Source organism: Rathayibacter sp. PhB1 (assembly GCF_004362935.1).
Taxonomy (GTDB): Bacteria; Actinomycetota; Actinomycetes; order Actinomycetales; family Microbacteriaceae; genus Rathayibacter; species Rathayibacter festucae.
In genome coordinates this window covers 504,947-562,617 of record NZ_SNYD01000003.1, presented here as the reverse complement: position 1 = coordinate 562,617, position 57,671 = coordinate 504,947, and the positions used below count along the sequence as shown (strand labels likewise).

The window sequence follows — 57,671 nt, the reverse complement described above, 5'->3', positions numbered from 1 at the left end:
TCGGGACTCGATCCCGCCCGCATCGACGACGTGATCTTCGGGGATGCGAACCAGGCAGGTGAAGACAATCGGAACGTGGCCCGCTTCGGCGCACTGCTCGCAGGGTTCCCGACATCCGTCACCGGCACCACCGTCAACCGGCTGTGTGCTTCCTCGCTCGAGGCGGTCGTCCAGGCCTCACGAGCTATCGAGGTCGGTGACGCGGACATCGTGCTGGCGGGAGGCGTCGAGTCGATGAGTCGAGCCCCGTACGTGGTGGAGAAGTCGGCGAAACCGTGGCCGGCGACCGGGAACCAGGTCCAGTGGAACACCGCGATCGGGTGGCGGATGACCAATCCGGCCCTGCCCACCGAGTGGACGATCAGCAACGGCGAAGCGGCCGAGCACATCGCCCGCGCCCGGGGCATCTCGCGCGAGGCCCAAGACGAATTCGCCGTGCGCTCCCACCGCCTGGCAGCGGCAGCCTGGGCAGCCGGCACGTTCGAGAAGGAAGTGGTGCAAGTACCCGGAACGCCGATGACGCGCGATGAGGGCATCCGCGACGGCACGACGGTCGAGAGACTCGCCACTCTCACGCCGCTGTTCGCCGCGGGAGGTTCGGTGACCGCGGGCAACGCTTCATCGATCAATGACGGGGCATCAGCGGTACTCGTCGCACGAGAGGGTGCACTCGACATCGAGCCGCTGGCGAGGATCACGGGGCGCGCGGCTCACGGCGTCGACCCGCAGGACTTCCCGATCGCTCCTATCGCGGCCGCGAACAAGGCCCTCGCCCGGGCCGGCCGCACTTGGGACGACGTCGTCCTCGTCGAGCTGAACGAAGCCTTCGCCTCGCAGGCGCTCGCCTGTCTCGCCGGCTGGCCGGAGCTCGACCCCGCGAATCTCAACGTGCACGGTGGCGCGCTCGCGATCGGCCACCCACTCGGCGCCTCGGGCGGACGCGTCTTGGGGCACGCCGCCCACGAACTGGCTCGCCGGGGCCGCGGCGTCGCCGTGGTCGCGCTCTGCATCGGCGTAGGACAGGGTCTTGCCGTCGTGCTCGAGCGCTGACAGCCCCGACGAAGACGCGTCGAGCGGTCGGCGCCGACGAACCGTTCTCCTCTGCCAGGACAGCGCCGACGGCAGCCACGCGCGCCGTGCGGAGGGGAGAGGTCGCGGCTCGCTCCGAGCAGGCCCACCTCGTTCTCCACCTGCATCAGGATCGCGGTGTGGACCTCGTCCACGCGGGCGAGGTGCTCCATCAGGGCCCGGTAGGCGGCCTGGTCTGCACGACGGAACTCGTCGGAAAACACCGAGAGGCCCGGTCGGGGCGTGGATCCGTCGTAGGTGAGCGGAGCGCGCAACGGTGACGGACCCCGGTCCGCTCGCTCGAACCGCGTCGTGTCGGCGCGGGCCCAGGTCGGGGCGTAGGTGGAGAGGGCGTTCTTGAAGGCGCCGAACCAGATGAGGATGAGCCGGAGGCCCGCCGAGCGCGCGCCCTCGAGCAGCGCGTCGACGACGGCGAAGTCGAACTCGCCCTCGACGGGCTCCACCTGGTCCCAGCCGACCGGGGTGACGATCGAGCTCACGCCGGACGCTGCGATCGTCGACCAGACCGGGGCCATGTGCTGCGGGTCGGACGGGCTGGCGGCGTGGAGGGCGGCTTCTGCGTGACGTCGAGCGACCGGTGCTGCCGAGAGGGCGTCGACGTCGCGCAGGATCTCACGCCGGGATGATCGGGAGGTCGATCCGAGAGGGATGCGCCGCGTCGTGGAGGATGCGCTGGTGGGCGACACGGAGCGTGGTTCCCTCGTTCACCGGTTCACCGGTGTTCAGGTTGCGGTCCCAGCGGGGGAAGTTGCTCGAGGTGACCTGGACTCGCAGGCGATGACCGGCTCGGATCAGGATCGACGTCGACCAGAGGTCGACGGTCACCTCATCGACGCGACCTTCCTCCGTGGACACGCGGGTGATCCCGTCGACGATGTTCCGGGACACGCCTTCGACGTCCACTTCGCACAGTCGGACCACCCAATCGGTGGAGGGGCCGTCCGTCGCCACGAACACGGTCGCGGTGATCCGGCCGGTGATCTCGATGTCCTGATCGAGCGGAGGTGTGGTGAAGACCAGCACGTCGTCGCGGGCCTCGGCGACCCTCTGATCGAAGGGGCCGGCAGGGTAGTCGGAGCCCATCACCAGGTTCCCACCGCGCGTCATCACCGGGTCGGCGGGGTCGTACACGTAAGCGGATTCCGCTCCCGTCGACACCGGCGCGTCCCACTCGAGGACGCCTGCCTCGGTCAGGTAGAGCGGAGTGGTGACGGCGCGGGCAAGGGGCCAGTCCGCTTCGGCACGCCACTCGTCTACGCCCATGACGAAGATCAGCACGCCTGATTCCTGGGTGCTGGTCGCGGGGCTCTCACGCAGCCAGTGGTCGTACCAATCGAAGTTGATCTTCGAGATCGGCTCTCCGCCGGGGGTGAGCATGCCGAAGCCGAAGTTCACCTCGCCCACTTCTCCCAGGGTGGCACCGGGAGTGAGTGAGCTGTGCGACCACGGGCCGACGATGAGGCGCGTGGTGGCACCGTGTGCGCGCATCCCGACGTAGTTGTCCAGTGATCCCTGCTGGAAGACGTCGTACCAGCCCGCGAAGTTGAGCGACGGCACGGTGAGCTGCTCGTAGTGCCCGTCCACGCGCGAGTCGTCGAGGGTCGATCGGTCCTCGAGAGCGCGGGCGACTCCGACGTCGGGCATCCCGAGGTCCACGAAGAACGGTTGCGCTGCCGCGGGCAGCTCCCAGAATTTCTCCTTCAGGGTCGCTGCATCGGCAAGGGCCTGCATGATCTTCGGGTAGGCCGTCTCGGGCGGGTAGGCGTGCAGGAAATGGGGGAGAGCGTTCATCAGACCCCACCAGGTGTTCAGTCCGAGTTCGACGGCGCCGCCTCGGAACATCAGGCCGTTCTCCGGATCGCTCCAGGTGACGACCGGCGCCATGGCTCGAAGCGCGGGGGCGCCGGCAATCGCGCAGCTCCACTGCGTGCTGCCCACGTAGCTGGCGCCGAAGGTACCGACTCTGCCGTTGCTGTTCGGGAGAGCAGCCGCCCAGACGATCGTGTCGTATCCGTCGTCGCGCTCGTACTTCATCGGCATCCACTCGCCCTCGGATGTGCCGCTTCCTCGGGTGTCCTGGTGGACGACGATGAACCCCGCACGCAGAGCATCGATCGTCTCGAAGTTCTGGATGGGCCGATTGTTCTTGTCGTACGGTGTGCGCTCGACGAGCACCGGGAACGGACCATCCCCCGCAGGCCAGGCGACGTCCGCCCTCAGAACGGTGCCGTCCCTCATCGGAACCGGCAGATCGAACTTCATCGTGATGTCTGACATGGAGGGCGGTCTCTCTTTCATCTGGAGGACTCCTGTCTCGGAGCATTCCTCGAGCTCCTCGTCACGCGGCCAGGCCCGCTCCCACGTCGACGCGGTTCGAACAGTAGCTGGATTTGCTACGTAACAACAATGGCGACTACGTCCGGGGATCGGCGGGATCTTCGGTCCCGTGACAGTGACGGAGGAGGAGATCGTCTCTTTCGCGACGGCTTTCGATCCGCACACGATGCACACCGATCCGGAGGCCGCCCGCCTCGGCGAGTTCGGGGGAGTGATCGCCAGTGGATGGCACACGACGGCGATCATGATGCGGCTCCTCGTCGACCACTTCCTCAACGAGCGCGCAAGCGTCGCCTCTCCCGGCGTCGACGAGCTGCGCTTTTCGCGGCCGGGTGTGCGGACCTCCGAGATGTGCCACACGCTATGGCACCTTCACTGTGGGCCACGTCCGAGTCCTCATCGACCAGCTCGATGAGCAGGAGGTCGGCGGGTCGGTCTTCCCCATCGATCTCCGTGATCGAGCTGAACAAGGGCGCGATCGAGCCGTCCTTCTCAGGGCAGCTCGGGTTCTCCATCACGCTAGGACCGCACGGAGAGCCCATTCCTGCTCGTCGACCCTGTGCCCCTCCCGCTAGGGAATGGACCTGTCCCCGCCGCTCGCGATGTCCGCGGTGAGCAGCGCCACCTGCTCCACGGCCTCCGCGTGCGTCATCGGGCGGCCGGGGACGCCGGGCCGCGTCTGCCACGGCAGCGGGCCGTCGGCGCGGCGGTACTCGACCCCGAAGGCGTCGAGCCGGGCCAGGTGGTGCGCCAGCCGGGCCTCGAAGTCCGCCGTGTCGCGGTGCCCGCCCGACCAGAGCGCCTCCGCCAGCGCGCAGAGCCGGGGGAAGGCGAGGTAGTCGAGGGTGCGCGGGGAGTCGGCGTGCTCGGTCCAGAGGTTCGCCTGACCGCCGAGGACGTGCCGCGCCTGCTCGGCGGTCAGCTCCGGCGGGACCGGATCGAAGGCGAGGACGTCGGCGACCGTCGTGACGGTGGAGACCGGGATCGGCTCCGCGGCCGCCTCGGACTGCCGGTGATCGAGGTAGGCGGTGTCCTCGGGGCAGGCGATCACGTCGTGGCCGGCCCGGGCCGCCGCCACCGCCCCCACCCGTCCCCACCAGGACAGCACCGTGGCGCCGGGCGCGAGCCCGCCCTCGAGGATCTCGTCCCAGCCGAGCAGGCGGCGCCCGCGGCGGGCGAGGTGGGCGCCGATGCGCGCGACGAACCAGCTCTGCAGCGCGTTCTCGTCCGGGACGCCCAGCTCACGCATCCGCTCCTGCGTGCGGGCGTCGGCCGCCCACTGGTCCTTCGGGCACTCGTCGCCGCCGATGTGGACGTAGGGAGAGGGGAACAGCTCGATCACCTCGTCGAGGACGTGCTCGAGGAACTCGATCGTGCTCTCCTCGACGTTGAAGACGTTCGTGCTGACGCCCCACTCCGTCCAGGTCTCGAGCGGCAGGCCCCGCACCCCCAGCTCCGGGTAGGCGGCCAGGGCGGCCTGCGCGTGGCCGGGCAGCTCGATCTCGGGGACGACCGTGACGCCCCGCGCGGCGGCGTAGGCGACGATCTCGCGGATGTCGTCCCGGCGGTAGTACCCGCCGTGCGGCCGGTCGTCCTGCCCCGCGGTCGGGCCGGCACCCACCTGGGACCGCCGCCGCCAGGCGCCCGCCTCGGTGAGCCGCGGGTAGCGCGGGATCTCCAGGCGCCAGCCCTGATCGTCGGTGAGGTGCAGGTGCAGCACGGTCAGGCGGTGCAGGGCCAGCAGATCGATGACGCGCAGCACCTCGCGGACGGGCAGGAAGTGCCGGGCGACGTCGAGCAGCATCCCGCGCCAGGCGAAGCGCGGCTCGTCCTCGATCGTCACGGCCGGCACCGCCCAGCGGACCCCGGGCAGGGGAGCGGACCGGTGGATCGCCGGCGGCAGCAGCTGGAGCAGCGTCTGCACGCCGTGCAGCGCGCCCGCCGGGCCGGCCGCAGTGAGGACGACCGAGCGGGCGTCGACGCGGAGGCGGTAGCCCTCGGGCGGGAGCGCCGGATCGAGCTCGAAGCGGATGCCGGCCGTCGCCTCGTCGCCGCGCTCGAGAGCGGATCCGGTCGCCCGGCCGACGGCGGCGCGGAGCAGCTGCGCGGCGCCGGCGAGGGCCTCCGGGCAGGCGATCCGGGTGCTCGCGGAGAGCGCGAACTCGCCGGTCTCCGGGCGCAGCGAGCGGGGTCGGGGGAGGAGGGACGGCACGGCGGGCTCCGTTCTGCGCGGGGGATGCGACTCTTCGCGCCTGCCAGTGAAGCCTCGTTGACAGGGGTTCGCAAGGGTTCTTTACTAACTCCGTCGCAACTGGCGCAGGATCCCGGATCGCGCCGCGGCACCCATACGGAGGAGAGAACTGTGGTCTGGAAGAACGTGGTCGGGAAGTACGCATCGGTGCGGCGCCGGGCGGTCGCCCTCGGCGCCCTGGGGGTCGCGGGCGTGCTCCTGCTCACCTCGTGCACGACCAGCGACGGCGGGCCGGACGGGGCGCGTGAGGAGGGCCGGACGCTCACCGTCTGGAGCATGGACGGCGACTACTCGCCCGAGACCCTCGCCGCCGTCGAGGAGCGCTTCACGAAGGCCACCGGCGCGGAGGTCGACGTGCAGGTGCAGACCTGGGAGGGGATCGCCACCAAGGTCTCGACGGCGCTCGCGACCGACTCCCCGCCGGACGTCCTCGACATCGGCAACACCCAGGTCGCGGGCTACGCCGCGAACGGCGGGCTCCTCGACCTGACGGAGCACCGGGACGAGCTCGCGCAGGGGCAGACCTGGCTCGACGGCCTCGTCGACCCGGCGACGTTCGACGGGCACCTCTTCGCCGTCCCGGGCTTCGCGGGTGCGCGGGCCGTCGTCTACAGCAAGAAGCTCTGGGCCGAGGCGGGCGTGATGACCCTCCCCACCAGCTACCAGGAGCTCACCGCCGCGCTCGACAAGGTGAAGGCCGCGCACTCCGGAACCCCAGACTTCTCGGCCTTCTACCTCCCGGGGCAGTACTGGTACGCCGGGCTGCAATTCGTCTGGGACGCGGGCGGCCGGATCGCGATGCAGGACGGCGACACCTGGTGGTCCGCGCTCAGCTCGAGGGCCTCGCGGTCCGGTCTCGAGGCGTTCAAGGAGTTCCAGAACGCCTACTCCAGCGCCTCGTCGGCGACGCTGAACACCCTCGACCCCGACCAGAACCAGATCTTCGCCGACGGGAAGACCTCCGCGATCCTGACCACCGGCGTCGCCGGCGTCCTCAAGGCGAACCCGGAGCTGTCGGAGGACCAGCTCGGGACCTTCCCGATGCCGGGCGTCGACGGCGGCACGCAGCCGGTGGTGCTCGGCGGCTCGAACTGGGCGGTCGCCGCCAAGTCGCGGAACGCCGACCTCGCCCGGCAGTGGATCGCCGTCGCCACGAGCCCCGAGGTGCAGCGCGACTTCGTCCACGGCGTGGACGGCTGGATCCCGAACAGCCGGGAGGGGATCGAGGCGGCGCAGTCCGACCTGAGCGAGATCGAGCGCGCGTTCTTCACCGCCGCGCTGACCTCGGAGTCGGTTCCGGCCAACCCCAACTGGGCCGCGATCGAGAGCAACCGGAAGATCGAGTCGCTGTTCTCCTCGATCGCCTCGGGCGCGAAGAGCGTGCAGGAGGCGTCGGAGGAGTTCGACGCCGCCGCCGACGACACGCTCAACGGCCACTAGGCCGGTCGGGCGATCGCGCGATGTCCACCGCCCCGGCCGCCGCCCCGCCCCGCCCGGCGGCGGCGGCCCGCCGCGCCCGGCGCCGCTCCTCGCTCGCCCCGCTGCTGCTGCTCTCCCCGGCCGGGCTGGTGCTCGCGGGCGTGACGATCGCCCCGATCGTGCTCCTCGTCCTCACCTCCTTCACCGACTACGACCAGCGCAGCCTGTTCACCGGTGCCTACGACGTCGTCGGGCTCGCGCAGTACGCCGACATCCTCGGCGACCCGGAGTTCTGGCTCGCGCTGGTGCGCACCCTCGTCTTCACGAGCGCTCTCGTCGCGGGCAGCGTGCTGATCGGCGCGGGGATGTCGCACCTGCTGACCCGGCTGCCGGCGGCCCTGCGCCTGCTCACGACCGTGGTGCTGATCCTCGCCTGGGCGATGCCGAACGTCGCCTCCTCGCTGATCTGGCGGTGGCTGTTCCAGCCGCAGTACGGCGTCGTCAACTGGCTGCTCACCCGGACGGGACTGGTCGGCGATCTGACCAGCACGAACTGGGCGGCCGACCCGTGGCTCGCCTGGGTCTGCATCTGGCTCCTCGTCGTCTGGCAGGCCGTGCCCTTCCTCGCCCTCACCCTGCACGCCGCCGAGACGCAGGTGCCGATCGAGCGCAAGGAGGCCGCGCGACTGGACGGCGCCTCCGAGCTCGCGGTCTACCGGGTCGTCGTGCTCCCCGCACTCCGGCCGACCCTGCTGCTCGTGACGATGCTCTCGGTGATCTGGGACTTCAACGTCTTCAACCAGATCTGGCTCGTCTCGGCCGGCGGGCCCGACGGCGCCACGTCCACTCTCGGCGTCTTCACCTTCACGACGGCGTTCTCGGGCGGCGCCCGAGTCGGCACCGGCTCCGCCATCGCCGTGGCGTCGACGCTGATCCTGCTCGCCCTGAGCGCGGTCTACATCCGAACCCTCGTCCGCTCCGGAGAGGAGCTCTGACCGTGACCTCGACCGTGCCCTCGACCTCGACCTCGACCTCGACCTCGACCTCGATCCGGCGCCGGCTGCGGCGCTACCCGTGGATCAGCTCGGCGATCGCGGTGCTGTTCTGCCTGCTCTGGCTCTTCCCCGTCTACTGGATGGTCAACACGGCCTTCAAGCCGCAGTCCGAGATGCTCAGCTCCACCCCGCACTTCCTCCCCGAGTCGCCGACCCTGGACAACTTCGTCCGGGCGCTCACCCAGGGCGACTTCCTGCGCCACCTGCAGAACTCGGTCGTGGTGGTGGGCGCCGCGGTCGTCTTCGCGATGGTGCTCGGGCTGTTCGCGGCGGCGGCGCTGGCGCGGTTCCGCTTCCGGGGTCGGCGGGCGATCCTGGTCCTGCTCCTCGTCGTGCAGATGCTCCCGGCGACGGCACTGCTCCTGCCGCAGTTCCTGCTCCTGAACGCGGTCGACCTGATCGGGACCTCCGCGGGTCTCGCCCTCGCCTACGTGGCGGGCGTGCTGCCGTTCTCGATCTGGGTGATGCGCGGGTTCTTCCTCGCGCTCCCCGTCGAGCTCGACGAGGCGGCGCGCCTGGACGGCGCCTCGACCTGGCAGCTGCTCACCCGCGTCCTCTTCCCGCTGGTGATGCCCGGGATCGTCTCGAGCAGCGTCTTCGCCTTCATCGCCGGCTGGAACGACTACATCGTCGCCTACACGTTCCTGAAGGATCAGGCCCGCTACACGCTCCCGGTCTGGCTCGCGTCCTTCAGCACCGCGTCGGGCGGGCAGGTGGGGACGGACTACGGCGGGCAGATGGCCGGGGCCGTGCTCTTCTCGCTCCCGGTGGTCGTGTTCTTCCTGATCATCCAGCGTAATCTCGTGTCCGGGATGTCGGCCGGCGCCGTCAAGGGCTGAGCCGGTCACGGGCTGAGATGAAGGACCATGGGCCAGCTGCGCGTCACCGAGAAGGCACTGCCGTCGCACAACCGCCGGCACAACCGCTCGCTCGTCCTCCAGCGCCTCTTCCACGACGGTGAGATGAGCAGGGCGGATCTCGCCCGGATCAGCGGTCTCACCGCGGTCACGATCTCCGACCTGGTGGGCGAGCTGCACTCGGAGGGGCTGCTGCTCGACCTCGGGCCCCGCGTCGACGCCCGGGTGGGCAAGCCCGCGCTGGTGATCGCCTTCGACCACGGGGCGCGGAGCATCGTCGGCCTCGACCTCTCGGCGGAGGCCGAGTGCACCGGAGCCCTGGTCAGCCTGCGCGGCGAGATCCGGGAGCACCGCCGGCTCGCCCGCGACGGCGCGTCCGGGGCGGACGCGGTCGAGCTCGCCCTCGGCCTCGCGGCCGAGCTGATCGCCTCGTCCCAGGCGCCGGTCCTCGGGATCGGGATCGGCTCACCGGGGGTCGTGGATCACGGCGGAGTCGTGCGGGAGGCCCCCAACCTCGGCTGGCGAGGCCTCGCTCTGCGGCGCGTCTTCGCCGAGCGGTTCGGCCTGCCCGTGCACGTCGCGAACGACGCCAACACGGCCGCCCTGGCCGTGCACACCTTCCACCGCGGCGGGGGAGCGAACCTGCTGCTCGTGCTGCTCGGCGACGGCGTCGGGGCAGGACTGATCATCGGCGGCTCCCTCGTCGAGGGCGATCAGTTCACCGGCGGCGAGATCGGCCACGTCGTCATCGACGAGGACGGCGAGCAGTGCTCGTGCGGGCGGCGGGGCTGCCTCGAGTCCGCGGTGTCCGTCGCGCACCTCGGCCCGCGGCTCGCGGCGGCCTCGGCTCCGGAGCAGGAGCGGCTGCTGCGCCGGGCCGGCCGGTCGCTCGGGATCGCGCTGGCGCCGATCGTCGCCGTGCTCGGGATCGACGCGGTCGTCCTCGCCGGTCCGGAGCGCTTCGTCGAGGGGGTCCTGCTCGAGGAGGCGCGCGCGACCATCGCCCGCCGCACCCTGCCGGCCGTCACCCGCGAGCTGCGGATGGAGTCCCGCACCGACCCCGGCGAGCTCGTCCTGCAGGGCGCCGCGGCGCTCGTGCTGAGCCACGAGCTCGGCATCTCCTAGCGGCCGGCCCGCCGGTCCTCGAACGTCGTCGCACCGGGCGCCGGGATGACGACGTCCTCCGACTCCTTCGAAGTCGTCGTACTCGAGCGCCGAGTACGACAACTCTTGGAGAGTGGCGGAGGGTCGCCGGTGCCGCGCGCGGGTCAGTCGCGGGCGCGTCGTGTCTGCTTCGCGTTCGCGCGCTGGAGGGCGTCGACGAGCTCGGCCTTCGTCATGCGCGAGCGGCCGGAGACGTCGAGGCGCTTCGCGAGGTCGAGCAGGTGCGCCTTCGTGGCGTTCGCATCGACTCCGCCGGCCGTGTCGCCGTCGCCGTCCGGGCCGCGCTGGGCGGCGCGGTCGTCGGAGGGGCCGCTCTCGGCCTCGCGCTCCCAGTGGTCGCCGACCTTCTCGTACTCGTGCTTCAGCGCGGCGAACGCGGTGCGGTGCGCGCGCTCACCCTCGCCGTAGCTGTCGACCGCCGAGTCGTGCGCGGCCGACCACAGCTTCTGCGCGTGCTCGTCCGACCGCTCGATCGTCGACGGGATCTCCTCCTTGGCGGGCATGCTGCCTCCCTCTCGTCCCTCCGACGCTACCCCCGCCGTCCCCCTCCGCGAGATGCCACTTGTGCACGCTTTTCACGGCGTGTCGCGCTCATAAGTGGCATCTCGCGGAAGGGGGAAGGGGGTCAGCCGAGGAGGCGGTCCTGGACGAAGGCGCTGGCGAAGCGGTCGGTGGGGTCCCAGGCGGAGCGGAGGGTGCGCCACTCGTCGAGGTGCGGGTAGAGCGGGGCGATGTCGGCGGCGGTCGCCAGGAAGTGCTTGCCCCAGTGCGGGCGAGCGCCGAGCGGGAGCAGCGCGCCCTCGACGGCGGGCAGCACGGCGTCGACGCCGGCGCGGTCCTTCTTGAAGGTGAAGTGGATGCCGACGCTGTCGCGACCGGAGGCGGGGGAGAGCCACTGGTCGTCGCCGGCCATGGTGCGCAGCTCGGTGATCAGCAGGACCTCGTCGATCCGCTCGCCGATCGCGCGCAGGGCGACGAGCGCCTCGCGGATGTTCTCGCGCGGCACCATGTACTCGCTCTGGATCTCGTCGCCGGCGCTGGGCTCGCGGTCGAGGCGGAAGTGCGGCAGGCGCTCCGACCAGGGGCCGACGGAGCCGCCGAACGGATTGAGGTTCGAGTCGACGCCCTCGGAGACGGCGAACAGCGAGGCCGACGCGGCGACCGCGCCGAGGTGCGTCGCGTCGACGTCGGCGACCGAGCCCTGCTCGACCTTGGTCTTCAGCCAGAGCTGCTCGACGGTGGGGCTCGACCAGTGCGTCATCAGGCTCACGCTGTAGGCGGAGGAGGTGATCGCGTCGAAGTCGTCGAGCACGCGGTCCCACGGCAGGTCGACGAACGCGTCCTGGCGGACGTCGAAGGTCGGCTGGATGTCGAGGGTCACCCGGGTGACGACGCCGAAGGCGCCGAGTCCGACGACGACGCCCTCGAAGCCCGGCTCGCCGCGGCGGATCGTGCGCAGCGAGCCGTCGGCCGTGACCAGCTCGAGCGCCGAGACGGCGGAGGAGAGGTTGGCATTGCGGTCGCCCGAGCCGTGGGTGCCGGTCGAGATGGCGCCGGCCACCGAGATGTGCGGGAGCGAGCCCATGTTGTGCAGGGCGTAGCCGTTGCTGTGCAGGTGCGAGGCGACGATGCCGTAGCGGGTGGCGCCGCCGACGGTGACGGTGCTCGCGTCGGCGTCGATCACCGGGTCGGGGGCGATGCGGCCGAGGTGCAGCAGTGCCCCCGGGGTGTCGGGGAGGGCGTTGAAGGAGTGGCGGGTGCCGAGCGCGCGGACCCGCTCGTTCCCGCGGACGAGGTTCTGCACCTCGTCGATCGACTCCGGCTCGAGGATGTCGGCGGCGCGGTACTCGTAGGTGCCCGCCCAGTTGCTCCGTTGCGTCATGTCCCCATTCTGCCGGGCTCGCCGCCGGTTTGTTGCCGTCTCCAACGAATTGGCGGCGAGCGCTCGGCGGCGAGCCTGCAGCGGCGCTCAGTACTCGATGCGTCCGTGGCGGTCGTGGAACTCGCCGGTCGGGCCGTCCGGGCCGAGCAGGGCGAGCGCGACGGTCGCGTCGGTGCCCTCGGTGACGGTCTGGTGCCCGCCGTGGCCGTTGAAGTCGGTCGCGGTGTAGCCGGGGTCGCTCGCGTTGATCCGGAACTCGGGCAGGTTCTTCGCGTACTGCACGGTCAGGGTGATCACCGCGGCCTTCGAGGCGGCGTAGGGGATCGCGGGCACGCCGAACTCGTCGCGGCCGGGCGTGACCAGGGCGCGCGGCCAGCCGACTCCGGAGGACACGTTGACGACGACGGGCGCGGCCGAGCGGCGCAGCAGCGGCAGCGCGGCCTGGGTCACGCGGACGATGCCGACGACGTTCGTCTCGAGGACGCTCGCCATCGCCTCCGCCGAGAGATCGTCGACGCCGAAGGAGGTGCCGAGGATCCCGGCGTTGTTGACCAGGACGTCGAGGGCGGGGAGCGAGGCGAGGGCGGCGTCGACGCTCGCCTGGTCGGTCACGTCGAGCTGGACGACCTGGGCGCCGAGCGCCCGGGCGGCGTCGCCGTTCGCGGGGTCGCGCATGCCGGCGTACACGGTGTGGCCGGCCTCGATCAGGCGGCGGGCGGTCTCGAGGCCGAGGCTCTTGTTGGCCCCGGTGATCAGTGTCGTTGTCATGGCTCCATGCTCCGCCCCGGCGCCTCCTCCGCCCAGGCCCCGGTCGACGGGAGGACCAGCAGTACCAGGACCGCGCGCCCGCCCGCGGGGGATCATGGTGGGCATGAGCGAATTCGCGGACGTCCTCCGCTCCTGGCGCGAGCGCGTGACGCCCGCCGAGGTGGGCCTGCCCGCCGGACCGAGCCGCCGGACCGCGGGCCTGCGCCGCGAGGAGCTCGCCGCGCTGGCCGGCGTGAGCGTCGACTACATCGTGCGTCTCGAGCAGGGCCGGGCCGTGCACCCGTCGGCGCAGCTGCTCGGCGCGCTGGCCTGCGCGCTGCGGGTGACGGAGGCGGAGCGCGACCACCTCTACCGGGTCGCGGGGGTCGCGCCGCCGACCGCGACGCAGGTGCCGCAGCACATCACCCCGGGCGTGCAGCGGATCGTCGACCGCTGCGGCGACGTGCCGCTGGCCGTCTTCAGCGCGGCGCACGACATCCTGCTGTGGAACCCGCTCTGGGCGGCGCTGAACGGCGACCCCTCGCGGCACACGGGCCTCGACCGCAATCTGGTCTGGCGCTACTTCACGCAGGGGCACGAGGGCACCGAGTTCGACGACCGGCACGCCGAGGACTTCGCCAACGATCTGGCGGCGGATCTGCGCGCAGCGGTGGGTCGCTACCCGGACGACGCGGCGCTCGCGCACCTGGTGGCGCGGCTGCGGGCGACGTCGCCGGACTTCGAGCGGCGCTGGGCCGTGGCTCGGGTCGCCGAGCACCGCTCCAGCCGGAAGACCGTCACCTCGACGCCGGTCGGGCCGATCACCATCGACTGCGACGTGCTCGCGGTGCCGGGCGGCGACCTGCGGATCGTGATCTACACGGCGACGCCCGGCTCGACGGATCAGACGCGGCTCGACCTGCTCCGGGTCACGGGGCTGCAGGAGCTCGTGGCGCACTGACCGGGTCGGCCGACCGGTCGGCGGGCGTGCTCGCACCGAGCCGGTGCCGGCGCTCGATCGCCTGGCCCGCGTAGCCCGCGGCGACGATCAGCGCGGCGCCGACCGCCCCGAGCGGGCCGATCGCCTCGCCCGCGACGACGACGCCGACGAGCAGCGCCCAGACCGGCTCGGTGCCCATCAGGATGCTGGCGCGCGCCGCCGAGGTGCGCCGGACCGCCCAGAGCTGGACGACGAAGGCGAAGACCGAGCAGAGCAGCCCGAGGAAGAGGACACCGGCCCAGCCGCCGGCGTCGAGCGCCCGGGCGGCGGCGGGCAGGTCCGGTCCGGCGAGGAGCGAGAAGACGGCGGCGCAGACGACCAGCTGCACCAGGACCACGCCGAGCGAGCCCTCCGCGCGCCCGCGGACGAGCCGGGCGCTGGCCGTGACGTGCACGGCGCGCACCACGGCCGCCGCGAGCACGAGTGCGTCGCCCCAGGTCGGGGTGCGCAGACCGCCGTCCGAGACGAGCAGGGCGACTCCGACGACGGCCGCGACGGCGGTGACGAAGAAGGAGCGCGGCAGCCAGGAGCGCGAGGCGAGGCCCTCGAGCGCGGGGGTGAGCACCAGGGCGAGGCTGATCAGCAGGCCCGCGTTCGTGGCCGAGGTGAGGTGGACGCCCCAGGTCTCGAGCCCGATGATCGCGGCCTGCGAGGCGCCGAGGAGGGCGGCGACGGCGAGCCCGCGACCGCGGGGGAGGCGCTCGCGACGGGCGAGGCAGAGCAGGGCGAGCGCGGCGGCGGCGGTGAGGAAGCGCAGCGCGACGGTCGACGGGACGCCGATGTCGGCGGCGACGTCCTTCGCGGCGACGAAGCTCGCGCCCCAGACGGCGGCGACGGCGAGCAGCAGCAGGTCGACGGCGAGATCGGGGCGGGCGCGGAGGGGCATGGGGACAGCGTCGCAGGCGGGAAGCGGAAGAGCGACCGGCTGTTCCTTCACCGACGATGAAGCGGTTACTTCCCGGTTAGGCTCGCGCCCATGGATCCCGCTCGCCTCCGCCTGCTGCGCGAGCTCGGCGACCGCGGGAGCGTGGCCGCCGTCGCCGCGGCGCTGGGGGTGAGCCCCTCCGCGGTCTCCCAGCAGCTCGCCGCGCTGCAGGCCGGCGTCCCGGTGCCGCTCACGGTGAAGGAGGGGCGGCGGCTCGTGCTCACCGAGGCGGGCGAGGCGCTCGCGGTCGCGGGGACGCGGGTGCAGGCGGCACTCGCCGAGGCGGAGGACACCATCGGCTCGTTCCTCCGGCACGACGATCGCGCGGTGCTGGTGTCGGCGTTCCACAGCGCGGGGCTCGCCTTCTTCGGCCCGCTGCTCGCGGCGCTCGCCGACGGCCCGCGGGTGGCGCTCGCCGACGCGGACGTGGCGCAGAGCCGCTTCGCCGGGCTCACCGCCGACCACGACCTCGTCGTCGCGCACCGGCTGCCGCAGGATCCGGAGTGGCCGAGGGCCCGGCTGGTCGTCACCCCGCTCCTCGTCGAGCCGCTCGACATCGCGCTGCCGGCCGCGCATCCGCTCGCCGCGCAGTCGAGCATCCGGCCCGAGGAGCTCGCCGACGAGCAGTGGGTCTCGACGCACGAGGGCTTCCCGCTGACGGGTGTGCTCGAGCACCTCGGCGCGCTGATCGGCCGCGCCCCGCGGGTCGCGCACCGGATCAACGAGTTCTCCGTCGCCGCGCAGGTCGTCCGCTCCGGCGCCGCGATCGCGATCCTCCCGCGGATCACCGCGGCGCCGCTCGCGGTCGACGGCATGGTGCTCCGCCCCCTCGAGGGCGCCGGCCTCGTCCGCCACGTCGACGTCCTGGCCCGCCCGGACGCGCTGGCCCGCACCGCGGTCCGCACCGTGCTGGCGGCGCTGCGCCGCGTCGCGGCCGGCTGACGGCTCCACGTCCGGCGCCGGCGGATCTCGATACGCCCGCTCCGCGGGCTGCTCGATCAGCATCCGACGGGCTGCCCCCTGCACGATCGGCACGACCGGCACGTCCTCTGCTCGGGCTGCACGACAGGCATGGTCGGGCTGCCGTTTCATGCTGGTCGAGTAGCCCCGAAGGGGCGTATCGAGACCCGCCGTCATCAGCGGGGTGGTCTGCAGGCTGCTCGTCCGGAGCTGGGGGATCTCGATACGCCCGCTGCGCGGGCTACTCGATCAACATGGACGCCCGGCCTTCCGCGCGGGTGACTCGGTCGGCAGGAACGGGCAGCCGTTTCAGGCTGGTCGAGTAGCCCCGCAGGGGCGTATCGAGACCCGCCGTCGTCAGCGGGGTGGTCTGCAGGCTGCTCGTCTGGAGCTGGGGATCTCGATACGCCCGCTTCGCGGGCTACTCGATCAGCACGGTCGGCCGGCCCGCTGGGCGGGCTGCTCGTCCAGCAGGGACGGGCGGCCGTCCCTCGCGCCGCGAGGGCAGGCCGCTCGGCTGATCGACCATTCATCAGGGATGCGTTTCCGGGTGCGATTCCAGGTGCTCTTCCCGCTCGATCCGCGTACAATCGAGGGATGAGCGCAGTCGCAGGAACGCAGAAGCCCGGTCTCCGGGCGCATCAGGAGGCGACCCGCGCCTCCGTCCCCGAGCTCGTCTCGGGACTGCGCGAGATCGTCGGCGTGCGGCTGGTCGCCTACCTCGGGAACGTCAAGTCGACGCGTGCGGTCGCGGAATGGGCGGACGGCGCCCGGAAGCCCGGCGAGACGGACGTCGATCGGCTGCGACTCGCGTACCAGGTCGCGATCCTCCTCCGCGAGCAGAACGAGGCGGTGACGGTGCAGTCCTGGTTCAAGGGCATGAATCCGGCGCTCGGCGACGTCTCGCCGGCCCGCGTGCTGCGAGAGGGTGCGCCGGATGCGGTGGGCCCGGACGTCATGGGCGCCGCGAAGGCGTTCGCCTTCGTCGGATGACGCCGCAGCTGGTCGTCGCGCGAGACCCCGGGGAGGTCTGGCGCGTCGGGTACCGCCCGCGGCCCTGGGACTGGGCCGACTGGCGGTACGCCACCGATCACGGTCGCTTCAACGGGCGCTGGGACGATCAGCTCGCTGAGTTCCGGACGCTCTACACCGGCGAGTCCCTCGAGGCCTGCCTCTTCGAGGTATTGGCCCACTTCCGCCCCGAGCCCGGGATCGACTCCGAGCTCGACGAGATCGTGGACGCGGACGGCTGGGTCGAGCTGTTCCCGGACGCGGCGGCGGGAACGGTCGGCCGAGGCTGGGCAGCGGACCGGATGGTCGGGACGGCTCGCCAGACCGGCAGCTACTGCTTCATCACCCACTAAGAGCCTCGGCGCCGTCCAGGCGTCCTTCCCCTTCGAGCGGTTCGGGCTGACACCGTGTCTGCTCGACGCCTCGGTCGTCAAGAATCCGGACCACCGCGATCTGACACGGTCCATCGCCCGCTGGCTGTTCGATGAGCCGGGCCCCGACGGCCGTGACGCCGCTCTCGACGGGGTCGCCTTCCGGTCCCGATTCGGCGACGAGCTGCGGCTGTGGGCGGTCTTCGAGCGACCGGAGGATGCGGAGGAGGGCGCGAGTCACTGTCTGCTCGGCCGGAGCGAGGCGCCCCTCGATGTGGAGGCTCCCGAGCTGTCCCGGGTCTTCGCGGTGCACGGCATCCGCTGGGCTGACGACTCCTGACGGCGTTCGGCTGAACGTCTGTCGAGCTCCTCTCTCCTCGGCGGGCCGGGTCTGAAGACGCGGGTCTCGGCGTGGGTGGATCTCGATACGCCCGCGGCGCGGGCTGCTCGATCAGCATGAAGGAGCCGCCCGCTGCGCGGTCTGCGCGATCGGCATGACCGGCCGGCCTGCCACGCGGCTGCGCGATCGGCAGGTCGGCTGCAATCGCATGCTGGTCGAGTAGCCCCGCAGGGGCGTATCGAGACCCTGCGTCACCAGCAGGGCGGGTCTGCGGACTCGGGTTTCGGCGGGGGTGGATCTCGATACGCCCGCTGCGCGGGCTACTCGATCAGCATGGACGCCCGGCCATCCGGGCGGGCGACTCGGTCGGCAGGAACGGGCAGCCGTTTCATGCTGGTCGAGTAGCCCCGCAGGGGCGTATCGAGACCCGGCGTCGTCAGCGGGGTGGTCTGCAGGCTGCTCGTCCGGAGCTGGGGGATCTCGATACGCCCGCTTCGCGGGCTACTCGATCAGCATGAGAGAGAGGGCGGCTCTCCTCTCGAGGACCCTCAGCAGGAAGTGGAGGAGTAGCCGGTCAACGGCGTCGAAGACTCCGCGATGCGTGGAGGGGGCGGCCGGGATGCGAGGCTGGAAACCTGACTGCAACACGGTTTGCCCGTGCATCGGGGAGTCGGGGCCGTCTCGGCGCGGAAATCCTTCGTGCGACGACGCGGCGGAGTGCCCGGCTGCGGTCGACTGGTTCAGCGCCGCCCCCTCGGCGCGTGCCTTCCCCCGGGTCCGCCCCATCGGGTCCGCCCCACCCCCCCCAGCCCTCGACGTCCCTTGGAGCCCGCATGCCCCGCACCGCCCCGTCCCGGTCCCGCCTCCGCTCCGTGCTCGGCGTCCTCGCCGTCGCCGTCGTGGCCGGCACCACGCTCGCCGCCTGCTCCAACGGCTCCGACGCCGCCGAGTCCGGCGACGCCGGCTCGTTCGGCGAGGCCACGATGCAGCTCTCCTGGGTCCCCCACGTCGAGTTCGCGGGCGAGTACCTCGCCGACGCGAACGGCTACTTCGCCGACGCGGGCTTCGACTCCGTCACCCTCACCCCCGGCGGCACCGGCGCGACCGGCGCCGAGACCGCCATCGCGAGCGGCTCCGCCTTCGCCGGCGTCTCCTCGCCGCTGATCACCGGCCCCGCGATCTCGGAGGGCGCCGAGATGAAGATCGTCGGCGCGACCTACCAGAAGAACCCCTTCGCGATCGTCTCGCTGACCGACGCCCCGATCGAGACCCCCGAGGACATGGTCGGCAAGACCATCGGCGTCAGCGACAGCAACGACCTCGTCTGGCGCGCCTTCCTCGCCGCGAACGAGATCGACGAGGACGACGTCACCCGCGTGCCGCTCACCGACTCCACTCTGCTCACCACCGGCCAGGTCGACGGCTACATCGGCTACGCGACCGCCGGCGCCAACACGCTCAACCAGCGCGGCTTCTCGGCGCAGCAGTTCCTGCTCGCCGACACCGGCCTGCCGATGGTCGGCGAGACCATCGTCGTGGCGCAGGAGAGCATCGACGACGACCGCGAGAAGGTCAAGGCGCTGCTCTACGCGGTCGCCCGCGGCTGGCAGGACGCCGTCGCCGACCCGGACGCGACCGCCGCGACCGTCGTCGCCGACTACGCCGCCGACCAGAACTACAAGGTCGAGGAGCAGGCGCAGGTCATGGTCACCCAGACCGAGCTGATCAGCACCCCGGACACCGACGCGAACGGCCTGCTCACCATCACGCCGCAGCTGCAGGACGAGTCGGTCGCCTCGCTCGCCCTCACCGGCATCGAGCTCGACGCCGAGGAGCTCTTCGACACCACGCTGATCGACGAGGTCTACGAGGAGCACCCGGAGCTGCTCGAGGGCTGACCCTCGACCCGGCCGGGCCCTGAGACGGTCCCGGCCACGACCACCACGGACCGCGCGGAGAGGACGAGCAGTTGACCGAGCAAGCGACCACCATCCAGGACGAGGGCATCCGCCTGTCGGGCCTGAGCAAGCGCTTCGACCTGGGCAGCCGCTCGGTGCAGGCCCTCGCCGAGGTCGACCTCGTCACTCCGCGCGGCTCCTTCCTCTCGCTGCTCGGCCCCTCCGGCTGCGGCAAGTCGACGATCCTGCGGATGCTGGCCGGCCTCGAGAAGCCCACCACCGGCTCCGTCTCGATCCACGGCACCCCCGTGCTCGGCACGAAGCGCTCGGCCGAGCTCGGCATCGCGTTCCAGGACTCGGCGCTGCTGCCCTGGCGCTCGGTGCGCTCGAACGTCCGGCTGCCGCTGGAGCTGACCCGGCAGGCGGCGAAGCGCGACAGCATCCCGGACCTGCTCGACCTCGTCGGGCTGACCGGGTTCGAGGACGCCTACCCCTCGCAGCTCTCCGGCGGCATGCGCCAGCGCGCCTCGATCGCCCGCGCCCTGGTCGTCCAGCCCGACCTGCTGCTGCTCGACGAGCCGTTCGGCGCCCTGGACGACATGACCCGGCAGCGGCTCAACCTGGAGCTGCAGCGGATCTGGACCGCGCGCCCCGCGACCACGCTGATGGTCACCCACGGCATCGCCGAGGCGATCCTGCTCTCGGACACGGTCGCCGTGATGTCGCCGCGTCCCGGCCGGATCGTCGAGGTGATCGACATCGACCTGCCGCGCCCGCGCACGGTCGAGATGCTGCGCAGTCCTGAATTCCATGCGATCGAGGACCGCATCACCGACATCCTGTTCTCGCAGCACGGCGTCGCGATGGAGGACGAGGCGTGACGCCCTGGATCCGCACCAACTGGCGCGTGTTCGCCGGGCTCGCCGTCTTCGTGGCGGTCTGGTGGATCCTCGCCGACACCGTCTACCGCGAGAGCCGCGCCGTGCCGAGCCCCGGCGCGATCATCGCCGCGTTCGTCCGCGACGGGCCGCTCTTCTACCTCCGCAACGTCGGCGACACCGTGCTCGCCGCCGGCCAGGGCTACCTCTGGGGCAATCTCGCGGCGCTGGCGCTGGCCGCCGTCGCGCTGCTGCTGCCGTGGACCCACCGCGTGATCGAGCAGATCGGCGTGATCAGCCACTGCCTGCCGCTGACCGCGGTCGGCCCGGTGATCCTGGTGATCTTCGGCGGCCGCACCACCTCGATCTTCCTCGCGGCGCTGCTCGTCTTCTTCACCACGCTGATCGGCGCGCTGCTGGGCGTCCGCTCGGCCCCGCGCACCGCGCTCGACCTCGTCTCCGCCTACCGTGGCGGCCGCTGGGCGAAGATCGTCAAGGTGCAGGCCATCGCGGCCGTGCCCGCGACGATCACCGCGCTGCAGGTCGGCGTGCCGGCGGCCATCCTCGGCGCCGTGCTCGGCGAGTACCTCGGCGGAGTGACCACCGGCCTCGGCGTCGCCCTCGCGGTCGCGCAGCGCCAGATGGACGTCGAACGGGCCTGGGCCTTCGCCGTCACCAGCGGACTCGTGACGATCATCGGCTACGCGCTGATCGCCGCGCTCGGCCGCTGGCTGATGCCGCTGGTCGTCGGCCGCCCGCGCGCCGCCCGCCGCCGCGCCCGCGTCGAGGTCGCCCGCAGCACGGGAGGCGTCGTATGAGCACCGCGACCCGCACCCCCTCCTCCTCCACGCGCGCCGCCCGCCGGCCGAGCGACCTCACCGGCCGGATGGTGCTCCGCATCGTCCGCGGCGAGCTCGTGCCGCTCGCGGTCGCCGCGGTCCTCGCGCTCGCGTTCTGGTACGCCTTCCTCGCGATCACCGACATCTCGCCGCTGCTGGGCAAGACGCCGACCGACGTCGCCGAGTACCTCTTTGTCGAGGCGGACGCCGCGGAGAACCGCGCGATCGTCTTCGGCAACCTCGGCGTGACGGCCGTCGACGCGCTCGTCGGCTACGTCGCGGGCCTGCTGGTCGCCCTCGCGATCGCGGTGCTGTTCGTGCTGATCCGCTCGCTCGAGGCGACGGTGATGCCGATCGCGATGCTGCTGAAGTCGATGCCGCTGATCGTGGTGACGCCGCTGGTGACTCTGGCGATCGGCAACGGGATCGGCGCCGTCGCCACCGTCGGCGCGATCGCGGTGTTCTTCCCGGCGCTGGTCACGGTCGGCTTCGGCCTCCGCTCGCTCTCGCGCGAGTCCTTCGAGCTGGTCTCGGTCTACGGCGGCTCGCCGCTGGACGTGCTGCTCAAGGTGGCGCTGCCGACCGCGGTGCCGGCGATCTTCGCGGCCGCCAAGGTCGCGGTGCCCTCCGCGCTGAGCGGCGCGATGCTGGCCGAGTGGCTGGCGACGGGGCAGGGGCTCGGCGGTGCGGTGCAGCGCGCCTCCGCCGGATTCCGCTACGACGAGCTGTGGGCGTCGCTCGCGGTGATCACGGCGCTGGGAGTCGTCGCCTACGCGGTCGTCGCGATCGGCGAGAGACTGGCAGCCGTCCGCTTCGGCGGACAGAACTGAGGACGGACATGAGCACCACCACGAGCATCACCGGCGCCGTCTGGGACGGCACCCGCGCCCTCGGCACGGCGACCCTGGCCTGGAGCGGCGACGCGATCGCCTCCGTCGAGCCGGCCGACGGCCCGAGCGGCGAGCGCGGATCGGGGGAGCTCTCGATCATCCCCGGCCTCGTCGACACCCACGTGCACCTCGGCGCCTACTCCGGCGCGGGCACGGCCGACTTCGCCTCCTGGCCGCTGGTCACCCCGCGCGAGGAGCGCGTCTTCCACATCGCGAACAACGCGCGGAAGGCCGCGCGGGCGGGCGTGACCACGCTGCGCGACCTCGGCGCGGATGAGCTGCAGATGACCGTGGCGCGGATGTTCGAGCAGGGCATCGCGGAGGGCCCGCGGATCGTCACGCACGGCGCCGTGGGCATGACCGCCGGTCACGGCGACCTCTTCGTGCCGCCGCACTACCCGCACCGCGACCGCGTCGCCGACAGCCCCGACGAGTGCCGCCGCCTGGTGCGCACCTGGGCGCGGGCCGGCGCGGACGGCATCAAGATCTACACCAGCGGCGGCGTGCTCTCGATGGGCGACAAGGTCGGCTGGCGGAACCAGACCGACGAGGAGATCGCCGCGACCATCGACGAGGCGCACGCGCTCGGGATGCCCGTCGCGGCGCACACCCACTCGGAGGTCGGCCTGGACCGGGCGCTCGCGCTCGGCGTCGACTCGATCGAGCACGGCACCGCGATCGGGCCGCAGCACTGGGCCACGCTCGTCGAGCGGAACCTGCCCGTCGCGCCGACCCTCTTCATCAACGACGTGATCGCGGCCGGGCGGGCGCCGTCGTCGCCGGAGGCGTCGCTCAAGGCGCAGGACGTGGTCGCCGTGCGCGACGCGGGCTTCCTCGCCGCGGGCCAGGCGGGCGTCCGCTTCGTGCTCGGCACCGACGCGAACGGCGTCTACGTGGACTGGGGCGAGCAGCTCGACGAGGTGCGGCGGATGCGCGAGTCGTTCGGCTGGAGCTCCGAGCGGGCCCTGATCTCCGCGACCTCGGACGCCGCGGCCGTCGTCGGACTCGGCGCCAAGGTCGGCCGTCTCGCGCCCGGCTTCGGCGCCGACTTCGTCGTGCTGCGCGGCCGCCCGTGGGAGAGCATCGACGACCTGCGCGCCGAGAGCATCGTCGCCGTCGTCTCGCGCGGCCGCGTCGTCTCGGGGGAGCTGCCGCGATGACCGCCACCGCGACCCGCCGCTTCGTGACCGCGGAGGCGCTCGGCGCTCCCCGTGGCGCGTACAGTCACGCCGTCGAGGCGCACGGCGTCGTCTACGGCTCGGCGATCGGGCCGTTCGCGCCCGGCGACGGCTCGGTGCCGGAGGGCACGGTTCCGGAGGGGATCACCGCGCAGACCGCCGCGGCCCTCGACAACATCGAGCGGCTGCTCGCCACGGAGTTCGGCCTCGGGCTCGGCGACGTGGTGCGCGTCACGATGATCCTCAGCCATTTCGAGCGCGACTTCGCCGCCGCGTCCGAGGTCTACGGAGCGCGGTTCGCCGTCGATCCGCCGGCCCGCACCGTGATCGGCGCGGTGCTGCCGGGGCCGCTCGTGGCGCTGGACTTCATCGCCGCGCGTCCCTGAACCCGCTCTCCGCTCCTGATCGCACGCACTACCGCACGCACCACCGCCGGCACCGACGAAAGGCTCCCGTGACCTCCGACTCCTTCCTCCTCGGTCTGCCCAAGGTCGAGCTGCACGTGCACCTGGAGGGGACGCTCGAGCCCGAGCTGCGCGCGCAGCTGGCCGAGCGCAACGGCCTGCCCGTGCCCGAGGTGCTCGCCTACGACTTCGACTCGCTCGCCTCGTTCCTCGCCGTCTACTACCCGGCGATGGACGTGCTGCGCGAGGAGCAGGACTTCTACGACCTCGCGACGGCCTACTTCCGCCGGGCCGCGGCGGACGGGGTGGTCCGCGTGGAGGCGTTCTTCGATCCGCAGGCGCACACCTCGCGCGGGGTGCCGTTCGAGGCGGTGATCGGCGGCTACCACCGCGCCGCGCAGGACGCCGCGCAGCTGGGCGTCGACGCCGCGCTGATCCTCTGCTTCCTCCGCGACCTGTCGGCGGAGAGCGCGGCGGAGACGCTCGAGCGCGCGCTGCCGTTCGCCGACCGGCTGATCGGCGTGGGCCTGGACTCGGACGAGCGCGGCAACCCGCCGGCGAAGTTCCGCGAGGTGTTCGCGCGGGCCCGCGAGGCCGGGCTGAAGCTGACGATGCACTGCGACGTCGACCAGCCCAACGGCGTCGAGCACCTGCGCCAGGTGCTCGAGGAGATCGGCGTGGATCGGATCGACCACGGCACGAACATCGTCGAGGCGCCCGAGCTGATCGAGGTGCTCGTCGAGCGCGGGCTCGCGCTGACCTGCTGCCCGCTCTCGAACTCCTTCGTCTCGAGCGACTCGAAGGCGCCCGAGATGCGCGCGCTGCTCGAGCGCGGCGTGCGGGTGACGGTCAACTCCGACGACCCGGCCTACTTCGGCGGCTACATCGCCGACAACTACGCGGCGCTCGCCGACGCGGGCTTCACCCGCGACGAGCTGGTGCAGCTGGCGCGCAACTCGGTGCTGGGCTCGTGGGCGTCCGAGGTGTCGAAGGCGGAGCTGCTCGCCCGGATCGACGCGTACGCGGGCTGACCTCCGGGCCGAGCCGCACGAGCGGACCCGAGCCGGGGCCTGACCCGGTCGCAGCGCCCGGTTCGGGTCCGGTCGCGCGCTCGCAGCCCTTCGAGTGGACGCGTGCCGGGGTCTGCTGCGGTGGCGGAGCCCGTTCCGCGTCCAGTCGCGTCTGGCGCGCGCTCCGTCCGCTCAGTGCTGATGCTCGTCCTCCCAGCGGGGGAACGGGTCGGCGAGGGTGCGCCAGAGGTCCGGGCCGGCGAGGAGCTCGCGGGGCGTGAGCAGGCAGCCGTGCAGGACCCGGGTCAGCTCGTCGACGTCGAGGTCGCGACCGAGGAAGACGATCTCCTGGCCGACGGGCGCGTCGGTGCTCCAGCTGCGGATCGCCGTGGGGTCGAGGCTCAGGACGTCGCCGGCGATCGACCAGGACGCGACCCGATCGGCGCGGCTGGCGAGGCGGACCAGGCCGCGCGAGCGGAGGATCCGGCCGACGCGGTGCGCGACGAACTCGTCGGCGACGGCCGTGTTCAGGCGGCCGGGGTGGAACGGCAGCGGATCGCGGAAGACGAACGTGGTCACCGATCCCGCGTCGCCCGGGACACCGCGGAGGGCCCGCTGCCAGCCGAGGTCGGAGGCGAGGCGGTGCGCGCGCTGCGGGGTGAGGACGGCGCGGCGCTGCCGGTAGCGGTCGAGGTCGCGCTCGGTGAGGATCTCCGCCCCGGGCGAGAGCGCCCGCAGCAGGTCGACGGCGGGCGAGGCTCCCGCGCCGTCGCCGTCGGTCAGGACGATCAGGCCGGCGAACTCGAGGCGCGTCGCGAGTCGCTCGGCGCGGTCCCACTGCGGCGGCTCCTGCTCCGACCCCTGCTCCGCGGCCTCGCCGAGCAGCACCCGGGTCACCTCGTCGACCGAGGTGACGGCGACGACGTCGAGGACGCCGATCCGGGTGTCGCCGGGGTGCCGCCGGACGCAGAGGTGCTCGAGGACGAGGGCGACCTCCATCGGGTCGGCGACCGGGTCGAGCGAGATCGCGGTGATGCCGCTCTCGCCGTCGTCGGCCTGGCGGGCCAGCTCTGCTGCGAGCTCCGCCGCGAACTCCGCGCTGTCCGAGTCCGGGAGGTCGACGGCGAAGCTCTCGACGGACGTGACCCCGCCGGACAGCTGCCGCGCGATCCGGGCGCTGTCGTCCGCGTCGGTCGCGCTCACCAGGGTGACGGCGAGGACGGGTGGTCGGGGGAGTGGGCGCAGAGTCTCCATGGCGAGCTACTCTAAACGATAATCGTTATCAACTAGAAGGAGCACTCGTGAAGGTCCGCAACTCGCTGAAGTCCATGAAGTCGATGCCGGGGTCGCAGGTGGTGCGCCGCCGCGGCCGCGTCTTCGTCATCAACAAGCTCAACCCGCGGTTCAAGGCGCGCCAGGGCTGAGGCACGGGCTGCACTCGGTTGCGCCGACCGCGGTCAGCCCTCGAGGGCGTGCCGGACCGCGTCGTCGACGATGTGGCTGACGTGGGTGTCGGCGACGGAGTAGTGCGCCTCGCGTCCGATCCGCTCGACGGCGACCAGGCCGGCCGCGCGGAGGGTGCGCAGGTGCTGCGAGACCAGGGGCTGCGAGAGCCCGGTGGTCTCGGCGAGGTGCCCGACGGTCGACCGCTCGCTCGCCAGGGCGCGGAGCAGGCGCAGCCGCGAGGAGGAGGAGAGCACCTTGAAGAGCTCGGCCGCGGGTTCGAGATCCTCGGTCATCGGCGCCTCCAGGTCATCTGCTCATCCAAGCAGACGTGCATGGAACGCGCGGCCTGCCGGCCGAGTGGCCCCTTCCTTGCTGGTCGAGTAGCCCCGGAGGGGCGTATCGAGACCCACCGTCCCCAGGAGGGTGGTCTGCAGGCTCGACTTCTGATGCTGGTGGATCTCGATACGCCCGCTGCGCGGGCTACTCGATCAGCATGGAGAGCATGGTGGTCGAGCAGCCCCGGAGGGGCGTCCTCCATGCTGGTCGAGTAGCCCCGGAGGGGCGTATCGAGACCCGCCGTCCCCAGGAGGGTGGTCTGCAGGCTCGACTTCTGATGCTGGTGGATCTCGATACGCCCGCTGCGCGGGCTACTCGATCAGCATGAGGACTGAACGGGCCTGCCCTTCTCCATGCTGGTCGAGTAGCCCCGCAGGGGCGTATCGAGACCCGCCGTCCCCGAGAGGGCGGTCTGCAGGCTCGTCCTTCTGGTGTTGGTGGATCTCGATACGCCCGCGCAGCGGGCTACTCGATCAGCATGAAGAGCTTGCTGGTCGAGCGGCCCCGGCTGAGCGTGTTTCATGGTGGTCGAGTAGCCCCGGAGGGGCGTATCGAGACCCGTCGTGAGCCTCAGCGGGCGAGGGTGCCCTCGCCCCGCAGTCGCCCGTCGGCCAGCTGCACGACGCGGTCGGCGAGCGCGATCACGGCCGGGTCGTGCGAGACGCAGACGACGGCGACGCCGCGCTCCGCCTCGGCGCGCAGGATCTCCCGGATGCGCTCGGCGCTCGCCGTATCGAGCCCGGTCGTGGGTTCGTCCAGGAGGAGCAGATCGGCGCCGCGCGCCAGCCCCTGCGCGAGCAGCGTCCGCTGGCGCTGCCCGCCGGACAGCACGGCGAACGGCTCGGCCGCGAGTCCGGAGATCTCGAGCCGCTCCATCGCGGCGGCGACCACCGCGCGCAGGTCCGGTCCGACCCGGCGCCAGCGGCCGGTGCGGCCCCAGACGCCGACCGTCACGACGTCGCGGACGGTCACGGGGAGGCGGTCCGAGACGGCGGTGCGCTGCGGGACGAAGGCGATCGCGGACGAGACCGAGCGCACTCCCCGGGAGGGCCGCCGGGTGCCGGCGATCACCTCGAGCAGCGTGGACTTGCCCGCGCCGTTCGGCCCCGCGACGACGGTCAGCGTGCCCGCCGGGATCTCGAGATCGACCTCGCTGAGCGCGACCCGCTCGCCGAAGTCGACGCCGACCCCGCGGAGGCCGACGCGGGCGGGGGACTGCTGACTGCTGGACACGACCCCGAGCGTACCAGTTTGATAATCGTTCTCATTATCCGTTACGGTCGGGCACCATGCCTGCCCTCCTCTCCGGGATCCTCGAGCCGTTCGCGCTCGACTTCCTTCAGCGCGCCCTCGTCGGCGGCGCCCTCGTCGCCGTCCTCTGCGGCGTCGTCGGGACCTGGGTCGTGATCCGCGGCATGGCGTTCCTCGGTGAGGCGCTCGCCCACGGGATGCTCCCCGGCGTCGCGCTGGCGACCGTGCTCGGCGCGCCCGTGCTGGTCGGCGGGGCGGCGAGCGCCGTCGCGATGAGCCTCGGCATCGCCGCGCTGCAGCGCCGGGGCCGCCTGTCCTACGACACGAGCATCGGCATGCTCTTCGTCTCGATGCTCGCGCTCGGCGTGATCATCATCAGCCACTCCGGCAGCTTCGCGACCGACGCGACCTCGATCCTGTTCGGCGACATCCTCGCCATCGCACCGGTCGACCTCGTGCTGCTGGCCGTCGCCGCCGGCATCGGGCTGGCGGTCGCGGCGGTGTTCCACCGCTCGCTGGTGGCGCTCGCGCTCGACCACCGGATCGCCGCCGTCCTCGGGCTCGGCCCGCGCTCGGCTCAGGCCGCGCTGGTCGGGCTGGTCACCCTCGCGGTCGTCGCCTCGTACCAGGCCGTCGGCTCGCTCCTGGTCGTCGGGCTGCTCCTCGCGCCCGCCGTCGCCGCGGGCCACTGGACGACGCGGATCCCGACCCGGATGGCGCTCGCCGCCGTACTCGGCGTGCTCTCCGTCCTCGTCGGGCTGCTCGTCTCCTGGTACGCGGCGACCGCTGCGGGCGCCTCCGTCGCCGCCACCGCCCTCGCCGTCTCCGGACTGTCCTGGGCGCTGCGGGCGATGACCGTGTCGCGACGTCCGCGCCGGGTCGCCGCCGCCGTCCCCGCCTGATCCCCCTCCGAAAGGACACCGTGCTCTCCCGCTCCGCCCGCACCCTCCGCACCGCTCCGGCGCTCCTCCTGGGCGCCCTCGCCCTCGCGGCCTGCTCCGCCGATCCCGCCGCAGCGCCGGTGGACGGCGCGACCGGCGAGGGACACGGCGCGATCTCGGGAGCCGCGGAGCTCGCCGAGCCCGCCCTCGGCCTCACCTGGATCGACCCGGCCGGCGCCGTCTCGCACCTCGACCTCCTCGACGAGACCGTCGCCGAGCTCGGCACGGTCGGCGCGCCGTCCGCGCTGACGACCGACGGCCGCTACCTCTTCGCCCAGACCGCCGCCGGTGTCGAGATCGTCGACAGCGGCGTCTGGACCTGGGACCACGTCGACCACTTCCACTACTACCGTGCCGACCCGGCGCTGCTCGGCACCGTCCCGGGCGAGGGGGAGGCGGTCGTCGCCACGACGAACCTGTCGACGTCCGGCGGCACCGGGCTGTTCTTCCCGGAGTCGGGCGAGGCGGTGCTCCTCGACATCGAGGCGCTGTCGAAGGGCGAGATCGTCGAGTCGTTCCGCCTGGACGGCGAGCCGGGGCCCGGGATGGTCGTCCCGGTCGGCTCGTTCGCGCTCGTCACCGAGGGCGCGGGGGAGTCGGCGTCGGTCGTCGGGCACACGTCCGACGGCGAGCGCACCGGCCTCGTCGAGGCGTGCCCGCAGCCCGCGGGGACGATCACCACCCGCGTCGGCGCGGTGATCGGCTGCGCGGACGGCGCGCTGCTCGCCACCGTCGACGGCGAGACGCTCGTCGTCGAGCGGATCCCCTACCCCGAGGGCACGACCGCGCCCGCCGCGACCGTCTTCGCGAACCGCGAGGGCCGGCCGACCGTCGCCGGGCTCGCCGGCGGTGACGGGATCTGGCTGCTCGACACCCGCGCCCGCTCGTGGTCGCTGCTCCCCGCGCCCGCGCCGCTGGCGCAGGTGACCGCCGTCGGCGACGAGGACGACCACGTGCTCGCGCTGGCGCAGGACGGCCGCGTGCTCGTGCTCGACGGCGCGGACGGCGCGGTGCTCGCGCAGACCGAGCCCCTCGCGGCCGAGTCGCTCGCCGCCGGCCTCGCCCCGACCCTCGTCGCCGACCAGCAGCGCGCCTACCTCAGCGCCCCCGCCGAGCGGCGCCTGCACGAGATCGACTACGCCGACGACGCCCGCCTCGCGCGCAGCTTCGAGACGGCGACCGAGCCGGCGTTCACCGCCGAGACGGGACGCTGACCATGGGACACCGACGACTCCGCGCACCGCTCGCCGTGGCCGCCGTCGCGCTGCTCGCCCTCACCGGCTGCTCGGCCGGCGCCGACGACCGCCCGCTGGTCATCGTCTCGACCAACATCCTCGGCGACGTCGTCGAGCGTCTCGTCGGCGAGGAGGCCGAGGTCGTGACGCTGATGAAGCCGAACGCCGACCCGCACTCCTTCGAGATCTCCGCGCAGGAGGCGGCGCGGCTGCGCTCGGCCGACCTCGTCGTCTCCAACGGCCTGGGTCTGGAGGAGGGGCTGCAGCAGCACCTCGACGCCGCGGCCGCCGAGGACGTGCCGGCCTTCGTCGCCGGCGACGCGATCGACGTGCTCGACTACTCCGAGGGCGACGCCGAGGGCAGCCCCGACTCGCACTTCTGGACCGACCCGGCGCGGATGATCGCCGTCGTCGACGCGCTCGCGCCGGTGCTGGCCGACCTCGACGGCGCGGACCCCGCGGCCCTGGAGCGGAGCGCCGCCGAGTACCGCGCCGAGCTCGAGGCGCTCGACGCCGAGATGACGACCGCCTTCGCCGCGATCCCGGAGGAGCGCCGCGCCCTCGTCACCAACCACCACGTCTTCGGCTACCTCGCCGACCGCTTCGACTTCGACGTCGTCGGCGCGGTGATCCCCGGCGGCACCACCCTCGCGGCGCCGTCCGCCTCCGACCTCGCCGACCTCGTCGACGCGGTCGAGGAGACCGGCGTCCCCACGATCTTCGCGGAGTCCTCGTCTCCCGACCGCCTGGTCCAGGCGCTCGCGAGCGAGGCCGACATCCGCGTCGAGGTGGTCGAGCTGTTCACGGAGTCCCTCACGGGACCCGAGGGCGGCGCCCCCGACTACCTCAGCATGATGCGCGTGAACACGCAGCGCATCGCCACCGGGCTCTCACCGTGAGCGCCCACGACCAGCACCAGGAGAACCACATCCCCATGCGCACCAGCCCCTTCCGCCGAGCGCCGCTCCGGCGAGCACCCCTCCGCCGAGCCGGCCTCGGCCTCCTCGCCCTCGGCACGATCGCGACCCTCGCGGCCTGCTCCTCGAGCGGCGCCCCCGCGGCCGATCCGTCCGCCGCCCCGACCCCGGCCGCGGCCGGCACTCGGCTCGCCGTCGCCTACGAGGGCGGCATCCTCGTCCTCGACGGCGAGACCCTCGAGACCGTGGCCGACCTGGACTCCGAGGAGTTCACCCGTCTGAACCCGGCGGGCGACGGCCGGCACGTCATGGTCACCATGAGCGAGGGCTTCCAGCTCCTCGACACCGCCGCCGGCACCGACGGCGAGCCCGAGCTCACCGACGTCGTCTTCGCCGCCGACACCCCCGGCCACGTCGTCCGCCACGGCGGCAAGACGATCCTCTACGCCGACGGCACCAGCGACACGACGGTCATCGAGACCGCGGACCTGGCCGACGCCGAGGGCGTGCCCGAGGTCGAGACCATCCCGGGCGTCCAGGCGCACCACGGGGTGTCGATCGTCCTCGAGGACGGCACCTTCCTCACCACGGTCGGCACCGCCGACGGCCGCACCGGCATCGAGGTGCGCGACGCCGCCGGCGCCGTGGTCGCCACGAACGACCAGTGCCCCGGCGTGCACGGCGAGGGCACGGCCGAGAACGAGGTCGTGGTCTTCGGCTGCGAGAACGGCGCCCTCGTCTACGACGACGGCGACATCACGAAGCTCGAGGCGCCCGACCAGCCGTACGGCCGGATGGGCAACGCCTGGGTCAGCGAGACGAGCCCGATCGTCGTCGGCGACTACAAGGACGACCAGGACGCGGAGGGCTACCTCCTGCACCGTCTCGCGCTGATCGACACCGAGGCGAAGACCCTGGACGTCGTCGACCTGCCCGAGGGCGTCGAGTACACCTTCCGCGGCGTCGCGCGCGGTCCGGGCGACCTCGCCTACCTGATCGGCTCGGATGGAGCGGTCCACGTGATCGAGCCGGAGACCGGGGAGATCACCGACTCGTACCCCGTCGTCGACGCCTGGGAGAGCCCCGTCGAGTGGCAGGACCCGCACCCCGCTATCACGGTGGCCGGTGACGTCGCCTACGTCACCGACCCGGCGGCGAACAGCGTCCACGCGCTCGACCTGACCACCGGCAAGGTGATGTCCAGCGCCGAGCTGGAGGTCACGCCGAACGAGATCGCGCTCGCCGCGAGCTGACGGGTACGACGACGGAAGGGCGCGGGGCTGCAGGCTCCGCGCCCTTCTCCGTGTCCGGTGCAGCTTTCGAGGGTGACCCGGACGGTCAGCCGGCGGCGCGGTTCCCCCGGCGGCGGCGGCCGAGGAGCAGGCCGAGCGCACCGAGGAGACCGAGGACCCCGGCGGCGGGCAGCGCGGACGCCGCGTCGACGCCGGTCTCGGCGAGGCTGGCGGCGGAGGCGTCGCGCGCCGCTCGCGCGCCTGAGACTCCGGTGCCGGTCGTGCCGGTGCCCGTGTGCGCGCTGCCCGCGGCTGCGGTGCCGGTGCCGGTGCCGCCGGTCGCGGTCGCGATCGCGCTCGTGCTGCCCGTGCCGGCAGCGGTGCCGACGCTGGACGTCCCTCCGCGGGTGCCGGGTACCTCCTTGAGGGGCGTCCACGGGCCCGGGGTCGCGGTGGGAGTGACCGTCGGGGTGCTGGTGGGGGCGGCCGTCGGAGATGCCGTGCCGGTGGGTGTCGGGGGCGGAGCTGCGGTGGGGGTGGCCGTCGGTTTCGGCGCTGCGGTGGGGGTGGCCGTCGGCGTGGGTGCTGCGGTGGGAGTGGGCGCTGCGGTGGCGGTGGGTGCAGGGGCGGGCGCTGCGGTGCTCGTGGCGGTGGGTGCCGGGGTCGGCGCCGCGCCCGTGCCGGCCTCCTTCGGGAACGGAAGATGGCCGGAGACCGTGACGGTGAAGAACCGATCGGCGGGAGTCTCGCCGGTCACGGTGGTGTCGAGGAGGGCCGAGCCTTCGTGCAGCTGTCTCTCCGAGACCCTGGTCTCGATGTGCAGTTCCGCGCTCGCCCCCACGGGCAGGTCGGCGATCGTCTCGCTGTCGTAGTCGTCGTCCCGCAGGCGGTGCAGGTCGACGTCGCCGGTGTTGGTGACCGCGATGGTCCACCGCACCCTCGTTCCTATCACGACCTGCTCGCCCGGTGCGAGGACGAATTCGCCCCGGGCTGTCGTCGTCACGGCCGGGTGCTCGGTCGAGGGGAGGGGAAAGGTGTACTCGTACTCCGGGGAGACGTAGGACGCACCGCTCGGCGTCGAGGCTCTGAACCTTCCTGCGATCGCGATGTACCCCAGGCGCACGTCGTCCTCGTCGAGGACGAAGACGTCCGGGAAGTCCTGCGATCCGCCGACGGGGAGCGTCTTCTTCGACTCCATCAGGAGGAGCGGGACGTCGCCGGTGTTCGTCACCGTCGTCGTGATCGTGACGACCGTGCCCGCTTTCGCGTTGTGGCCAGGCTCGATGTCCGACTCGCCTTTCGCCGTGATGCTCAGCGCGGGCCGTTCGGCGGCCGCAGGCGCCGGGGAGGGGGGCTGCGAGGTTCCCGGAGCAGGAGGCGGGGTGGTCGGCTCTGCGGCATGGGCGGCGACTGCCGTGGAGCTGAGAAGGCCGGCACTCAGCACGAGGGAAGCGGCGAGGGTGAGCGGTGCGCCGGGGGAGCGGCGCGGTTCACGAGTTCGGGGGCAGCGGGGGGGGACATCGGGACTCCTCGGGGGGTGCTGGCGGCGAAGGCGGACGGGCCTCACGGAGGGTCGCATCGTCGGCGCTGCTCCCGGGCATCGGTGGCGCAGAAGCGTCACTCCGGCGCTCGGGTGCATCGTTGGCGGAGAACAGCGGCGAGGCCGGTGGCGTCGAATCGAGTCGACGCCCCCGGCCTCAGGCGGGCTGCGCGGTGTCAGTCCGCGGGGCGGTCGCGACGGCGGCGGCGGCCGAGGAGCACGCCGAGCGCGCCGAGCAGACCGAGGATCCCGGCGGCGGGCAGCGCGGACGCCGCGTCGACGCCGGTCTCGGCGAGGCGGGCACCGGACACGTCCTTCGTCGGCCTCGTGCCGGTCACACCGGAGCCGGTCGCGCCGGAGCCGTTCGTGCCGGAGACGACGCCGGACGGGGTGCTGCCGGTGGTCCCGGTGGTCCCCGTGGTGCCGCGCACGGTGGTGCGGGCGTCGGTCGTCCCCGCGCTCGCCGTGGTGGCGCCGCTGCTCGCGGTGGTTCCCGTCGCGGTGGTGCCGGTCGCGGTGGTGCCGGTCGTCGTGACGACATCCGGTCCGACGGCACCCGGCGCGCCGGTCGCCGTCACGTCCGTGATGGTCGGGCGAGTGCCGGTGGTGCCGGTTGCCGGTGTGCCGCTGCCGGTCGGGCGCGGACCGGCGGTGCTCGGACGCGTGCCGGTGGTGCCGGTGCCCGATGTGCTGGTGCCGTCCGGTCCGGGAGTACCGGTCGCAGGGGTGCCGGTCCCGGTCGTGCCGGTTCCCGGTGCTCCTGTGCCGCCGCCGGTGGTGTTCGTACCCGGGTTCGGCGTGCCGGTGGGCACAGGGGTCGACGGGGTCCCGGTCGGCGCGGGAGTGGCCGGGGTCTCGGTGGGGGCGGGAGCTGCCGGGCTACCCGTGGGGGCCGGGGTCGTCGGGGTCCCGGTGGGTGCGGGAGTGACCGGCGTGCCGGTGGGTGCGGGAGCGGGCACGGTCCCGGTGGGTGCGGGGGTCGACGGTGCGCCGGTGGTTGCGGGAGTGGCCGGCGTTCCGGTGGGTGCGGGAGTGGGCACGGTCCCGGTGGTCGCGGGAGTGACCGGCGTGCCGGTGGGTGCGGGAGCGGGCACGGTCCCGGTGGTCGCGGGGGTCGACGGTGCGCCGGTGGGTGAGGGGGTGGCCGGGGTCCCGGTGGCTGCGGGAGCGGTCGGTGCGCCGGTGGGTGCGGGAGCGGGCACGGTCCCGGTGGATGCGGGAGTCGCCGGAGTCCCGGTGGTTGCGGGAGTGGCCGGTGTGCCGGTGGGTGTGGGAGCGGGCACGGTCCCGGTGGGCGCCGGAGTGGCCGGTGCACCCGTGGGTGCGGGAGTGGCCGGCGTTGCGGTGGGTGCAGGAGCGGGCACGGTCCCGGTGGTTGCAGGAGTGGCCGGCGTGCCGGTGGGTGCAGGAACAGGCACGGTGCCGGTGGGTGCGGTAGTGCCCGGCGTGCCGGTGGGTGCAGGGGCGGGCACGGTCCCGGTGATTGCGGGAGTGGCCGGCGTGCCGGTGGGTGCAGGGGCGGGCACGGTCCCGGTGGTTGCGGGAGCAGCCGGGGCGCCCGTGGGCGCGGGAGTGGCCGGCGTGCCGGTGGGTGCGGGTGCGGGCACGGTCCCCGTGGGCGCGGGAGTGGCCGGCGTGCCGGTGGGTGCGGGAGCGGGCACGGTCCCGGTCGTTGCGGGCGTGGCCGGGGTCCCGGTGGTTGCGGGAGTGGCCGGTGTGCCGGTCGGCACCGTGCCTCCCGTGGAGCCCGGAGTCGTGCCGGTGGGGGCCGGCTTCGGGATCGCGAGAACGATGGTGGCGGGGGTGGAGCGGTACTCGGCGCCCTGAGGTGTCCGCGCGGTGGCGTAGCCGCCCACGCGGCGGTACTCGCCCGCGTTCAGGTCCGACAGCGTGATCGCGTCCGAGAGGCGCTGGACGCTGACCTGGCCCGGCGCGAGGCTGAACGGCGGGAGTCCGGCGAGACGGATGTCGTTCAGTGCCACGTCGCCGCGGTTGGTCAGCGTGACGGTCGCATCGACCACGGTGCCGAGGGCGACCGGTGCGCCGGGCGCGAGCCGGAACGACGGGGCGTAGGCCACCTCCAGAGCGGGGTGCTCGACGGGCGCCGACGGGCCACCGGGCAGGGCCAGCTCGCCGACCACGGGGAGCGAGAACCGGCCCTGCGTCGAGCTGAGGTCCCAGGTGAGCGCGTACGACACCTTGCCGGCCTCGAGATCGGCCTGGGTGACGGTCCGCGAGAGCGTGACGTCCCGACCGGCGCGGCTCTGACCCGGCGGGATGGTGAGGCCGGATCCGGAGACCTGGACCGCGACGGGGCCGTCGTTGCGGAAGGTGACGATCCAGGTCACCTTCGTGCCGATCGTCGGCTTCTCGCCCGGCTTCAGCTCGAGCGTCCCCTTCGCCGTCGCGCTCACGAGGTGGTCCCCCGTGGCGGCCGGGGTCGGCGGAACGGGCGCGGGGGTCGACGGTGCGCCGGTGGGTGCGGGAGTGGTCGGCGTGCCGGTGGGTGCGGGAGCGGGCACGGTGCTGGTCGGCGTGGGAGCGGCCGGTGTGCCGGTGGGCGCGGGAGGGGCCGGTGTGCTCTTGGGGATCGGCAGCGCGACGACGATGTCGGGGGAGATGTACTGGACACCTCGGGGGGTGCGCGCCGTGACGTTCGCCGTGCGGCGGTATTCGCCGGCTTCCACGTCCCGCGCTGGGAGCGGGCCCGAGAGGACCCGGACAGCGCTCTCGCCCGGTGCGAGGGTGAACGGGGCCAAGCTGTTCAATCGGACGTCGGTGAGCACGACGTCGCCGCGGTTGACGATGGTGAAGGTCGTGTCGAGGACGGTGCCGGCGACGAGGGGTGCTCCCGGCCCGAGCTTCGGCGCCGTCGTGGTGGTCACGGCGAGGAGCGGGTGCTCGGCGGGGATCGCGAGCGTCGCGCCGCTGCGGACCGTGTTCGTCTTTCCGCCGGTCACGGCGGTCGCGTCGACGACGATGTGGGCGAGGCCGCTCGCCAGGTCGTCCTCGGTGACGGTGGACTCGAGGTGCAGCTGCGCGGTCCGGCCCTTGGCGAGGACCGCCAGCTTCTCGCTGGTGCTGCCGGGGCTGCCGGGGGCGGCGCCCACCCGCACGGCGACGAGGTCGCGCAGGTCGTCGGGGCCGGTGTTGGTCAGCGTCGAGGTCCAGCGGACCTTCGTGCCGGCCTTCACCTGCTCGCCCGGCTGCAGCACGAACTCGCCGCGGAACCTCCAGGACTCGTCGGTCGTGCCGCTCGCGGGGGACCCTCCGGCTCCGGCACCCGGCGCGGGGGCAGGCGTGGCGGTGCTCGGCGCGCCGGGGGCGTCCGGCTTCGGGAACGGGAGCCTCACGGAGGCCGTGGTCTGGTACACGGCGCCCCTCGGAGTGCGCGCGCTGACGACGCCGCCTTCTCGGTGGTACTCGCCGGCGAGCACGTCCAGCTGGTCGACCTTGTCGCGGACGGCGAGAACGGCCCGCTGACCCGGCGCGAGACTGAAGGGCGGGGTTCCGGTGAAGGTGATGTCGTGGAGGGTCACCTCCCCGCGGTTGGTCACCGTGACGGTCGAGTCCACCACGGTTCCGATGACGACCGGCTGACCGGGTGTCCGCTCGAACGTCGGGGTGTAGACCACCTCGAGGGCCGGGTTCTCCGCCGGGATGGGCAGCTCGGCTCGCACGGGGATCCAGAACACGCCCGCCGGCGTGACGATGCCCCAGCTGTTCGCGTACCTCATCACCCCGGCGTTCAGATCGGCCTGAGTGACCGTCTGCTCTTTCGCGTCGTCCCGACCGTTGCGGCTCTGACCCGCCGGGATGGAGAACGTGGTTCCGTAGACATCGGCGGTGGTCGTGCCGTTGTTCTGGAAGGTGATGCTCCACTTCACCTTCGTGCCGACCGTCGGCTTCTCGCCCGGCCCCAGCACGAACGTCCCCCTCGCCGTCGCGGTCACGAGGGAGTCCCCGGTGGTGGGCGCGGACGCCGGCGGCGCGGGCTGCTGCTGGGCGGCGGCGACCGGTGTCTCCGTCGCGGCGGCAGGTGCGTCGTCCACCGGCGTCGGCAGCACGACCGGCGCGGCCGGTGTCGGAGAGGGGGCCGGCGCGGCGGCCGGCGCGGGTGGCGCGGCCGCGACGGTCGGCGTCGTCATGATGTCGGCTGCGGCTGCGGCCGGGGCCGGGGCCGGGGCGGGATCGGCTGTCGGGGCAAGGTCGGCCGCGGGCGGGGTGGTCTCGGGAGTCGGCGCCGGGGAAGCGGGGGCGGGAGCGGCGTCCGGCGAGTCGGGGGTGGCGCCCGGTGCGGCGGACGCGGCGGCCTCCGGCGCAGCGGGTCCGGCCGACGGCGCGGCGTCCTCCGGTGCGATCGAGGGCGTGGGCGTCGGGAGCGCGGGCGCCGACGTGGCGTCCTGCGCCGGTGCCGCCGTCGCGGCGTCGGCGCGTCCTTCGGCGTGGGCGGCGACGGAGGTGGTTCCGAGCAGGCAGGCGCTCAGCGCGACGGACGCGGCGATGCTGAGGGGGGTGCTGGGCGTTCGGCGCGGTCTTCGGTGGTCGGGGCGTGAGGGGGTCAAGGGCACTCCTGGGCAGGGATCGGGGAGAGGTCGAAACGGTTCCGGGAAGGCTCACACAGGTGTATCCAGCGATGCGAACATCTGGCGCGGAAGCGGGTGCCCGGCAGTCTTCGGCAACGGTGGCGGTGCATGACGACCGAGGGCCGGTGGCGTCGATTCGAGTCGACGCCACCGGCCCTCGGCCTGACCGACGGTGCGTCAGTCGGCGGCGCGGTTGCGACGGCGGCGGGCGCCGAGCAGCATGCCGAGCGCGCCGAGGAGACCGAGGACGCCGGCAGCCGGCAGCGCGGACGACGCGTCGACGCCGGTCTGGGCGAGGTGGGCGGCGGAGGCGCCCCCGCGCCGCGGAGTCGGGCTCGCCGCGGCCGGGCTCGCAGCGGTCGGCGCCGATCCTGCGGCTGCACCGGGACGCGCGCCCGCGGCACCGGCGAGTGCGACGAAGCCCGCCGGGGCGGCCTCGTCCCCGGTCGCGGAGCCGACGGACGGTCCGGTCACGGAGGTGGTTCCTGCGGCGGTCGCGGTGTCCGTGGTCGTCCCGGTGCTCGTGCCCGTCTCCGTGCCGGTGCCCGTCTCCGTCGGCGTGCCGGTGGTGACTCCGTCCACTGTCGACGGGATCGGGAGGACGCCGAGGTAGGGCGCGGAGACGTAGTCGGGGTGGCCCTTCCGGGCGCCCGTGGCGGTGAAGATCCGGCGCACCACTCCCGCGTCGAGGTCCTCCTGCGTCACGGTGTCGGCCACCTGGTAGACCTTCGTCTCGCCGGCGGCGATGCTGCCCGGACCCTGCGGGTCGAGGTCGAGGAAGGAGACGTCGCCGGTGTTCTTCGCCGTGACCGTCCAGACGATCTTCGAGCCGACCGTGACGGGGTGTCCCGGCTCGAGGTCGAACGCTCCGGTGGAGCTCGCCTCGAGGCGCGGGTGCTCCGTCCCGATCGCGAGCTCGCCGGAGGCGTGGGTGGAGAAGGGGCTGTCGCCGGTCCGGCCCACGAGGTCGGCGACGAGGCGGGTGCGGTTCTCCGCGAGGTCCTGCGCCGTGACGGTGGTCTCGAGGTGCAGCTGCCGGGTCTCGCCCGGGGTCAGGACGGCGATGGTCTCGCTGCGAGCGTCGCCGTCGACGGAGAGGTCGTGCAGGTCCGCGCCGGTGGTGTTCGTGACCGTGACGGTCCAGCTCACCCGGGTGCCGGCCTCGACCTGCTCGCCCGCCGTCAGCTCGAACGCGCCCGTGGTGGTGACGGCGGCGCGTCCCTCGTCGGAGGGGAGGTCGAGCGTGCGGAGCAGCCGGAAGTCCACGGTGGAGCCTGACGGGGTCCGGCCGCTCGCGCGGAAGGTGTCGAAGGTGTAGCCCCGGGCGATGTCCTCCCGGGCGGCGGTGGTGTAGAAGGTGAGGTCCTTCGTCTCGCCGACGGCGAGGGTGGTGTGCTCTCCCGAGTCGGTGACGTGGACGTCGGAGAGGGCGACGTCGCCGGCGTTGGTGAGGGTGGCGGTCCACTTCACCGGCGTGCCGGCCAGCACCCGCCCGCCGGCCGGGAGCACGAACTCGCCGGCGATCCTCCCGGTGAGGGAGGGGTGCTCGGCGGCCGGAGCCGGAGCCGGCGTCGGCGTCGGCGTCGGCGTCGGCAGGGTCAGCTCGCCGCGCGCGGGGATCGTGTAGTCGCCCTTCGGGGCGTCGACGCCGAACTCGCTCTCGTAGCGCACGACGCCGGCGTCCAGGTCGGCCTGGGTGATCGTGCTCGGCTTGGTGGTGTCCTCGACGTAGCCGCTGCGGCCGGGGGCGAGTTCGAGGCTGGTCCCGTCGATCTTCACGGTGTCGAGGCCGGGGTGGAGGAAGGTGACGACCCACTTGACGGTGGTGCCGACCGTCGGCTTCTCGCCGGGCTTCAGGTCGAGGACGCCGCGGACGGAGGCCGTCACCCGGTCGGAGGCGGTGGTGCTCGGAGTGGGGGCGGGCGTGGTCGGGGTGGTCGTCGGCGCAGGGGTCGTGGTCGTGGTCGGTGCGGTCTTCGGCAGGTCGAGGGCGCCCTGGGCGCGGACGATCTGGCGGCCGTCGCTGGAGACGATGTCGTAGCGGCTGGTGTAGGTGACGCGCCCGGCGTCGAGGTCGGCCTGGGTGAGCGTGGTGGGTGCGAGGTTGTCCTCGACATCGCCGCTCTCGCCGGGCTCGAGGTGGAGCAGTGCCTTGAGGACGTCGACGGCGTGGGAGGTGGAGTTGTGGAGGGTGATCGTCCACTTGACCGTGGTGCCGACGCGGGGCTTCTCGCCGGGCTTGAGCTCGAGGGTGCCGCGGACGGAGGCGGTCACCTGGTCGGACGCGGTGGTCGTCGGGGTGGTGTCGGGCGTGGTCGTGGTCGGCGTCGAGGTGGGGCTCGTGGTCGGCGCGGGAGTCGTGGTCGGAGCAGGGGTCGTGGTCGGGATCGACGTGACCTTTGGGAGGTCGAGTGCGCCCTGTGCGCGGATGATCTGGCGGCCGTCGCTGGAGACGAGGTCGTAGCGGCTGGTGTAGGTGACGCGGCCGGCGTCGACGTCGGCCTGGGTGAGGGTCGTGGGCGCGAGGTTGTCCTCGACGTCGCCGCTCTCGCCGGGCTCGAGGTGGAGGAGCGCCTTGAGGACGTCGACGGCGTGGGAGGTGGAGTTGTGGAGGGTGATCGTCCACTTGACCGTGGTGCCGACCGTCGGCTTCTCGCCGGGCTTCAGGTCGAGGACGCCCTTCACCGTCGCGGTCACGCCGTCCGACGTCGATGCGGACGCGGCCGGAGTGGGCTGCTGCTGGGGTGCCGAGACCGGCGTCTCGGTCGCCGCTGCGGGCGCGTCGGCCGGTGCATCCTGCAGCGCAGGGGCCGGGGCGACCGGCGCCTCGGTCTCAGGCGCGGGCACGGTCGGCGCCGGGGTGGTGGGAGCGGCGGTGGCCTGCATCGTCGCTTCGCGGGACGCAGTCGCAGCGGATGCCACCGAGGCAGCCGGGGAGACGGGCGCCGGGGCGACGGGCGCCGGGATGGCCGTCGGGGCTGACGTCAGCGCGGCCGCAGCGGGCGCGGTCACGAGCGCGGTGGGCGCCGAGCCGACGGCCTGCGCGGTGGGGTCGACGACGACGGCCTGAGCGGCGGTCCCGGAGACGACGGGGACGGTGCCCTCGTCGGCGTGGGCGACGAGGGCGGTGGAGCCGAGCAGGCAGGCGCTCAAGGTGAGCGAGGCGGCGATGCTGAGCGGTGTTCCGAGGGACCGGCGAGGTCCCTGAACGTCGGGGCGGCGGGGGGTCATGCGAACTCCTAGGCGGTGGTGTTTCAGGTATCGAGTGAAGCTCGGAAACGATCACATCGGCGAGGAGGACTTGCCACATCCATGGCGTGAAGTAGGCAATTAGGCGCCCGATGTGAGTGATGGCACTGATGCGCAGTTGTGGCGGGCGTTGTGTCGAAACGGGCAGGTCGGCGACCAAGAAGGGCCGGTCACGGGACTGATCGGTCGGCGTTCTGCGAGGAGCGATGCCCCGAGAGTGAGAACGGCCCGAACCCGACCAGGTGGGCGGGTTCGGGCCGTCGTGGCTCGCCGGCGGTGTCGAGGGGCGTCGACTCCGCTGGCGAGCGGTCAGTGGGCGGAGCGGTTGCGCCGGCGGCGACGGCCGACGAGCACGCCGAGCGCCCCGAGGGCGGTGAGGATCCCGGCGGCGGAGAGCCCGCCGGCTGCGTTGGAACCGGTGTGGGCGAGGCGGTGCGTGGACGCCTCAGTGGGGTTCGGGCTCCTGGTGGTCGAGCCCGTCGTGCCGGAGGCTGCGGGGACGACGATGGCAGGGGTGCCCGGTGAGGGCGCCGGTGCCGGGGGGACCGGAGTGGGCGTCGGGGTGACCGGCTGGGGCCCCGGAGGAGTGGGCGCCGGCGGAGTGGGCGCGGGCGGGGTGGGGGTCGGGGTCGGTGCCGGTGGGGTCGGAGTCGGGGTGGGCGTCGGGGCAGGGGCCGGGAGGGTGAGTCGGGCGGTGACGGGGGCGCTGACCTCCTCGTCGGAGAGGGTGAGCCCGGCGACGATGTCGGTGAGCACGGTGTAGCCGTTGGTGAGGTCGGCCTGGGTGAGTTCGGTCGTCGAGGTCAGCTCGTTGGTCTCGCCGGGCTGGAGATCGAAGAAGTCCTCGGCGGTCCTGCTGCCGATGTCGTAGACGGTGTCGGCGCGGGTGTTGGTGACCGTGATGGTCCATCGGACCTCGGTGCCGACCGCGGGCCTCTCGCCGGGTGCGAGGACGAGCTCGCCGCTGGCGGACACCTCCAACGCGCCCTGGGGGGCCGGAGTGGGCGCCGGTGCCGGTGCCGGCGTGGGGGTCGGAGGGGTCGGGGTGGGTGCCGGCGGGGTCGGTGTCGGGGTGGGCGCCGGTGGCGTCGGGGTGGGTGTCGGAGTCGGAGTCGGCGCGGGCGTCGGTGGAGTCGGGGCCGGGGTGGGTGCCGGTGTCGTCGGAGTCGGAGTGGGTGCCGGGGCCGGTGCGGGTGCCGTCGGGGCGGGTGCCGGCGTGGTCGGACTCGGCGTCGGAGCCGGGCTGGGGAGGGCGAGCTGGCCGCGGACGCGTGCGTAGACCCAGACGCCGTCAGGTGTCCTTGCGCCGACGAACTCGTCGAGGCCGGCGGCGCCGGCTGCGAGCTGCTTCTGATCGAGGGTGGTCGACTTGATCGCGTCCCCGGACTGGCCGGGTTCCAGACGGAGGCCGGGTCCGCCGAACACTCGGGCGACCTCGTCGAGGGGGACGGCGCCGGTGTTCGTGAAGGTGACGGTCCACTTCACCGCGGTGCCGACCGTCGGCCTCTCGCCCGGCTTGAGGACGAGCTCGCCGAGCGCGGTGGCCTTCAGCGAGGGTCCCTGCTGCGGTGTCGGGGTGGGTGCCGGTGTGGTCGGTGTCGGGGTGGGTGCCGGTGTGGTCGGAGTGGGAGCAGGCGTGGTCGGAGTGGGGGTCGGCGTCGGGGCGGGGAGGGCGACGCGGGCGGAGATGGTGGCAGTGACCGCGGCGCCCGAAGTGGTGCTGCCCGTGGCGTAGGCGTTGAGGACTGTGTAGCCGTTGGTGAGATCGTTCTGAGTGAGGGTCCTGTAAACGCGTAGGTCAAGAAAATCGCCGGCTTCGAGGTCGGCGGAGAGAGAGCTGATGTCGGTTTTGACGCTAGCGAGGTGGACGTCCCCGGTGTTGGTGAGGGTGACGGTCCACTTCACCGGTGTGCCGACCGTCGGCGTCTCACCGGGCTGGTGGACGAGTTCGCCGCGCGCGGTCGCCGTCAGTGCCGGGTGCTCGGCGGTCGCGCTCGCGGTGGGGGTCGGGGTGGCCGTCGGCACGACGGCGGCGTGGGCCGCCGAGGCGGAGCCGAGGAGCCCGACGGTCAGCGCGACGGAGGCGGCGACGGTGAACGGGGTGCCGGTGCAGCGGCGCGGGCGGAGGGAGTCGGGACGACGGTGCACGGAGGCTCCTTGGAAGGTGATGACAGAGACGACGAATGCTCGCACCTACCTCCATCTGCTGTCGAACATCTGGCACAGGCGAGATGGTCTGGCGGTTGCAGCGCACACTGACGCGGGCGATGGATCTCGGGCTCATGAGCTCTGCGGTGGCGGGCTGTGCGACCCTCTCGCCCTCGGTGGTGGTGATCGTGCGGGGAGCGCGGGAACGGTCCGGGTCCGCTGGAGAAGCGGGGCCCGGGCCGTCGTCGATCACCGGTGGCGTCGAAGGGCGTCCGTGCCGAGGGTGAGGATCCCGGCGGCGGACATGGCTCCCGCCGCGTCGGAACCGGTCTCTGCGAGGCGGCGCTTCGATGCCGTCGTGGCGGAGGGGCTCGTGGCAGCCGAGCTCTTCGCGGTCGAACCGGGCTGGCAGGTACGAAGGACGCAGGGGTGCCTGGTCAGGGCGCCGGCGCCGGGGCGACCAGGGCGCGCGCCGGAGTGGCCGGCGAGGGGCCGGGAAGTGCCGAGGCGGGTGCCGGGGTGGTCGGTCTCGGAGTCGGGCCGGGGAGGGCGAGGAGGCCGTTGATGCGTGCGGAGACTCTTCCGCCGTCTGGTGTCGTCGCGCCGGTGAACACGTCGAGGTCGGCGTAGCCGTGCGCGAGTTGCTCCTGGTCGAGGCTGCTCGACGATGTCAGTTCGCGGGCCTGGCCGGGCTTCAGGACGAGGTGGTAGCCCGCGATCGGGTAGGCGACGTCGTCGAGGGGGACGTCACCGGTGTTGATGACCGTGATGGTCCACCTCACCTCGGTGCCGACCGTCGGCTTCTCGCCGGGCTTGAGCACGAGCTCGCCGCGGGCGGTGGCCGTGAGCGCGCCCTGACCGGCCGGCACGGGCACCGGCGTGGTCGGACTCGGGCTGGGGAGGGTGAGGCGGCCGCTGATGCGTGCGGAGACGCTTGCGCCGTCAGGTGTCGTTGCGAGGGTGAACTCATCGAGGTTGGCATAGCCGTCCACGAATCGCTCCTGGTCGAGGGTGGTCGATGATGTCAGTTCGCGGGCCTGGCCCGGTTCCAGACGAAGGCCGGGTCCAGCGAACCTCCGGGCGACGTCGTCGAGGGGGACGTCGCCGGTGTTGATGACCGTGATGGTCCACCTCACCTCGGTGCCGACAGTCGGCTTCTCGCCGGGCTTGAGCACGAGCTCGCCGCGGGCGGTGGCCGTGAACGCGCCCTGACCGGCCGGAACGGGTGCCGGTGTGGTCGGACTGGGTGCCGACGTGGTCGGCCCGGGTGCCGACGTGGTCGGAGTCGGAGCCGGTGCCAAGAGGGGGAGTCGGGCGAGAAGGTCGGCGCCGACTCTCGCCCCCGTGGGTGTTGCTCCCGAGACGAGGGCGTCGAGGTCGACGTAGCCGTTGGTGAGGTTCTTCTGGTCGAGAGTGTTCGTCAAGGTCACTTCGCGGGTCTGGCCGGGCTCGAGGGTGAAGGGGACTTCGACGAGTGCGCGGGCGATGTCGGTGAGGGGGACGTCGCCGGTGTTCGTGACCGTGACGAACCACTTCACCTGGGTGCCGACGGCCGGCTTCTCGCCCGGCACGAGCACGAGCTCACCGCGGCTGGTCGCGCTCAACGCGGGGGTGTTGACGCCGGTGCTCGCGGTGGGGGACGGAGAGACCGTCGGCGCCGCGGCGGCGTGGGCGTCCGTGGCGGAGCCGAGCAGCCCGACGGTCAGGGCGAGGGAGGCGGCGACGGTGAACGGGGTGCCGGCGCAGCGGCGCGGGCGGAGCGGGTCGGGACGACGATGCACGGAGGCTCCTCAAGAGTGGGTGGAAGAACGGACGACGAATGCTCGCATCGAGCCGAACCGTCCGTCGAACATCTGGCACAGTCGAGGCGGTCTGGCGTCCGCAGCGCACAGTGGCGCGGGTGATGGATCTCGGGCCAGGGCTCTGCCGTGGCGGCCTGTGCGACCCTCCCGCTCGCGGTGACGGCGATCGAGCGGGGAGCGCGGGAACGGCCCGGGTCCGCTGGAGAAGCGGGCCCGGGCCGTCGTCGATCGCCGGTGGCGTCGAAGGGCGTCGACGTCACCGGCGATCGGTCAGTGGGCCGTTCGGTCGGTCGCCGAGCGGTCGCGGCGGCGCCGGCGGCCGACGAGCACGCCGATCGCGCCGAGGGCGGTGAGGATGCCGGCTGCGGAGAGCGCACCCGCCGCGTCGGAGCCGGTCTGCGCGAGGCGGTTCTTCGACGCCTCCGCGGCAGTCGAGCTCTTCGTGGTGGAGCCCGTCGCGCCGGAGGCTGCGGGGACGACGGGGGCCGGGGTGGCCGGTGCCGGGGTGACCGGGGCGGGAGTGGGCGTGGGTGCCGGCGGGACCGGGGTCGGAGTGGGCGTGGGTGCCGGCGGGGTGGGGGTCGGCGTCGGGGTGGGTGCCGGCGGGGTCGGTGTCGGCAGGGTGAGTCTGCCGGTGACGTCGACGCTGATGAACTCGCCGAACTCGGTGTCGCCGCCGGCGAAGGTCGTGAGCACGGCGGCGCGGTCGTCGAGTTGCTTCTGCGTGAGGGTCGTGCTCAGAGTCAGTTCCTTGGTCTGGCCGGGAACGAGGTCGACCTCGTCGCTCGTCTCCCCGACGGAGACGTCGTAGAGGGCGACGTCGCCGGTGTCGGTGACGGTGACGGTCCACTTCACCTGGGTGCCGACCGCGGGCTTCTCGCCGGGCTTGAGGACGAGCTCGCCGCGGGCGGTCGCGCTCAGGGAGGCGCCCCGCGCGGGCGTCGGGGCCGGTGCCGGCGTCGGGGGAGTCGGTGCCGGCGCCGGTGTCGGCGGCGTGGGTGCCGGCGTGGTCGGAGACGGTACGGGCGTCGGGCTGGGGAGGGCGACCCGTGCGATGAGTGGGGTGGTGATCCTGGTGCCGTCCGGTTTCGTCGCGCCGACGATCTGATCGAGGAGGGCAGAGCCGTCCGCGAGCTCTTTCTGGTTGAGCTCGGTCGACGTGGTCAGCTCGCGGGTCTGGCCAGGCTGCAGGTCGACGCCGCCTGGGACGAGCGCGTAGGCGACCTTGGTGAGGGGGACGTCTCCGGTGTTCGTGACCGTGACGGTCCACTTCACCTGGGTGCCGACGGTCGGCTTCTCGCCGGGCTTGAGGACGAGCTCGCCGCGGGCGGTCGCGCTCAGGGAGGCGCCTCGCGCGGGTGTCGGTGCCGGTGCCGGTGTCGTCGGGGTGGGTGCCGGTGTCGTCGGGGTGGGAGCCGGCGTGGGCGGGGTCGGTGCGGGTATAGGGCTGGGGAGGGCGACGCGTGCGATGAGTGGGGTGTCGACCTTTGCGCCGTCAGGTTTCGTCGCGCTGACGATGGTGTCGAGGTCGATGTAGCCGTTGGTGAGGTCGTTCTGGTCGAGAGTGTCCGTCGCGGCGACCTCTCGGGTCTGGCCGGGCGCCAGGGCGACGCCGCCTTGGACGAGTACGGGGGCGATGCTGGTGAGGGGGACGTCGCCGGTGTTCGTGAAGGTGATGGTCCACTTCACCTCGGTGCCGACCTGGGGCTTCTCGCCGGGCGCGAGGACGAGCTCGCCGACTGCGGTCGCAGTGAACGCGGCGCCCTTCACGGTCGCGCTCGCGGTGGGCGTCGGGGTGGCCGTCGGCACCACGGCGGCGTGGGCGGCCGTGGCGGAGCCGAGGAGTCCGACGGTCAGGGCGAGGGAGGCGGCGATGGTGAACGGGGTGCCGGCGCAGCGGCGCGGGCGGAGGGAGTCGGGACGACGATGCACGGAGGCTCCTGGAAGTAGAGGGGAAGGTGAGACGACAAATGCTCGCATCCGGCATCAGCGGCCGTCGAACATTTGGCACAGGAGAGACGGTCTGGCGTTCCGAGCGCACGCTGACGCGGAACGACCCTGGCGCAGACCGAGTCCTCCGGCGGTGTCGACGCGTCAGAGGAAGCGCAGCGCCAGGTGCAGGTCGACGCGGTCGGCCATCGCGGAGAGGTCGCGGCCGGTGAGCGCCTCGATCCGCTGCATCCGGTAGCGGAGGGTGCTGGCGTGCAGGTGCAGGCGGTCGGCGGCCTGGCGCCAGGAGCCGCCGCTCTCGAGGAAGACGCGCAGGGTCTCGACCATGTCGCTGCGGTGCTCGTCGTCGTAGCGGACGAGTGGACCGAGGACGGCGAGCGCGAAGGCCGCGCGGGTGCGCGGCGCGACCAGCTCGAGCAGGGCGTCGCTGGAGACGGGGATCGTGTGCTCGACGATCGAGACGGGCTCGTCCGACGAGGCGCCGCGGGCGCGCTCGCGGGCGGCGAGCAGCGAGACCCCCAGCTGCGCGACCTCACGGGAGGCGTCGCCCACGCCGATCGCGATCCGGCGCTCGTGCAGCAGCCACGGCGCCGCCTCCACGGCGGAGCGCAGTGCGGGCCCGGGTGACGACCTCTCGTCCGCGGGATCGCCGAGCAGCAGCACGGCGGCCCCGTCGAGCACCGCGCCCAGTGCCCGTGCGTGCTCGCGCTCGGCGGCCGCGCGCAGCGGCTGCAGCAGCGCCTCCGGGGGCAGCGACGGGTCGTCGGTGCGCGCGACGACCACCCGGAGCGGCGCGCCGAGGCGGACGCCGAGCAGCCGCAGCCGCACGGCGGTCTCGGACTCGGGCAGCTCGTCGTGCAGGAGCGCCCGGAGCAGGTCGAGCAGCGGCGCGGCCGACGCGCGCTCGCGCTGCCGGGCGAGGTCGAGCCGGCCGGCGACCGCGCCGGCGAGCAGCTCGACGCCGTCCGCGGTCTCCTCCGACCAGCCGCGCTGATCGCCGGTGACGACGAGCACCCCGAGCCGCTCGCCCGCGGCGGAGAAGAGGGCGCGGCGGGAGAGCGAGCGGCCGTGCTCGGTGACCTCCCAGCGGCTGTCGGGGGAGGAGAGCGAGGCCTCCCACGCGGCGCCGTAGTCGGCGGCCGTGGGCAGTCCGCCGGCGGAGGCGACCAGGGTGCCGGCGCGGTCGACGGCCCAGCTGCCGTGCGCGAACTCCTCGAAGAAGGCGCGCAGGGCGACCTGGACGCCCTCGCCCGAGGCGGGATCGGCGAGGAGGCGCCGGGCGAACCGGGCCTCGCGGCCGAGCGTCGGCAGGTCGGCCTGAGCGATCACTCCGGCGACCGTCTGCGCGATGGTCTTGAACGACACGTCCGGCGCCACCGTCAGCAGGGCGATGCCGTGCCGGCGGCAGACCTCGAGCATCCCCTCCGGGAGCGAGCCGACCGCGATCAGGCCGACGACGATCGCGACGACCCCGCGATCGGCGACGCCGCCGACGAAGCGCTCGACGCTCTCCCGGCCGGAGGTCCAGAGCGCGCTGGTCAGCACCACGTCGCCGGGGGAGAGGAAGCGGCCGGGATCCGGCAGGTCGATCGTGTAGGTGCCCGAGATCGCGCGGGCCAGCTGCACGTCGTCGCCGCCGACCAGGGTGAGCTGCAGCTCCGGGTGGCCGAGCAGCTCGCGGACGTTCACCCAGGTCTCCTCGTTCGTGCGGCGGTCGCTCTCAGACTAGGCGGCGGGCCGAGAGCCCGGCGACGGTCCGCCGGTGCCGGCTGGGCGGGTCTGCGGACTCGGCTTCCGTGGGTGGGGGATCTCGATACGCCCGCTCCGCGGGCTACTCGATCAGCATGGCTTTGCTGGTCGAGTAGCCCCGGAGGGGCGTATCGAGACCGGCCGTTGTCCGCGGGGCGGGTCTGCAGGCCCGGCTTCCGGGGGGTGGGGGATCTCGATACGCCCGCTCCGCGGGCTACTCGATCAGCATGGCTTTGCTGGTCGAGTAGCCCCGCAGGGGCGTATCGAGACCCGGCGTGGTCAGCAGAGTGGGCCTGCAGACTCGACTTCTGGGGCTGGGGGATCTCGATACGCCCGCGGTGCGGGCTACTCGATCAGCATGGCTTTGCTGGTCGAGTAGCCCCGGAGGGGCGTATCGAGACCCGGCGTGGTCAGCAGGGTGGGTCTGCAGGCCCGGCTTCCGGGGGTGGGGGATCTCGATACGCCCGCTGCGCGGGCTACTCGATCAGCATGGGCCGCTCAGCGGATGCCGCTGCGGGCGAAGCCCTGGACGAAGTAGCGCTGGAAGGCGAGGAACAGCAGCACCATCGGCAGCACCGAGATCAGCGCGAGCGCCATGCTCGCGGAGTAGTCCGGCGTCGACTGGCCCTTGAGGTAGAGCAGGCCGATCGGCAGCGTGAACAGCTCGTTGTCCTTCAGCGCGATCAGCGGCCAGGCGAAGTCGTTCCAGCTGCCCAGCAGTGTCAGCAGGATGAGCACCGCGACGAGCGGCTTGCTCAGCGGCAGGACGATCTGCAGGAACACGCGCAGGTGGCCGGCCCCGTCGATCCGCGCGGCTTCGATCAGTTCCTCCGGGATGGAGAGGAAGAACTGCCGGGCGAGGAAGATGCCGAACGCCGCCGCCGCTCCGGGCAGGATCACCGACCAGTAGGTTCCGTAGATCTGCAGCCCGGTGACCAGCTTGAACTGGGCGACCATGATCGCCTGCACCGGGATCATCATCGTCGCGAGCGCCAGCAGGAAGAGCAGGTTGCGGCCCGGGAAGCGCAGCCGCGCGAAGCCCCAGCCCGCCAGCAGGTTGAGCACCACGGTGAAGGCGGTGACGAACGCGCCGATGACGACGGAGTTCACGAACCACTCGCCGACCGGGAAGCGGGCGAAGACGGTCGCGAAGTTCTCCAGCGAGATCTCGCTCGGCCAGAACTGCGGCGGGCCGGGCGAGAAGACCTCGCCGCGCGGCGAGAACGCGATGACGAGCATCCAGTAGAGCGGGAAGAAGACGATCGCCGAGGCGATCACGGCGACGACGATGCGGACGACGAGTCCGGTGCGCGAGCCGTCGCGGGTGGAGCGGCGGCGCTTGGGCGCGTCGCGGACGGTCGCGGCCGCGACGGCGGCGGGCGTGGTGAGGGTGGAGGACGTCACAGGAGGCTCCTATTCGACGAGGTCGCGGGTGCGGCTCGTGCGCCACTGCAGGTAGGTGAAGGCGAGGGAGACGAGCAGGATGACGACGCCGAGCGCGGCGCCGTAGCCCTGCTCGCGCACCTGGAAGCCGTTGCGGTAGGCGTAGGTGCCGAGCACGGAGGTGGAGAAGCCCGGCCCGCCGCCGGTCATCACGAAGACGATGTCGAAGACCTGGAACGAGGCGATCACGTTCATGATCAGCAGGAAGAACGTCGACGGGCCGACCAGCGGCACCGTCAGCGAGCGGAACTGCTGCCAGCGGGTGGCGCCGTCGATCCGCGCCGCCTCGTAGAGCTCGGGCGAGACGCCCTGCAGGCCGGCGATGTAGATCACCATGTTGAAGCCGATCCGCAGCCAGACCGCGGTGAGCATCACCGAGATCATCGCCGCGGTGCCGTCGGACTGCCAGGAGACCGGCGACGCCCCGAGCGAGGACAGCACCTTGTTGACGATGCCGGAGGACTCGCTGAAGATCGTGACCGCGATCATGCCGGACGCGACTCCGGAGATGACCAGCGGCAGCACGATGATCGTGCGGAAGATCCCGCGGGCCGGCAGCACCGAGTTGAGCAGCACCGCCAGCCCGAGGCCGCCGAGCAGCTCCAGCGGGACCGTCACCGCGGTGAAGATCAGCGTGTTGCCCAGGCTCTGCCAGAAGACCGGGTCCGCGCCCATCCGGGCGTAGTTGGCGAGGCCGACCCACTCCGGGGTGCCGAAGCCGCGCGACTCCTGGAACGACAGCTGGATCGCCCAGAGGATCGGCACGAACAGGAACAGCGCCATCAGCAGCAGGTTCGGGCCGACGAAGCCGAAGCCCGCGAGCGCCTCGCGGGTGCGGGCGGTGCGGCGCCGGCGCGGCGGCGACCCGCGGAGGGGGACGGCGGTCATCAGCTCGTGGCCTGCGCGATGGCGTCGCTCAGGCCGGTCAGCGTCTCCTCGGTGCTGCGTCCGCCGACGAACGCCTCCTCGAGCTGGTCCTGCATCGCGACCGAGATCTGGGCGAGGAAGGGGGAGGTGAGCTGCTGCACGTCGCGCGGGGTGATCGTGGCGGCCTGCTCGACGAAGACGGGCATCACGTCGGCGCGGACCGCGAAGTCGATCGAGGCGGGGTCGATGTCGGTGCGGGTCGGCAGCTCGTTGGTGGCGGCGCAGAACTCGGCCATGTTCTCGGCCTCGGTCATGAAGGAGAGGAACTCGGCCGCCAGGTCGGGGTTGTCGGTCTCGGCCGTGGCGACGAGGGCGTTGCCGCCGAGGTCGGTCGCGCCGCGGGCGTCGACGGGCATCGGGGTGGCGGTCCACTCGAAGTCGGCGAGGTTGTCGACGTCCGGCACGAGGAACGAGCCGACGAAGGACATCGCGACGCTCTGCTCGGTGAAGAAGGAGTCGGCGTAGGTGGCGGACTTGACCGAGCTGGTCGGCGGGACCCAGTCGTTCTCGAAGAAGCTCTTGGTGAAGTCGAGGGCCTTGGCCCCGGCCTCGGAGTCGATGGCGGGCGTGGTGCCGTCCTCCTCGAGCAGGGCGCCGTCGGCCTCGAACAGCCAGCTCAGCCAGCGCGGGGTGCCGCCGAGCTGCCAGTTGGCGGCGAACGGATACTGCTCGGCGGGGAGCGAGGCGCGCAGCTTGGTCGAGACGTCGGCGAACTCCTCCCAGGTCCAGGCGTCGGCGGCCGTGGTCGGGATGTCGGTGACGCCCGCGGCGGCGAGCAGCTGGGTGTTGACCAGCAGCGCCGAGACGTCGGTCTGGTGCGGGACGCCGTAGGGGGTGCCCTCGAACGACACGGCCTCCTGGAAGGCGGGGGTGAAGGAGTCGAACTCGTCGATGCGGTCGGTCAGGTCGAGCAGCTGGCCCTGGCTGGAGTAGACGCCGAGGTTGCCGTAGTCGACGCGGAACACGTCGGGCGCCTCGCCCGAGCTGAGCTGCGCGTCGATGTTGCTGAACATCTGGTCGTAGGGGACGACGTTGAGCTCGACGCTCGCGCCGTCGTTCGCGGCCTCGAAGTCGGTGATCAGCGACTCGAAGGCCGCCTGCTCCGACTCGCTGGCCCAGGTGGTGAAGGTGATGGAGTCGCCGTCGGCCGAGGAGCCGCCGCCGCCGCCGAAGCCGCTGCAGGCGGTGAGGGCGAGGGTGGAGGCCGCGAGGGCGGCGAGGGGGAGGAGTCGTCTGCGCATGAGGGGCGGTTCCTTACTTCTGCGGGTGCTGTGCGGGTGCGGTGGGAAGTGTGCGGTGCTGCGGAGTGCGATGCTGCGGAGTGCGGTGCTGCGGGGTGGGTCTAGGCGGCCGGCTGCCCGAGCCGGTCGAGGGCGGTCTCGACGAGCGAGACCAGGCCGTGCGGGCCGAGCTGGCCCTCGAGGAGCGCTCGCCGTTCCTCCTCCTCGGCCGTCGTCCGAGCCGGAGCGAGCGAGCGGAGGACGGTGGCCGCGACGTCCTCGACCGCGCGGACGCAGCCGAAGCGGGCGATCCGCTCGTCGTCGATCAGGGTCTCGCCGTAGCCGGCGCGGAAGGCGTGGCGCTGGGCGTCGGTGATCGGACGGGCGAAGATCACGCCCAGCTCGACCAGGAGCAGGTCGACCTCGTGCGGGGCGACGGTGGCCTCGTCGAAGTCGATCAGCCAGGGGCTGCCGTGCGCGTCGATCACGACGTTGCCGGGGTGCGGGTCGCCGTGCACGGGGACGCGGGCGGTGGGGAGGCGCGAGCGCTTGAGGCGCCGCTCGGCGCGGGCGAGGGCGTGCAGGCGGTCGCGGAGCTCGGGGGTCAGGTGCTCGTCGACCTCGGCGAGCAGCGCAGCGGGCGGGCGCTGGGCGCGGCGGATCCCACGGCGCGGCGGGACGGTGCCGGCGGGCGGGGCGGAGTCGTGTACGCCGCGCAGCACCGCGCCGAACTCCTCCCACGGCAGCGCGTCCTCGCCGGAGTCGACCGCGTCGTCGCCGACGATCCAGGGGGCGAGCGAGACGAGGAGGCCGGAGTCCTCGGTCCAGGGGCGGCCGTCGCGGGCGCGGGTGGGCGCGGCGATGCCGGGCGCCCGCGCGTCGCCGAGGGCGGAGGCGAGGGTGAGGCCGAAGCGGCCGTCGCGGCGGGAGGCCTTGACGCTCCACGGGGCGCCGGCGTCGTCGGTCGCGAACCAGACCTGAGCGCCGTGGTCGAGGCCGCCGATGATCGGCAGGAAGTCGACCAGGCGGACGCCGAAGTCGCGCTCGACGACGGTCCGCACCCAGGCGCTGCGCTCGTCGATCGTGTCCATCCCGCCCATCGTCGCGCGGGACCGGTCCCCTGAACACGTACTTGCGCATTCGCCGGATGTGCTGTGCGAGTTCTCACGCGATGGTGCGCGAGTGGGGGAGCCGCTTCGCGTCTGGTGGTGCGGGAAGGCAGCGGCGGCGGCACTTCATGCTGGTCGAGTAGCCCCGCAGGGGCGTATCGAGACCCACCGTGACCAGCAGGGTGGGTCTGCTGACTCATGTTCTGGCGGTGGTGGATCTCGATACGCCGCGCTTCGCGGGCTGCTCGATCAGCATGGGGATCCCACTTCGCAGGGGGATCCCACGCCGCAGGGTGGTCCTCCTCAGCCGGCGGGCAGGATCACGCGGAAGCGCGCTCCGGCGGCACCGGGGAGGCAGACCAGGTCGCCGCCGAGGGCGCGCGCGAGGCCGCGGGCGATGGGCAGGCCGAGGCCCGAGCCGCCGTCCGCGCGGTTGCGGGCGTCGTCGAGGCGGACGAGCCGGTCGAAGACGCGGTCGCGGTCGGCCTCGGGGACGCCGGGGCCGTCGTCGTCGACCGTCACGGTGACCCGGCCGTCGGCGTGCGCGAGCGTGACGTCGATCCGGGAGCGGGCGAAGCGGGCGGCGTTCTCGAGCAGGTTGCCGACGATCTGGCCGAGCCGGTCGGCGTCGGCGTGCACGGGCGGCGCCGTGGGGTCGCGGTGCAGGACGATCTCGGGGCCGGAGTCGCGCAGCAGCTGCCGCTCGATCGCGGCGGCCGCCACCGCGCCGGCGTCCAGCGGCCGGGCGTCGAGGGCGAGCCCCTCGTCGAGCCGCGCCATCAGCAGCATGTCCTGGATGAGTCGCCCGGCCCGCAGCGATTCGCGCACCACGTGCACCGACAGCCGCTCCCGCTCCTCCTCGGTGCCGTCGGCGCGGACCAGCGCGTCGGCCGCCGCCTGGATACCGGCGACCGGGGTGCGCAGCTCGTGCGCCGCATCCGAGACGAAGGCGCGCATCCGGCGCTCGGCGGCCAGTGCCGACTGCTCCGCCTGCTCGAGGTCGTCGAGCATCTCGTCGAACGCCGTGGCCGTGCGGCCGAGCTCGGTGCCCGGCCGCGAGGGGCGCAGGCGCCGGCCGCGGTCGCCGTGCGCGATCGAGCGGGCGACGGTGGTCATCCGCTCGAGCGGGCGCAGGGTCGCGCGGACCACCAGGACGAGGGCGCCGGCGGCGAGCAGCAGGAACACGGCCGAGGCGCCGAGCAGGATCCCGTTCAGCGACGCGAGGGTCGAGCCCACCGAGCCCGCCTCGCTGCTGAGGGTCAGCACGGTGCCGTCGCTGAGGACGGACTGCAGGGTGATCAGGCCGTCGTCGCCGGAGACGCTGCTCGAGGTGACGGTGACGGTGGCGTCGCGGGGCGTGGGCACGGCGGCACCGGTGCTCCCGGGCGGGCTCGGCGGCTCGCCCAGCTGGTCCGCCGCTCCCGGCCCCTGGCGCAGCTGCTCGGGGCTCGGGCCGGCGACGACCTCCTCGCCGTCGGGGCTCTGGATCCGCACCGCGACGCCCTGCGCGGAGAGCCGCGAGGCGAGCTCGTCGTCGGCGATCGTGCCGACCAGGGCTGCGGCGGCGGAGGCGCGGTCGGCCAGCCGCTCCTCGATCTGGTCGCGGAGGCGCTCGCCGAGCACGACCTGCACGGTCGCGGACAGCGCCAGCAGCAGCACCGCCAGCAGGGCCAGCACGGCGAGGACGGTGCGCAGGCGCAGGGAGCCGGTGCGCAGCGGGGCGGAGGCGGAGCGCGCGGCGGCAGTGCCTGCGGGGGCGGTGCCTCCGGCGGCGGTGCCCGCGGCGTCGGTGCCTGCCGACACGCTCATGCCTCCACCCGGTAGCCGAGGCCGCGGACGGTGTGGATGAGGCGGTCGCCGTGCGCCTCCATCTTCTTGCGGAGCGAGCTGAGGTGCACCTCGACGAGGTTCGGGTCGACGTGGTCGTAGCCCCAGACCTGGGTGAGGATCTGCGTCTTGGTCAGCGTGCGGCCGCGGCTGCCCGCGAGGAACGCGAGCAGCCGGAACTCGGTGGCGGTGAGGTCGAGGGGCTCGCCGCCGCGGCGGGCGCGTCCGGCGTCGGGGTCGACGACCAGGTCGCCGATCTCGATGATCGAGGGGACGCGGCCGCGCCGGCGGAGCACCGCGGTGACCCGGGCGACCAGCTCGGCGAGGACGAACGGCTTGACCACGTAGTCGTCGACGCCCTCGTCGAAGCCGCGGAGCCGGTCGTCGACGGCGTCGCGCGCGGTCAGCATGATCACGGCCGCGTCGCTCGTGCGCCGGATCCGCTCGGCGAGCACGATGCCGCTCGGGCCGGGCAGCATCCAGTCGAGCACGACCAGGTCGGGCGCGAAGTCGGCGAGCTCGCGGGCGAGGTCCTCGCCGGTCGGCAGGGCGCGCACGGTGTAGCGCTCGCCGCGGAGGGCGGCCTCGACGGAGGAGCGGATGGCGTCGTCGTCCTCGACGAGGAGCACGCGGGCGGAGGGGAGCATGCTCCGACCGTAGGGGGCGCGGATCGGCGTCGACCGCCACTCCGCTGGGGAGCCTCTGTTCTTAAGGACCGCTTCAGATTCGGCTCGGAATCTGAAATGGAACCGGCCGCAACCGCTCCCGAACGGGAACGGCACCGGGCCGGACCGAGGAGACTCCCATGAGCAAGACCCCCGACAGCCGCACCCCCGGAACCCAGGGCTCGGGCTTCGGCCCGCGCCGCCCCCGGACCCGCACGATCGCGCTCTGCATCGCCGCCGGCGCGCTCGGCTTCGCGGCGATCGGCTCGACCGCCGCGTTCGCCGATTCGGCGCCCACCTCCGGCTCGACGAGCTCGAGCACGATCGAGACGACGCCGAGCGCGACGGCCAGTGCGACGCCGACCCCGGACTCCAGCGACGCGCCGACCCTCACCGGACCGGCCTCGACCGGCCCGGCAGCCTGCGGACCCGCGGGCGCCGGACTGCCGAAGCCCCCGGCGCCCGGCGCGGACGGCTCGATGCCGACCCCGCCGGCCGCGCCCGCCGACGGCGAGGCGCCGACCCCGCCGGCGGCTCCCGCTGACGGAGAGACGCCCACGCCTCCCGCGGACGGCTCGATGCCGACCCCGCCGGCGGCATCCGCTGACGGCGAGGCGCCGACGCCTCCGGCTGCCCCCGCTGACGGCGAGACCCCGACGCCTCCGGCCGCTCCTGCCGACGGCGAGGCGCCCACGCCTCCGGCCGCTCCTGCCGATGGCGAGATGCCCACGCCTCCGGCCGCTCCTGCCGATGGCGAGATGCCCACGCCTCCGGCCGCTCCTGCCGATGGCGAGATGCCGACCCCGCCGGCTGCCCCTGCCGACGGCGAGGCGCCCACGCCTCCCGCCGCGCCCACCGACGGCGCGACGGCGACCCCGCCCGCCGACGGAGCGCTCCCGACCCCGCCCACCGCGCCCGCGGACGGCGACGCCGTGACCCCGCCGACCCCGCCGGCGGCGCCCTCGGGCGACTGCGAGCTCCCGACGCCCCCGGCCGACGGCTCCGCGCCGACCCCGCCCGCGCCGCCGGCCGCCGGAGAGGCGCCCGCCGGTCCCGCGCGCCCCGGGACCGGCCCTGTCGCCGGTGACGCTCCGGACGCCGGCGCGACCCCCTCCGCCCCGAGCGACACCGCCACCCCCGAGGAGTCGGACGCCCCCTCCGGCAGCTGACACCCCTCGCCGCACCTCCGGCTCGCGGAACGACCTCCGGCTCGTCGGAATCCACGGATTCGACGAGCCGGAGGTGTTTCCGCGTGCCGGAGGTCCTCGGCGAGCGGGGCCGCGCATCCTGCTGATCGAGTTGCTCGCGCAGCGGGTCCTCCATGCTGATCGAGTAGCCCGCGGAGCGGGCGTATCGAGATCCACCCTGGTCAGAAGGGAGGTCCGCAGACCTGCCCTGCTGGCGACGGCGGGTCTCGATACGCCGCGTGCCGCGGCTACTCGACCAGCATGGGGCCGCGCTGGTGCGCACTTCTCTGCTGAGTGAGCAGCCCGCGCAGCGGGTCCTCCTTGCTGATCGAGTAGCCCGCGCAGCGGGCGTATCGAGATCCACCGGCACCAGAAGTGGGGTCTGCAGGCCAGCCGTGTCGACGAC

General features: G+C 73.2%; 46 protein-coding genes (1 of these 46 cut by a window edge). 23 read left to right on the top strand and 23 right to left on the bottom strand.

Features of this window, described 5'->3' with window-relative positions:
• On the top strand, nt 1-1,050 hold the 3' portion of the coding sequence (locus tag EDF17_RS10285; protein ID WP_123447009.1) for a thiolase family protein. The gene continues 120 nt to the left of window position 1, outside the view; the window shows 1,050 of its 1,170 coding nt (coding positions 121-1,170); its start codon lies off the left edge, out of view; it ends in the stop codon at nt 1,048-1,050.
• Between the two features lie 651 nt (nt 1,051-1,701).
• Here the strand turns inward: EDF17_RS10285 and EDF17_RS10275 are convergent.
• Nucleotides 1,702-3,366 carry a CocE/NonD family hydrolase gene (locus EDF17_RS10275; protein WP_123447007.1) on the bottom strand — a complete coding sequence of 555 codons (1,665 nt, stop codon included), beginning with the start codon at nt 3,364-3,366 and terminating at the stop codon, nt 1,702-1,704.
• 169 nt (nt 3,367-3,535) lie between these two features.
• Here EDF17_RS10275 and EDF17_RS10270 point away from each other — a divergent pair, with 169 nt between their 5' ends.
• Nucleotides 3,536-3,841, top strand: coding sequence for a MaoC/PaaZ C-terminal domain-containing protein (locus EDF17_RS10270; RefSeq protein ID WP_208110598.1), 306 nt, complete (start codon nt 3,536-3,538; stop codon nt 3,839-3,841).
• Nucleotides 3,842-3,997: 156 nt separating this feature from the next.
• On the opposite strand, the gene EDF17_RS10265 is transcribed toward EDF17_RS10270, so the two are convergent.
• The gene (locus EDF17_RS10265) at nt 3,998-5,638 is read right to left on the bottom strand and encodes a beta-N-acetylhexosaminidase (RefSeq protein WP_123447005.1); all 1,641 of its coding nucleotides are present in this window, start codon (nt 5,636-5,638) and stop codon (nt 3,998-4,000) included.
• Nucleotides 5,639-5,788: 150 nt separating this feature from the next.
• Between EDF17_RS10265 and EDF17_RS10260 the strand changes: the two genes are divergently transcribed.
• Genes EDF17_RS10260 through EDF17_RS10245 form a run of 4 tightly spaced genes read left to right on the top strand, consistent with a single transcriptional unit; the run spans nt 5,789 to nt 10,133 of the window.
• A complete protein-coding gene (locus EDF17_RS10260) occupies nt 5,789-7,117 on the top strand; it encodes an extracellular solute-binding protein (RefSeq protein WP_208110597.1) in 1,329 nt (442 codons plus the stop codon).
• Nucleotides 7,118-7,137: 20 nt separating this feature from the next.
• The gene (locus EDF17_RS10255) at nt 7,138-8,091 is read left to right on the top strand and encodes a sugar ABC transporter permease (protein ID WP_123447003.1); all 954 of its coding nucleotides are present in this window, start codon (nt 7,138-7,140) and stop codon (nt 8,089-8,091) included.
• Between the two features lie 2 nt (nt 8,092-8,093).
• Nucleotides 8,094-8,990: a carbohydrate ABC transporter permease gene (locus EDF17_RS10250; protein WP_208110596.1), complete on the top strand. Its 897-nt coding sequence runs from the start codon at nt 8,094-8,096 to the stop codon at nt 8,988-8,990.
• Nucleotides 8,991-9,017: 27 nt separating this feature from the next.
• Nucleotides 9,018-10,133 carry an ROK family transcriptional regulator gene (locus tag EDF17_RS10245; RefSeq protein WP_123447002.1) on the top strand — a complete coding sequence of 372 codons (1,116 nt, stop codon included), beginning with the start codon at nt 9,018-9,020 and terminating at the stop codon, nt 10,131-10,133.
• 143 nt (nt 10,134-10,276) lie between these two features.
• On the opposite strand, the gene EDF17_RS10240 is transcribed toward EDF17_RS10245, so the two are convergent.
• The 3 genes from EDF17_RS10240 to EDF17_RS10230 form a co-directional block, all read right to left on the bottom strand.
• Nucleotides 10,277-10,675, bottom strand: a complete 399-nt coding sequence (locus EDF17_RS10240; RefSeq protein ID WP_123447001.1) for a ChaB family protein — start codon at nt 10,673-10,675, stop codon at nt 10,277-10,279.
• 122 nt (nt 10,676-10,797) lie between these two features.
• A complete protein-coding gene (locus EDF17_RS10235) occupies nt 10,798-12,054 on the bottom strand; it encodes a D-arabinono-1,4-lactone oxidase (RefSeq protein WP_123447000.1) in 1,257 nt (418 codons plus the stop codon).
• Between the two features lie 87 nt (nt 12,055-12,141).
• Nucleotides 12,142-12,822 (bottom strand): SDR family NAD(P)-dependent oxidoreductase, encoded by a 681-nt coding sequence (locus tag EDF17_RS10230; protein WP_123446999.1) that lies wholly within the window; start codon nt 12,820-12,822, stop codon nt 12,142-12,144.
• 103 nt (nt 12,823-12,925) lie between these two features.
• Between EDF17_RS10230 and EDF17_RS10225 the strand changes: the two genes are divergently transcribed.
• Nucleotides 12,926-13,762 (top strand): helix-turn-helix transcriptional regulator, encoded by an 837-nt coding sequence (locus EDF17_RS10225; protein ID WP_123447077.1) that lies wholly within the window; start codon nt 12,926-12,928, stop codon nt 13,760-13,762.
• Here EDF17_RS10225 and EDF17_RS10220 read toward each other — a convergent pair.
• Nucleotides 13,731-14,687: a DMT family transporter gene (locus EDF17_RS10220; protein WP_123446998.1), complete on the bottom strand. Its 957-nt coding sequence runs from the start codon at nt 14,685-14,687 to the stop codon at nt 13,731-13,733. The two genes, EDF17_RS10225 and EDF17_RS10220, sit on opposite strands and share 32 nt — an antisense overlap.
• A gap of 90 nt (nt 14,688-14,777) precedes the next feature.
• Between EDF17_RS10220 and EDF17_RS10215 the strand changes: the two genes are divergently transcribed.
• The 3 genes from EDF17_RS10215 (at nt 14,778) to EDF17_RS10205 (ending at nt 17,050) form a co-directional block, all read left to right on the top strand.
• Nucleotides 14,778-15,668, top strand: a complete 891-nt coding sequence (locus EDF17_RS10215; protein ID WP_123446997.1) for a LysR family transcriptional regulator — start codon at nt 14,778-14,780, stop codon at nt 15,666-15,668.
• Nucleotides 15,669-16,283: 615 nt separating this feature from the next.
• Nucleotides 16,284-16,679: a hypothetical protein gene (locus EDF17_RS10210; RefSeq protein ID WP_123446996.1), complete on the top strand. Its 396-nt coding sequence runs from the start codon at nt 16,284-16,286 to the stop codon at nt 16,677-16,679.
• The gene (locus EDF17_RS10205) at nt 16,676-17,050 is read left to right on the top strand and encodes an RES family NAD+ phosphorylase (RefSeq protein ID WP_123446995.1); all 375 of its coding nucleotides are present in this window, start codon (nt 16,676-16,678) and stop codon (nt 17,048-17,050) included. Before EDF17_RS10210 ends, EDF17_RS10205 begins: the two co-directional genes overlap by 4 nt.
• On the opposite strand, the gene EDF17_RS10200 is transcribed toward EDF17_RS10205, so the two are convergent.
• On the bottom strand, nt 17,040-17,381 hold the full coding sequence (locus tag EDF17_RS10200; protein WP_123446994.1) for a hypothetical protein: 342 nt from the start codon (nt 17,379-17,381) through the stop codon (nt 17,040-17,042). The two genes, EDF17_RS10205 and EDF17_RS10200, sit on opposite strands and share 11 nt — an antisense overlap.
• A gap of 860 nt (nt 17,382-18,241) precedes the next feature.
• On the opposite strand from EDF17_RS10200, the gene EDF17_RS10195 reads away from it, so the two are divergent.
• The 7 genes from EDF17_RS10195 (at nt 18,242) to add (ending at nt 24,526) form a co-directional block, all read left to right on the top strand.
• Nucleotides 18,242-19,306, top strand: coding sequence for an ABC transporter substrate-binding protein (locus tag EDF17_RS10195; RefSeq protein ID WP_123446993.1), 1,065 nt, complete (start codon nt 18,242-18,244; stop codon nt 19,304-19,306).
• A 71-nt stretch (nt 19,307-19,377) separates the two neighbouring features.
• Nucleotides 19,378-20,187, top strand: coding sequence for an ABC transporter ATP-binding protein (locus EDF17_RS10190; RefSeq protein ID WP_123446992.1), 810 nt, complete (start codon nt 19,378-19,380; stop codon nt 20,185-20,187).
• Nucleotides 20,184-21,002 carry an ABC transporter permease subunit gene (locus tag EDF17_RS10185; protein WP_123446991.1) on the top strand — a complete coding sequence of 273 codons (819 nt, stop codon included), beginning with the start codon at nt 20,184-20,186 and terminating at the stop codon, nt 21,000-21,002. The genes EDF17_RS10190 and EDF17_RS10185 overlap by 4 nt, the downstream gene beginning before the upstream one ends.
• Nucleotides 20,999-21,853 carry an ABC transporter permease subunit gene (locus EDF17_RS10180; RefSeq protein WP_123446990.1) on the top strand — a complete coding sequence of 285 codons (855 nt, stop codon included), beginning with the start codon at nt 20,999-21,001 and terminating at the stop codon, nt 21,851-21,853. Before EDF17_RS10185 ends, EDF17_RS10180 begins: the two co-directional genes overlap by 4 nt.
• Before the next feature lie 8 nt (nt 21,854-21,861).
• The gene (locus tag EDF17_RS10175) at nt 21,862-23,073 is read left to right on the top strand and encodes an amidohydrolase family protein (RefSeq protein ID WP_123446989.1); all 1,212 of its coding nucleotides are present in this window, start codon (nt 21,862-21,864) and stop codon (nt 23,071-23,073) included.
• On the top strand, nt 23,070-23,477 hold the full coding sequence (locus EDF17_RS10170; protein WP_123446988.1) for a RidA family protein: 408 nt from the start codon (nt 23,070-23,072) through the stop codon (nt 23,475-23,477). The genes EDF17_RS10175 and EDF17_RS10170 overlap by 4 nt, the downstream gene beginning before the upstream one ends.
• A gap of 68 nt (nt 23,478-23,545) precedes the next feature.
• On the top strand, nt 23,546-24,526 hold the full coding sequence (gene add, locus EDF17_RS10165) for an adenosine deaminase (RefSeq protein ID WP_123446987.1): 981 nt from the start codon (nt 23,546-23,548) through the stop codon (nt 24,524-24,526).
• Between the two features lie 171 nt (nt 24,527-24,697).
• On the opposite strand, the gene EDF17_RS10160 is transcribed toward add, so the two are convergent.
• Nucleotides 24,698-25,759, bottom strand: a complete 1,062-nt coding sequence (locus EDF17_RS10160) for a GTP-binding protein (protein ID WP_123446986.1) — start codon at nt 25,757-25,759, stop codon at nt 24,698-24,700.
• A gap of 47 nt (nt 25,760-25,806) precedes the next feature.
• Here EDF17_RS10160 and ykgO point away from each other — a divergent pair, with 47 nt between their 5' ends.
• Nucleotides 25,807-25,929, top strand: coding sequence for a type B 50S ribosomal protein L36 (ykgO, locus tag EDF17_RS10155; protein ID WP_123446985.1), 123 nt, complete (start codon nt 25,807-25,809; stop codon nt 25,927-25,929).
• Nucleotides 25,930-25,962: 33 nt separating this feature from the next.
• Here the strand turns inward: ykgO and EDF17_RS10150 are convergent, their stop codons facing one another.
• A complete protein-coding gene (locus tag EDF17_RS10150) occupies nt 25,963-26,244 on the bottom strand; it encodes a metalloregulator ArsR/SmtB family transcription factor (RefSeq protein ID WP_123446984.1) in 282 nt (93 codons plus the stop codon).
• A gap of 613 nt (nt 26,245-26,857) precedes the next feature.
• A complete protein-coding gene (gene aztA / locus EDF17_RS10145) occupies nt 26,858-27,520 on the bottom strand; it encodes a zinc ABC transporter ATP-binding protein AztA (protein WP_123446983.1) in 663 nt (220 codons plus the stop codon).
• Between the two features lie 56 nt (nt 27,521-27,576).
• On the opposite strand from aztA, the gene aztB reads away from it, so the two are divergent.
• From aztB to aztD, 4 genes are read left to right on the top strand one after another with little or no spacing between them, the layout of a single operon-like run.
• The gene (aztB, locus tag EDF17_RS10140) at nt 27,577-28,440 is read left to right on the top strand and encodes a zinc ABC transporter permease AztB (RefSeq protein ID WP_123446982.1); all 864 of its coding nucleotides are present in this window, start codon (nt 27,577-27,579) and stop codon (nt 28,438-28,440) included.
• A gap of 20 nt (nt 28,441-28,460) precedes the next feature.
• Nucleotides 28,461-29,693, top strand: coding sequence for an ABC transporter (locus tag EDF17_RS10135; RefSeq protein WP_123446981.1), 1,233 nt, complete (start codon nt 28,461-28,463; stop codon nt 29,691-29,693).
• Between the two features lie 2 nt (nt 29,694-29,695).
• On the top strand, nt 29,696-30,613 hold the full coding sequence (gene aztC / locus EDF17_RS10130) for a zinc ABC transporter substrate-binding protein AztC (protein ID WP_123446980.1): 918 nt from the start codon (nt 29,696-29,698) through the stop codon (nt 30,611-30,613).
• Nucleotides 30,610-31,884 (top strand): zinc metallochaperone AztD, encoded by a 1,275-nt coding sequence (aztD, locus tag EDF17_RS10125; protein ID WP_243732851.1) that lies wholly within the window; start codon nt 30,610-30,612, stop codon nt 31,882-31,884. Before aztC ends, aztD begins: the two co-directional genes overlap by 4 nt.
• 85 nt (nt 31,885-31,969) lie before the next feature.
• Here aztD and EDF17_RS10120 read toward each other — a convergent pair whose 3' ends face one another.
• The 13 genes from EDF17_RS10120 to EDF17_RS10050 all read right to left on the bottom strand — a co-directional run bounded on the left by EDF17_RS10120 (nt 31,970) and on the right by EDF17_RS10050 (nt 56,060).
• A complete protein-coding gene (locus EDF17_RS10120) occupies nt 31,970-33,094 on the bottom strand; it encodes an LPXTG cell wall anchor domain-containing protein (protein ID WP_123446979.1) in 1,125 nt (374 codons plus the stop codon).
• 485 nt (nt 33,095-33,579) lie between these two features.
• On the bottom strand, nt 33,580-37,968 hold the full coding sequence (locus EDF17_RS20470; RefSeq protein WP_185019983.1) for an LPXTG cell wall anchor domain-containing protein: 4,389 nt from the start codon (nt 37,966-37,968) through the stop codon (nt 33,580-33,582).
• Nucleotides 37,969-38,166: 198 nt separating this feature from the next.
• Nucleotides 38,167-41,220: an LPXTG cell wall anchor domain-containing protein gene (locus EDF17_RS10100; RefSeq protein ID WP_123446978.1), complete on the bottom strand. Its 3,054-nt coding sequence runs from the start codon at nt 41,218-41,220 to the stop codon at nt 38,167-38,169.
• Nucleotides 41,221-41,547: 327 nt separating this feature from the next.
• On the bottom strand, nt 41,548-43,386 hold the full coding sequence (locus EDF17_RS10095; RefSeq protein WP_123446977.1) for an LPXTG cell wall anchor domain-containing protein: 1,839 nt from the start codon (nt 43,384-43,386) through the stop codon (nt 41,548-41,550).
• A 437-nt stretch (nt 43,387-43,823) separates the two neighbouring features.
• On the bottom strand, nt 43,824-45,167 hold the full coding sequence (locus EDF17_RS10090; protein WP_123446976.1) for a hypothetical protein: 1,344 nt from the start codon (nt 45,165-45,167) through the stop codon (nt 43,824-43,826).
• A 291-nt stretch (nt 45,168-45,458) separates the two neighbouring features.
• Complete coding sequence (locus EDF17_RS10085; protein WP_123446975.1) at nt 45,459-47,120, bottom strand: LPXTG cell wall anchor domain-containing protein; 1,662 nt, start codon at nt 47,118-47,120, stop codon at nt 45,459-45,461.
• Between the two features lie 162 nt (nt 47,121-47,282).
• A complete protein-coding gene (locus EDF17_RS10080; protein ID WP_123446974.1) occupies nt 47,283-48,827 on the bottom strand; it encodes a PucR family transcriptional regulator in 1,545 nt (514 codons plus the stop codon).
• A 558-nt stretch (nt 48,828-49,385) separates the two neighbouring features.
• Nucleotides 49,386-50,291, bottom strand: coding sequence for a carbohydrate ABC transporter permease (locus tag EDF17_RS10075; RefSeq protein ID WP_243587893.1), 906 nt, complete (start codon nt 50,289-50,291; stop codon nt 49,386-49,388).
• Nucleotides 50,292-50,300: 9 nt separating this feature from the next.
• Entirely contained in the window at nt 50,301-51,218 is a 918-nt protein-coding gene (locus tag EDF17_RS10070) for a sugar ABC transporter permease (RefSeq protein WP_123446973.1), read from the bottom strand.
• Complete coding sequence (locus EDF17_RS10065; protein WP_123446972.1) at nt 51,218-52,498, bottom strand: sugar ABC transporter substrate-binding protein; 1,281 nt, start codon at nt 52,496-52,498, stop codon at nt 51,218-51,220. Before EDF17_RS10065 ends, EDF17_RS10070 begins: the two co-directional genes overlap by 1 nt.
• A 101-nt stretch (nt 52,499-52,599) precedes the next feature.
• Entirely contained in the window at nt 52,600-53,568 is a 969-nt protein-coding gene (locus EDF17_RS10060; RefSeq protein ID WP_166649640.1) for an aminoglycoside phosphotransferase family protein, read from the bottom strand.
• 321 nt (nt 53,569-53,889) lie between these two features.
• The gene (locus tag EDF17_RS10055; RefSeq protein WP_123446970.1) at nt 53,890-55,395 is read right to left on the bottom strand and encodes a HAMP domain-containing sensor histidine kinase; all 1,506 of its coding nucleotides are present in this window, start codon (nt 55,393-55,395) and stop codon (nt 53,890-53,892) included.
• Complete coding sequence (locus EDF17_RS10050; protein ID WP_123446969.1) at nt 55,392-56,060, bottom strand: response regulator transcription factor; 669 nt, start codon at nt 56,058-56,060, stop codon at nt 55,392-55,394. Before EDF17_RS10050 ends, EDF17_RS10055 begins: the two co-directional genes overlap by 4 nt.
• A gap of 158 nt (nt 56,061-56,218) precedes the next feature.
• Between EDF17_RS10050 and EDF17_RS10045 the strand changes: the two genes are divergently transcribed.
• The gene (locus EDF17_RS10045; protein WP_123446968.1) at nt 56,219-57,247 is read left to right on the top strand and encodes a hypothetical protein; all 1,029 of its coding nucleotides are present in this window, start codon (nt 56,219-56,221) and stop codon (nt 57,245-57,247) included.
• The last annotated feature ends 424 nt before the right edge of the window (nt 57,248-57,671 follow it).

Excerpts from the sequence above, each read along its gene's own strand:
- EDF17_RS10220 (WP_123446998.1), bottom strand. The coding sequence starts at position 14,687 with ATGCCCCTCCGCGCCCGCCCCGATCTCGCCGTCGACCTGCTGCTGCTC.
- EDF17_RS10100 (WP_123446978.1), bottom strand. The coding sequence starts at position 41,220 with ATGACCCCCCGCCGCCCCGACGTTCAGGGACCTCGCCGGTCCCTCGGA.
- EDF17_RS10045 (WP_123446968.1), top strand. The coding sequence starts at position 56,219 with ATGAGCAAGACCCCCGACAGCCGCACCCCCGGAACCCAGGGCTCGGGC.
- EDF17_RS10160 (WP_123446986.1), bottom strand. The coding sequence starts at position 25,759 with ATGGAGACTCTGCGCCCACTCCCCCGACCACCCGTCCTCGCCGTCACC.
- EDF17_RS10065 (WP_123446972.1), bottom strand. The coding sequence starts at position 52,498 with ATGCGCAGACGACTCCTCCCCCTCGCCGCCCTCGCGGCCTCCACCCTC.
- EDF17_RS10240 (WP_123447001.1), bottom strand. The coding sequence starts at position 10,675 with ATGCCCGCCAAGGAGGAGATCCCGTCGACGATCGAGCGGTCGGACGAG.
- EDF17_RS10070 (WP_123446973.1), bottom strand. The coding sequence starts at position 51,218 with ATGACCGCCGTCCCCCTCCGCGGGTCGCCGCCGCGCCGGCGCCGCACC.
- EDF17_RS10060 (WP_166649640.1), bottom strand. The coding sequence starts at position 53,568 with ATGGACACGATCGACGAGCGCAGCGCCTGGGTGCGGACCGTCGTCGAG.
- aztC (WP_123446980.1), top strand. The coding sequence starts at position 29,696 with ATGGGACACCGACGACTCCGCGCACCGCTCGCCGTGGCCGCCGTCGCG.
- EDF17_RS10215 (WP_123446997.1), top strand. The coding sequence starts at position 14,778 with ATGGATCCCGCTCGCCTCCGCCTGCTGCGCGAGCTCGGCGACCGCGGG.
- EDF17_RS10235 (WP_123447000.1), bottom strand. The coding sequence starts at position 12,054 with ATGACGCAACGGAGCAACTGGGCGGGCACCTACGAGTACCGCGCCGCC.
- EDF17_RS10180 (WP_123446990.1), top strand. The coding sequence starts at position 20,999 with ATGAGCACCGCGACCCGCACCCCCTCCTCCTCCACGCGCGCCGCCCGC.
- EDF17_RS10210 (WP_123446996.1), top strand. The coding sequence starts at position 16,284 with ATGAGCGCAGTCGCAGGAACGCAGAAGCCCGGTCTCCGGGCGCATCAG.
- aztB (WP_123446982.1), top strand. The coding sequence starts at position 27,577 with ATGCCTGCCCTCCTCTCCGGGATCCTCGAGCCGTTCGCGCTCGACTTC.
- EDF17_RS10175 (WP_123446989.1), top strand. The coding sequence starts at position 21,862 with ATGAGCACCACCACGAGCATCACCGGCGCCGTCTGGGACGGCACCCGC.
- EDF17_RS10245 (WP_123447002.1), top strand. The coding sequence starts at position 9,018 with ATGGGCCAGCTGCGCGTCACCGAGAAGGCACTGCCGTCGCACAACCGC.
- EDF17_RS10275 (WP_123447007.1), bottom strand. The coding sequence starts at position 3,366 with ATGTCAGACATCACGATGAAGTTCGATCTGCCGGTTCCGATGAGGGAC.
- EDF17_RS10050 (WP_123446969.1), bottom strand. The coding sequence starts at position 56,060 with ATGCTCCCCTCCGCCCGCGTGCTCCTCGTCGAGGACGACGACGCCATC.
- EDF17_RS10230 (WP_123446999.1), bottom strand. The coding sequence starts at position 12,822 with ATGACAACGACACTGATCACCGGGGCCAACAAGAGCCTCGGCCTCGAG.
- EDF17_RS10170 (WP_123446988.1), top strand. The coding sequence starts at position 23,070 with ATGACCGCCACCGCGACCCGCCGCTTCGTGACCGCGGAGGCGCTCGGC.
- EDF17_RS10195 (WP_123446993.1), top strand. The coding sequence starts at position 18,242 with ATGCCCCGCACCGCCCCGTCCCGGTCCCGCCTCCGCTCCGTGCTCGGC.
- EDF17_RS10150 (WP_123446984.1), bottom strand. The coding sequence starts at position 26,244 with ATGACCGAGGATCTCGAACCCGCGGCCGAGCTCTTCAAGGTGCTCTCC.
- EDF17_RS10255 (WP_123447003.1), top strand. The coding sequence starts at position 7,138 with ATGTCCACCGCCCCGGCCGCCGCCCCGCCCCGCCCGGCGGCGGCGGCC.
- EDF17_RS10205 (WP_123446995.1), top strand. The coding sequence starts at position 16,676 with ATGACGCCGCAGCTGGTCGTCGCGCGAGACCCCGGGGAGGTCTGGCGC.
- EDF17_RS10225 (WP_123447077.1), top strand. The coding sequence starts at position 12,926 with ATGAGCGAATTCGCGGACGTCCTCCGCTCCTGGCGCGAGCGCGTGACG.
- EDF17_RS10055 (WP_123446970.1), bottom strand. The coding sequence starts at position 55,395 with ATGAGCGTGTCGGCAGGCACCGACGCCGCGGGCACCGCCGCCGGAGGC.